The sequence below is a fragment of the Cupriavidus sp. OTU4054 genome (assembly GCF_038440175.1).
Lineage (GTDB): Bacteria > Pseudomonadota > Gammaproteobacteria > Burkholderiales > Burkholderiaceae > Cupriavidus > Cupriavidus pauculus_D.
Map to the genome: position 1 here is coordinate 112,941 of NZ_JASATF010000011.1, position 57,671 is coordinate 170,611.

47 protein-coding genes, 1 tRNA gene and 1 pseudogene (1 of these 49 only partly in view) are annotated in these 57,671 nt (G+C 59.7%); 22 read left to right on the plus strand and 27 right to left on the minus strand.

What is annotated here, in order from left to right; translation table 11 throughout:
- The 4 genes from AAHB16_RS15115 to AAHB16_RS15130 all read left to right on the plus strand — a co-directional run.
- A protein-coding gene (locus AAHB16_RS15115) for a hypothetical protein (protein ID WP_342051318.1) crosses the window boundary here: on the plus strand, positions 1 to 575 show its 3' portion. It extends 532 nt beyond the left edge of the window; the window shows 575 of its 1,107 coding nt (coding positions 533-1,107); its start codon lies off the left edge, out of view; it ends in the stop codon at positions 573 to 575.
- A 1,504-nt stretch (positions 576 to 2,079) separates the two neighbouring features.
- On the plus strand, positions 2,080 to 3,417 hold the full coding sequence (locus AAHB16_RS15120; RefSeq protein WP_342051319.1) for a replication initiation protein: 1,338 nt from the start codon (positions 2,080 to 2,082) through the stop codon (positions 3,415 to 3,417).
- 968 nt (positions 3,418 to 4,385) lie between these two features.
- Complete coding sequence (locus AAHB16_RS15125; RefSeq protein ID WP_342051320.1) at positions 4,386 to 5,075, plus strand: ParA family protein; 690 nt, start codon at positions 4,386 to 4,388, stop codon at positions 5,073 to 5,075.
- Positions 5,076 to 5,080: 5 nt separating this feature from the next.
- Positions 5,081 to 6,142: a ParB/RepB/Spo0J family partition protein gene (locus AAHB16_RS15130; RefSeq protein ID WP_342051321.1), complete on the plus strand. Its 1,062-nt coding sequence runs from the start codon at positions 5,081 to 5,083 to the stop codon at positions 6,140 to 6,142.
- A gap of 398 nt (positions 6,143 to 6,540) precedes the next feature.
- Here AAHB16_RS15130 and AAHB16_RS15135 read toward each other — a convergent pair.
- Positions 6,541 to 6,629: transfer RNA gene (locus AAHB16_RS15135), tRNA-Ile, on the minus strand.
- A gap of 1,033 nt (positions 6,630 to 7,662) precedes the next feature.
- Between AAHB16_RS15135 and AAHB16_RS15140 the strand changes: the two genes are divergently transcribed.
- On the plus strand, positions 7,663 to 8,265 hold the full coding sequence (locus AAHB16_RS15140) for a DUF6036 family nucleotidyltransferase (protein WP_342051322.1): 603 nt from the start codon (positions 7,663 to 7,665) through the stop codon (positions 8,263 to 8,265).
- A gap of 450 nt (positions 8,266 to 8,715) precedes the next feature.
- Here the strand turns inward: AAHB16_RS15140 and AAHB16_RS15145 are convergent, their stop codons facing one another.
- The 6 genes from AAHB16_RS15145 to AAHB16_RS15170 form a co-directional block, all read right to left on the minus strand.
- On the minus strand, positions 8,716 to 9,081 hold the full coding sequence (locus tag AAHB16_RS15145; protein WP_342051323.1) for a hypothetical protein: 366 nt from the start codon (positions 9,079 to 9,081) through the stop codon (positions 8,716 to 8,718).
- Positions 9,082 to 9,625: 544 nt separating this feature from the next.
- Positions 9,626 to 10,123 carry a hypothetical protein gene (locus AAHB16_RS15150; protein ID WP_342051324.1) on the minus strand — a complete coding sequence of 166 codons (498 nt, stop codon included), beginning with the start codon at positions 10,121 to 10,123 and terminating at the stop codon, positions 9,626 to 9,628.
- A gap of 68 nt (positions 10,124 to 10,191) precedes the next feature.
- Positions 10,192 to 10,413, minus strand: coding sequence for a hypothetical protein (locus tag AAHB16_RS15155; RefSeq protein ID WP_342051325.1), 222 nt, complete (start codon positions 10,411 to 10,413; stop codon positions 10,192 to 10,194).
- 46 nt (positions 10,414 to 10,459) lie between these two features.
- Positions 10,460 to 11,005: a hypothetical protein gene (locus AAHB16_RS15160; RefSeq protein WP_342051326.1), complete on the minus strand. Its 546-nt coding sequence runs from the start codon at positions 11,003 to 11,005 to the stop codon at positions 10,460 to 10,462.
- Complete coding sequence (locus tag AAHB16_RS15165; RefSeq protein ID WP_342051327.1) at positions 11,002 to 13,137, minus strand: phage integrase family protein; 2,136 nt, start codon at positions 13,135 to 13,137, stop codon at positions 11,002 to 11,004. The genes AAHB16_RS15160 and AAHB16_RS15165 overlap by 4 nt, the downstream gene beginning before the upstream one ends.
- Positions 13,134 to 14,408: an HNH endonuclease gene (locus tag AAHB16_RS15170; protein ID WP_342051328.1), complete on the minus strand. Its 1,275-nt coding sequence runs from the start codon at positions 14,406 to 14,408 to the stop codon at positions 13,134 to 13,136. Before AAHB16_RS15170 ends, AAHB16_RS15165 begins: the two co-directional genes overlap by 4 nt.
- 1,459 nt (positions 14,409 to 15,867) lie before the next feature.
- Between AAHB16_RS15170 and AAHB16_RS15175 the strand changes: the two genes are divergently transcribed.
- The 4 genes from AAHB16_RS15175 (at position 15,868) to AAHB16_RS15190 (ending at position 22,824) form a co-directional block, all read left to right on the plus strand.
- Entirely contained in the window at positions 15,868 to 16,566 is a 699-nt protein-coding gene (locus tag AAHB16_RS15175) for a competence protein CoiA (RefSeq protein WP_342051329.1), read from the plus strand.
- A gap of 251 nt (positions 16,567 to 16,817) precedes the next feature.
- Positions 16,818 to 17,813, plus strand: a complete 996-nt coding sequence (locus AAHB16_RS15180) for a hypothetical protein (protein WP_342051330.1) — start codon at positions 16,818 to 16,820, stop codon at positions 17,811 to 17,813.
- Between the two features lie 154 nt (positions 17,814 to 17,967).
- Entirely contained in the window at positions 17,968 to 21,999 is a 4,032-nt protein-coding gene (locus AAHB16_RS15185; protein WP_342051331.1) for an NACHT domain-containing protein, read from the plus strand.
- Between the two features lie 231 nt (positions 22,000 to 22,230).
- Positions 22,231 to 22,824: a glyoxalase superfamily protein gene (locus AAHB16_RS15190; protein WP_342051332.1), complete on the plus strand. Its 594-nt coding sequence runs from the start codon at positions 22,231 to 22,233 to the stop codon at positions 22,822 to 22,824.
- A 53-nt stretch (positions 22,825 to 22,877) separates the two neighbouring features.
- On the opposite strand, the gene AAHB16_RS15195 is transcribed toward AAHB16_RS15190, so the two are convergent.
- From AAHB16_RS15195 to AAHB16_RS15215, 5 genes are all read right to left on the minus strand, one after another.
- Positions 22,878 to 23,705, minus strand: coding sequence for a hypothetical protein (locus tag AAHB16_RS15195; protein WP_342051333.1), 828 nt, complete (start codon positions 23,703 to 23,705; stop codon positions 22,878 to 22,880).
- A gap of 454 nt (positions 23,706 to 24,159) precedes the next feature.
- Positions 24,160 to 24,492, minus strand: coding sequence for a hypothetical protein (locus AAHB16_RS15200; RefSeq protein WP_342051334.1), 333 nt, complete (start codon positions 24,490 to 24,492; stop codon positions 24,160 to 24,162).
- Between the two features lie 87 nt (positions 24,493 to 24,579).
- Positions 24,580 to 24,894, minus strand: coding sequence for an H-NS histone family protein (locus AAHB16_RS15205; protein WP_342051335.1), 315 nt, complete (start codon positions 24,892 to 24,894; stop codon positions 24,580 to 24,582).
- Between the two features lie 13 nt (positions 24,895 to 24,907).
- Positions 24,908 to 25,639: a hypothetical protein gene (locus tag AAHB16_RS15210; protein ID WP_342051336.1), complete on the minus strand. Its 732-nt coding sequence runs from the start codon at positions 25,637 to 25,639 to the stop codon at positions 24,908 to 24,910.
- A 161-nt stretch (positions 25,640 to 25,800) separates the two neighbouring features.
- Complete coding sequence (locus tag AAHB16_RS15215; RefSeq protein WP_342051337.1) at positions 25,801 to 26,241, minus strand: HU family DNA-binding protein; 441 nt, start codon at positions 26,239 to 26,241, stop codon at positions 25,801 to 25,803.
- Between the two features lie 181 nt (positions 26,242 to 26,422).
- Between AAHB16_RS15215 and AAHB16_RS15220 the strand changes: the two genes are divergently transcribed.
- Positions 26,423 to 27,439 (plus strand): tyrosine-type recombinase/integrase, encoded by a 1,017-nt coding sequence (locus AAHB16_RS15220; RefSeq protein WP_342051338.1) that lies wholly within the window; start codon positions 26,423 to 26,425, stop codon positions 27,437 to 27,439.
- Here the strand turns inward: AAHB16_RS15220 and AAHB16_RS15225 are convergent.
- From AAHB16_RS15225 to AAHB16_RS15260, 8 genes are all read right to left on the minus strand, one after another.
- Positions 27,436 to 27,957, minus strand: coding sequence for a hypothetical protein (locus AAHB16_RS15225; protein WP_342051339.1), 522 nt, complete (start codon positions 27,955 to 27,957; stop codon positions 27,436 to 27,438). The two genes, AAHB16_RS15220 and AAHB16_RS15225, sit on opposite strands and share 4 nt — an antisense overlap.
- A 668-nt stretch (positions 27,958 to 28,625) precedes the next feature.
- Positions 28,626 to 29,396 (minus strand): DNA/RNA non-specific endonuclease, encoded by a 771-nt coding sequence (locus AAHB16_RS15230; protein ID WP_342051340.1) that lies wholly within the window; start codon positions 29,394 to 29,396, stop codon positions 28,626 to 28,628.
- Between the two features lie 46 nt (positions 29,397 to 29,442).
- Complete coding sequence (locus tag AAHB16_RS15235; RefSeq protein WP_342051341.1) at positions 29,443 to 30,243, minus strand: N-6 DNA methylase; 801 nt, start codon at positions 30,241 to 30,243, stop codon at positions 29,443 to 29,445.
- Positions 30,240 to 30,653, minus strand: a complete 414-nt coding sequence (locus AAHB16_RS15240; RefSeq protein WP_342051342.1) for a hypothetical protein — start codon at positions 30,651 to 30,653, stop codon at positions 30,240 to 30,242. Before AAHB16_RS15240 ends, AAHB16_RS15235 begins: the two co-directional genes overlap by 4 nt.
- Positions 30,654 to 30,825: 172 nt before the next feature.
- Complete coding sequence (locus AAHB16_RS15245) at positions 30,826 to 31,602, minus strand: methyltransferase (protein ID WP_342051343.1); 777 nt, start codon at positions 31,600 to 31,602, stop codon at positions 30,826 to 30,828.
- Between the two features lie 64 nt (positions 31,603 to 31,666).
- Positions 31,667 to 32,614, minus strand: coding sequence for a DNA cytosine methyltransferase (locus AAHB16_RS15250; protein WP_342051344.1), 948 nt, complete (start codon positions 32,612 to 32,614; stop codon positions 31,667 to 31,669).
- A 93-nt stretch (positions 32,615 to 32,707) separates the two neighbouring features.
- Positions 32,708 to 33,115 (minus strand): hypothetical protein, encoded by a 408-nt coding sequence (locus AAHB16_RS15255; RefSeq protein ID WP_342051345.1) that lies wholly within the window; start codon positions 33,113 to 33,115, stop codon positions 32,708 to 32,710.
- Between the two features lie 44 nt (positions 33,116 to 33,159).
- Positions 33,160 to 33,663: a hypothetical protein gene (locus AAHB16_RS15260; RefSeq protein ID WP_342051346.1), complete on the minus strand. Its 504-nt coding sequence runs from the start codon at positions 33,661 to 33,663 to the stop codon at positions 33,160 to 33,162.
- A 378-nt stretch (positions 33,664 to 34,041) separates the two neighbouring features.
- On the opposite strand from AAHB16_RS15260, the gene AAHB16_RS15265 reads away from it, so the two are divergent.
- The 6 genes from AAHB16_RS15265 (at position 34,042) to AAHB16_RS15290 (ending at position 40,101) form a co-directional block, all read left to right on the plus strand.
- Positions 34,042 to 34,572 (plus strand): VRR-NUC domain-containing protein, encoded by a 531-nt coding sequence (locus AAHB16_RS15265; protein ID WP_342051347.1) that lies wholly within the window; start codon positions 34,042 to 34,044, stop codon positions 34,570 to 34,572.
- Between the two features lie 482 nt (positions 34,573 to 35,054).
- The gene (locus AAHB16_RS15270) at positions 35,055 to 35,309 is read left to right on the plus strand and encodes a hypothetical protein (protein ID WP_342051348.1); all 255 of its coding nucleotides are present in this window, start codon (positions 35,055 to 35,057) and stop codon (positions 35,307 to 35,309) included.
- A 3-nt stretch (positions 35,310 to 35,312) separates the two neighbouring features.
- Positions 35,313 to 36,377: a cupin-like domain-containing protein gene (locus tag AAHB16_RS15275; RefSeq protein WP_342051349.1), complete on the plus strand. Its 1,065-nt coding sequence runs from the start codon at positions 35,313 to 35,315 to the stop codon at positions 36,375 to 36,377.
- Positions 36,367 to 37,377: a cupin-like domain-containing protein gene (locus AAHB16_RS15280; RefSeq protein ID WP_342051350.1), complete on the plus strand. Its 1,011-nt coding sequence runs from the start codon at positions 36,367 to 36,369 to the stop codon at positions 37,375 to 37,377. Before AAHB16_RS15275 ends, AAHB16_RS15280 begins: the two co-directional genes overlap by 11 nt.
- A gap of 12 nt (positions 37,378 to 37,389) precedes the next feature.
- Positions 37,390 to 38,895 (plus strand): YcaO-like family protein, encoded by a 1,506-nt coding sequence (locus AAHB16_RS15285; RefSeq protein ID WP_342051351.1) that lies wholly within the window; start codon positions 37,390 to 37,392, stop codon positions 38,893 to 38,895.
- 9 nt (positions 38,896 to 38,904) lie between these two features.
- Complete coding sequence (locus AAHB16_RS15290; protein ID WP_342051352.1) at positions 38,905 to 40,101, plus strand: JmjC domain-containing protein; 1,197 nt, start codon at positions 38,905 to 38,907, stop codon at positions 40,099 to 40,101.
- Positions 40,102 to 40,558: 457 nt separating this feature from the next.
- On the opposite strand, the gene pilM is transcribed toward AAHB16_RS15290, so the two are convergent.
- From pilM to AAHB16_RS15325, 7 genes are all read right to left on the minus strand, one after another.
- A complete protein-coding gene (pilM, locus tag AAHB16_RS15295) occupies positions 40,559 to 41,257 on the minus strand; it encodes a type IV pilus biogenesis protein PilM (protein WP_342051353.1) in 699 nt (232 codons plus the stop codon).
- Between the two features lie 4 nt (positions 41,258 to 41,261).
- Positions 41,262 to 42,047: a hypothetical protein gene (locus AAHB16_RS15300; RefSeq protein ID WP_342051354.1), complete on the minus strand. Its 786-nt coding sequence runs from the start codon at positions 42,045 to 42,047 to the stop codon at positions 41,262 to 41,264.
- Between the two features lies 1 nt (position 42,048).
- Positions 42,049 to 42,543: a tetratricopeptide repeat protein gene (locus AAHB16_RS15305; RefSeq protein WP_342051355.1), complete on the minus strand. Its 495-nt coding sequence runs from the start codon at positions 42,541 to 42,543 to the stop codon at positions 42,049 to 42,051.
- A gap of 88 nt (positions 42,544 to 42,631) precedes the next feature.
- Positions 42,632 to 43,774 carry a hypothetical protein gene (locus AAHB16_RS15310; protein WP_342051356.1) on the minus strand — a complete coding sequence of 381 codons (1,143 nt, stop codon included), beginning with the start codon at positions 43,772 to 43,774 and terminating at the stop codon, positions 42,632 to 42,634.
- 20 nt (positions 43,775 to 43,794) lie between these two features.
- Entirely contained in the window at positions 43,795 to 44,115 is a 321-nt protein-coding gene (locus AAHB16_RS15315; RefSeq protein ID WP_342051357.1) for a hypothetical protein, read from the minus strand.
- Between the two features lie 33 nt (positions 44,116 to 44,148).
- Positions 44,149 to 45,033, minus strand: a complete 885-nt coding sequence (locus AAHB16_RS15320; protein WP_342051358.1) for a 3'-5' exonuclease — start codon at positions 45,031 to 45,033, stop codon at positions 44,149 to 44,151.
- A gap of 150 nt (positions 45,034 to 45,183) precedes the next feature.
- Positions 45,184 to 45,516, minus strand: a complete 333-nt coding sequence (locus AAHB16_RS15325; protein WP_342051359.1) for a hypothetical protein — start codon at positions 45,514 to 45,516, stop codon at positions 45,184 to 45,186.
- 3,477 nt (positions 45,517 to 48,993) lie between these two features.
- On the opposite strand from AAHB16_RS15325, the gene AAHB16_RS15330 reads away from it, so the two are divergent.
- The 6 genes and pseudogenes from AAHB16_RS15330 (at position 48,994) to AAHB16_RS15355 (ending at position 57,294) form a co-directional block, all read left to right on the plus strand.
- Positions 48,994 to 49,218, plus strand: a complete 225-nt coding sequence (locus tag AAHB16_RS15330; RefSeq protein WP_342051360.1) for a DUF2188 domain-containing protein — start codon at positions 48,994 to 48,996, stop codon at positions 49,216 to 49,218.
- A 124-nt stretch (positions 49,219 to 49,342) separates the two neighbouring features.
- Positions 49,343 to 50,242 carry a non-homologous end joining protein Ku gene (gene ku, locus AAHB16_RS15335; RefSeq protein ID WP_342051361.1) on the plus strand — a complete coding sequence of 300 codons (900 nt, stop codon included), beginning with the start codon at positions 49,343 to 49,345 and terminating at the stop codon, positions 50,240 to 50,242.
- Positions 50,239 to 51,027: a tetratricopeptide repeat protein gene (locus AAHB16_RS15340; RefSeq protein ID WP_342051362.1), complete on the plus strand. Its 789-nt coding sequence runs from the start codon at positions 50,239 to 50,241 to the stop codon at positions 51,025 to 51,027. Before ku ends, AAHB16_RS15340 begins: the two co-directional genes overlap by 4 nt.
- Before the next feature lie 6 nt (positions 51,028 to 51,033).
- Entirely contained in the window at positions 51,034 to 53,355 is a 2,322-nt protein-coding gene (ligD, locus tag AAHB16_RS15345; RefSeq protein ID WP_342051363.1) for a DNA ligase D, read from the plus strand.
- Between the two features lie 349 nt (positions 53,356 to 53,704).
- Positions 53,705 to 54,576, plus strand: a pseudogene (locus tag AAHB16_RS15350) (transposase); the annotation flags it as partial.
- Positions 54,577 to 54,885: 309 nt separating this feature from the next.
- Positions 54,886 to 57,294: a hybrid sensor histidine kinase/response regulator gene (locus AAHB16_RS15355; protein ID WP_342051364.1), complete on the plus strand. Its 2,409-nt coding sequence runs from the start codon at positions 54,886 to 54,888 to the stop codon at positions 57,292 to 57,294.
- The last annotated feature ends 377 nt before the right edge of the window (positions 57,295 to 57,671 follow it).

The following is a 57,671-nucleotide window of genomic DNA, read 5'->3' on the forward strand; positions in this document are numbered from 1 at the left end:
CCGACGTCGAAAGCAACAAGGCCTTGCGCGCGGCGCGCGCGGCGCGATTGGCCGACATCGACGCGTGGTGTATGCCGCTTGAGGACTTCGAGCTCTCGTCCCTTGCCATTCCGGTCACCAGAGGCAGTGGAGTAAAGGAATCGCGGATGCAGGTCGTTGAGGGTCCTCGTGCGCCTGCGGGGGCTCAAGGCCTCGGCGCTCTCCGCGCCGAGCTTGGGCGCATATACGATCGGGCGTCTGTCGGACGAGCAGGGCTTGAGCTCGCGCCGCGCCAGGAATGGATCGCATCCTCGGTCACGCAACTGCTGGATCGTGCGCTGGACTGTGACTCGCGTACCTTTCAGATACCAGGTGGCAAGGCGATGATCTTCTTTCATGCTGATAACCCTCGCCTGACGCCCCACTCGGTTCGGTCGATCGTGCACAGTGACCTCGTGGTTGCTGCGTATGAGCGGGGCGATCACGTTCCAGCTGACGTCGTCGCCGACTTGCGTACAAGAAATCCGGGGCTGGAACTGCCGGCGCTGGCACCACAGGTTGAGCGCCAGTCGCTCTCCCGGCCGTCGATTCATTAAACGCGCTCTCACGAACCAACATAAGCCTGGGGTTAGCTCCAGGCTTTTTTTTCGTCACGAGCCGCCGCTCCCACTCTCCGTGGAGAATTCTTCTGGTTCCGACACTCCTGAGCGCGCCATGACGCGCTTGAGCGCGCTACGTGATCTGTCGTTGTACGCGCATCAAGGCGCTTGGCCGCGCGCGAGCGCGCCTGCACGCGATCAAATGCACTACAGCGCGCTTGGGCGCGCTAAAGGTGCAATGGATTGGGCCGCAAACCTCCGCAGAAGGTGCAACGGTTTGGTGTTCTCCTTGCGCAAACCCGTTCTGAAGCGATTACACACTTTAGTTTCGGCCTTTTCATCAACCTAATAGGAGTACTTTTCAGCACATTTTGGAGGCGCGCACTTCCGTCTAGTGATGTGTCCCAGGCTTGCGGCCCAATCCATTGCACCTTTCCCCAAGTACATAGCCTAGTTTTTTCGTCCAGGAGGGTACTGCGGCCCAACGGATTACACCTTACCTGCGCGTTTGCGGCCCAACTCGATGCACCATAGAGCTTTGCGGCCCAACGGATTGCACCATACATTCCCGTTTGCGGCCCAACAATTAGCACCATTACCGTTTTGCGGCCCAACGCATGACACCTAGCCAAGACCGCTGCGGCCCAGCGGATTGCACCTTTAGTGTCTCGCGGCCCAATACGTGACACCTTAGCTCTATTGACCGAGGCTGATCGGAGATACCGCGGCTTTTGAAGTTTGCGGCCCAAGGCATGCCACCTTGCATTGTTGCGGCCCAAATGATTGCACTTTGCTTTGAGAAGCGTAGCGTTGCACCAAGGGGCGACGGGAAGTTCGGGGCACTTCCTTGGCGGATTGGCTCGATCAAGTACGCGATGCTGCGATCCCTTGGTCTGCGGCCCAATCGATTACACCTTGAGCTTGTCGTGACGGCGAGCGTTGTTTAGTTTTGGTTGCGATGCAGGCGCCGGCTGTACCTAGTAAAGGCAAGGGGCGTCGGTCGGTCAGAGCCGATACTGTGGATAAGTACCCAGGGTTTTGACGTTCCGCAAATATTTGCGGATAGCTAGCAGCTTAGTTTACGTAAACCAACTAACGTATACGAGAGCCTTTTTCCCTCGGAAAATCAGAGGTTTACATCGAGCAAAGTGTTAACTATTGGTGTCAAGGTGAAGTCTTTTGGGCTAAAGGTGCGCCGCATTGGGCCGCAAAGGTGCTACTCATTGGGCTGGGAAGGTGTAATTGGTTGGTGCCAAGGTGCAAGTGATTGGTGGAAGGTGTTAACCGTTGGCTTTGCCCTCCTGCCTAGCCGGAAAACCTCGACCGGCTTGGGATTCGAGGTATCGGGGTGCGACGATGGTGCTATTGGCTGGTGGGCATAGTGTCATCTATTGGTGCGCGAGGACAACAGCATTGCGCAAAGGTGCAATCGTATACTTGACTCATTACACCATTACGGAGATATTACCGTCCGTCACTTAGTGCATTGGGCGCCTTCTCCATGTCAAACGTCCCGAAGAATTTCCAGGAGCAACTCGGCTTCGATATCTTCAACGCGGTCCGCGAGGAACTGGGGCCCAATACTGCGATTACGGAGTCGTCGCGTGAGATCGGATACCGAAAGACCAATGTACTAATTGACGTTTCTCCAATGTCGCTTCTGGCCAGACGTGCAATCAACGCACTCTGGCTCACCGTATCTGAGAACCCTGACCTCCCCCACTATGACATTGAGTTCGGCTACTTCAAGTGGCTGGCCAAGTTTGAAAACTCGAACAACGTTGCGCACCTGAAAAAGGCTCTGCGGGAGTGTCAGAGCTCCTCCGTTCAAGTCGTTGTTGGAGACGAGGCCGGCGGCGATCCACAATGGGTATCGGTCCCCCTTCTAGGCTCTGTGGCGATCGCTGGCGGCCGCGTAGTGTTCAAAGTCGATGAGATGATCCGCCGGCAGTTGAAGGATCCTCGGCGCTACACGTACCTGTCCTTGCGGATGTCCGCGGCCCTGAGCCAGTACGCGTACATACTTTACGAGCGCCTTGGCTCGCTCCGGTTCATGGGAACGACCGATTGGATTCCGGTGGAAGAGGTTCGGAAATGGGTCAATGCTGACACGGTGAAGTCGCTTACCGAATACAAGCAGTTTAAGCGCCATGTCATCGATAAAAGCATCGCTCAGATCAATGAACTCACCGACCTTTACATCGAGTATGAAACCAAGACAGCCCCGGGCTCCCGGCGCGTCGCTGCCTTGCGGTTCAAGCTTCGTGACAACGCGGATGGAAAGCTTGTACTCGATTTCTCGCAACCTCACGAGCTGAAGGATCTCTACGACACTTTGGTGAAGTCCTTTGGACTGAGTAAGAAACAAATCAACGAGATCACCAGCAATCGCGAGGTGAACACGGATGAGCGTATCCGTGCCGCGATCGAGCTCGTCAAGTATCGCATCAAGGTTGGGCAGGTGAAGTCGCCTGGTGCCTATCTAATGCGGGCGATCAAGGAAGGCTGGTGTCTGAGCGATATGGAGCGAGAGGCTGCGTTCGGTACCAGTGTCGATAAGCTGGTGGTTGAGCCCGGCCTTCCGGCGGCGGAGATTGAGTTCTCTCGCAATCTGGAGCGGGATATCGAGGATGGGATCGCAATCTTCAACGCATTGGGTGCCGAGGAGCGTCTAGCGCTCATTGACAGCCTGCATCGTGAGCCAACGTTCAAGATGGCTGCCAAACGCTCGAAGGTTAAGGCGAAGCCGGAGGAAGCTATCATCATGGCCCGTAAGGCACTGAAGACTGAACTCGCTCAATTTGCGAAACGTTGGTCTGAGGCCCGCCAAGCGGCCTAGCGACTGCAATCCGCCCTCCCTCCTCTGTTTTCCAATCGCTACACGGTGATCATTCTGAGCGACGCTGGGAAACCGTCTGGCGAACAGGGCGCAATCTGGCCAGAGGTCCGTAGATAGCCTTTTCCGAGCAGAAGACATTGCAGGCGAAATGCTTCCGTCAATCTCGTTGTCACGTAACAACTGTGAATGAGACGCATTTGCGTTTATGTGCCGCACGAGGCACTTCTACTATGCGACATTTCTTTTCGGGTGGTCATAGTCCTTGGGTCGGAAGATTTCGCGAAATCCCGCGGGGCGAGTTGTCACGTAACAACAAGGTTCAGCCTAGTGGGAGCTCTCTCCGCAATGCTTGGGAAGTAACGTTACGAGATCAGGACCGAATGGGCTGTTCGCGGTTGTCACGTAACAACGACGGTTCCGGCCTAGTGGGATCTCTCTCCGCAATCCTCGGGAAACGTTTGCGAGATTTGGACGAAATGCACTGTTCGCGGTTGTCACGTAACAACGACGCATCTTTCTGGTCAATCGGTCTTAGGAACTTGACTCACTGTTCGTTCTTCTCTTGCCACGTAACCAAGCGGACGCGATACGCAGCAGGACCTGAATTTTCGGGACGCGGAATTTACCGGCTTGAGTCGGCGCAGTCGGACATTCCAATCGACCGCTGCATCTCACTCTGTCAGCGAAGGCTCGGTTAATAGAGCAGTGCTGCTTCGGATGTTACGTGACAACTCCTTTGCGGTGTTAGGGCACGCTCAAACAATACGTACGCGAGGAAGGGGAAGGAAACAGGAGGGAAGATTCGCAGACCAGGTTGTTACGTGACAACAGCTCTGTTGCCGCACAGCAACTAAACGCATCAAAAAAGTCACTGATGGCTCACAAATCAAATGTTAAGAAAAATTATCTTGCCACTATATTTTGTGATGCATAGAATCCGCAAAAGATAGGAACTGAGGAGCGAACTCATGAAGAGGGCTTTCACGATTGCACTAGCGAACCAGAAGGGCGGGGTTGGCAAAACGACGGTGGGGCTGAACCTTGCGTCTGCTTTTCAGCTCGGCGGCGTTGAAACAGCTTTGGTTGATGCCGATCCGCAAAATACGTCTCTGCGCTGGGCAACGAGTGGCGCGGAAACCCTTGCAGTAGCAGTATCCAGCCTCGCACCGGCAGGTGCCAAAATCGGAAACGAGATCACGAAGCTCCAGCGGAAATACGATCTGGTGGTCGTTGATTGTCCTGGCAACCTGGAGGACCCCCGCACACCGGAAGTGCTAAAGGTGGCTGACTTTTGCCTTATGCCGCTTGGCCCGTCTCCGGCGGATCTGTTCAGTACGCTCGCAATGATTCGCGAGGTAGGGGCGATTCGACGCAGGGACAACCCCGGCCTGAACTCGGCGCTAATGCTCAACGCGGTCAACGGCAAGACGAAGATGCGAGGCGAGATCCTCAAACTGCTCGAAGAACAGGACGTGGGTACCCACCTGCTAAAGAGTCAAATTGCTCAGCGCGAGATCTATCGTCAAGTCTTTGCTCTTGGTACCACGGTGCACGAGTGCTCGCGCTACATGAGGGGGCTGAAGGAGGCAAAGGCCGAGATCGAGGCATTGGCGGTCGAGCTGTCCACCTTCATTGCCGAAGCAAAGAAAAAAGGTTGAGTTAGATGAGTAAGCAAAATAACGCCAAGAAGAAAGCGCCTGCTTCGCCACTGTCGCTGGCGGCAGGTCTCCTGAAGGGCCTGACCAACGAACAAGCGGCGCTGGACGAGAAGGAACGTGCAGACGCCGACAGTGATGCACAATCCCCGGCACATCCTGCGGCTGCGCCCACCCTCACGGTCGTACCGCCAACGAGTAAAGCAGTTCCAGTTGCCGCGGCGGTGAATCCTGGCGGGCGGATGCGAATCTTAGTGACGGATTGCATCTCAAACCCATACAACCCCCGTGAGTTCTATCCAGAGGCGAAGATCCAGGAACTCGCGGTTACGCTGAAGCGGGATGGCCAGATTGAGGCTATCAAGGTCACGCAGCTGCCGAAGTACCCCGGAAAATATGTGGTTATCGATGGAGAGCGGCGGCTGCGGGCGACGAAATCGCTCGGCGAGCCATGGATCGACGCCGAGCTGCGAGCAGACCAGTCGCCCGTAGAGCTATATTCCACCGCCTACAGGGCGAACAACGACCACGAACGCCAGACGATTTTCGATGATGCTATCGCCTGGCGCCGACTTCTGGACGACTCTGTCTTTGAGGATCAAAACTCGTTGGCCGAAAGGGTGGGGCGCGATAAAGCCTATGTGAGTAAGGTGTTGTCGTTGAACACGCTTCCCAGGTCGATTCTCGAACGAATGGCGGAGTCAGCCAGCAAAGTGGGCCTGCAAGCGTCCTATTTCATCAAGCTGATCTTCGAAAAGGCGGGCGAGCTGACGGCTGACAGGACCTTGTCCGCGGTGATCGACGGCAAGAAGACTGTCCGACAACTCGAACTGCAGGTCAGGGATCTGGCGGCCGTCAACACGCCAAGCAAGAAGGGACGCATCAGGTACAACCAGCTCTACGACTTCAAAGTAGACGGGGGAGGGTCCCTCGGACACTTGAAGACGTTCCCCGATGGCCGGCTGAGCCTTGAGCTTGTCGACATCCCAGCTGAGCGCCAAGAGGAATTGGCGGAGAAACTGAAGGAAATTGTGGATTCGTTTTCATCGGAGCAAGCGGAGCCCAAGTAGTACACCTTTGGATCGAGCCGCTAGGGCCCACGATTAGCGTGGGCCTTTTCTATTGGTGCTGACACGAGAGCTGAGACTGGAGCGACCTGTCGTGCGGCTCAGTTCGATGAGTTGCCTGCAACTAACGGCCACGAACTCCATCCGGGCGGCTCTCCCTCCGCTACCGCCGGCAGCTGTTCATTCGGCGAGGCCGAGTCGTGGGCGGCAAGCCGCCAGAAAGCGCGTGACTTGGGAAAGGGGAGGGCGCTTGGCAAGTGCCACTCGCGGGAGCTTCCAATCGGCGATTTAGCGACCAGTGAGTCTAGAGCGGATGCATCGTCCAGCTTCAAGTCGCCGCCCTGGATCCGCGGCTCCCTCTGTTCCCGCTTGTATTGCGAACGCTCGGAACCATATGATTGTGGTGGGCCGGGTGGGATTCGAACCCACGATGTCCTACGCGGAGGCGGATTATGAGTCCGCTGCCTGCAACCAGCACGGCGTCCGGCCCGTCCGGGCTCAGGATTCTAAAAGAAAACGCAAACTGCCCCAAGCTTCATGGGTCAAGGGCCGCAAAAATATACGCTCACTGCGATCGCACTTGCGCGCGGCCCGGCTCCGCTCAAGCATCCTGCGGGCTATCGCCGCCAGGCACATCTGTAGAGGACAACATGGCTGACTATTTGGAACGCGCCTACTGGGGCCCAAACGCTGACTCTCGTCTCGGCCCCAGAGGGGATGATGACTGTTCTATTTTGGCAAAGCCGCACTGTATGTCCCGGCCAGACGAAAAGCAGTATTGGTCTGCTTCCGACTTTGCGCCGGAGGAACTAGCTTCCGCACAGGATGATGCCTTCAGCAAAGCCAAGATGGCCGGGGGATTGCTGCTAGGAGGGCTCGTCGCCGCCGGTCTACTGTGGGCTATTCAAAAGGCACTTGATCCGAAAGGACCAAGACCAGACTAATTCGGACCGGCCGAAACGCTGTCCCAGCACCCCCGCATCTGAGGCATGACGGAATCGCTATGCCGGCGAGCGCTAAGAATTCGCGTTGAGGGCCCGCCGATCTGGCGATCGCACGGCTGCATAACAGCATCGACCCAGTCCGGACGTCGCATATTTAACATAATAGATATTATGAGATTTATGGGTCACTTATGGGGCGAGCAAGCATGAGTGTTTGAGATTGACAATATAAACCGGTAAAGTGACCTCGATGGCGGCATCGGGCCGCCTCTGATCGGAGCAATGCGATGTCGTCCAGAGACGTTGAGCAGACCTTACTAAGCCGCTGCGCAGCAGTAGCTAGGGGTGAGCTCGCGCGCGCTGCCGATCAACGTGAGGCCAACGTTTTTCGGCTCGCGTCGATGGTCCTTCGACCGCGGATGCCATCAGAGGCAGATAGACTCCTGACTGTAAGCGAATCCTATTTCAGCCAGCATCCCACTGACCTTGTAGCGAGTGGCGACGTTGTTAGGAATGGTTGGGTGCTGAGCGTTCCTCGACTTCGGGACATGTTGACGATGAGCCTGCGCCACGCTTGATATGTCCGACGGCTTCTACACCCACACCGCGCTAGCCGAGGGCCTCCGGGAGCTGATGGAGCAACTTGAAGGTCGCCTATCGCTGCAAAAACCGCTGACCGTGTACTTGGCAGGCGGAATGGCTGTCCATCTCTATACAGCCAGCAGAGTGACCACAGATGTTGACGCCGAGTTCGCGGGTCGGGTGATGCTGCCCCAAGATTTGCTGGTGGACGTGAAGCTAGAGAACGGCGTTACTCAAGCGATCTACCTCGACACCAACTACAACCCCACATTTGCTCTGATGCACGAGGACTACCAGGAAGACTCGATCCCGGTTGACCTCGGTCTAAAGCACATTCGGGTGCGCGTGCTTTCGCCAACTGACCTCGCCGTCAGTAAGATCGCTCGGCTGGCCGACAACGATCGGGAAGATATTCGGGCGCTGGTGTCGGAAGGCCTCACTTCGGCCGCGGAGATTGAGGCGCGAGCTGCGGAAGCGCTTTCCGGATATGTGGGGGGCATCGAGATGCTGCGGGCAAACCTTCGGGACGCAGTCGTCATTGCGCGCGACGAGGAGCGTGCGGTCGACGCCGGCCGGTCCGTGGACCGGCCAAGCGGCTAGTGACTGATGCCGTCTACTTGGAAAGGTAGTCGGCGACGGTCACGAGCGAGGCGAGGCCGCTGAGGAAAATTAGAACGTAGCCGCCCCGCCTCTTGATGGCCCTAACAGCTGACCGCGCTGTCGTCGCAGTCCAGTGATACTCCCGGCGCTTGGATGGCCAGATGGCTGACGCCGTATCGCCGACTAGGTCACCCGGTTCGATGATCCACTCACCTTCGTACCAGCGCTTGATCCGTTTGAGCATTGCGTGCTTCAGTTGGTTGATGGATCTCCATTTTCAGCCCTAGATTTTCTTCCTCAGGAGGCTGCTTTCCTAACGTCGTTCGTCAGGCCGATCGAGTCATCGCGCTCTGGGACGAGTTGGCCGCAGCCTTGTCCAAATTGTAGGCTTGGCCCCAGCCTAGGCTGCTCCTCCCGATGCATGGTCCCTCGTCCGACGGACTCACCTTCCTAGTACCGGTACATCAGCTTGCGCGCGACCATCGCCTCGGCGAACGCCGGCCCGCTGCCGGTCAGATGCGAACCGTCGTTCCGCACGATACCGTCGTGCTCGCGCACCACCAGCGGACAGCCGTACGCTTCGGCCACCCATTCGACGATGGCGGTGCCAATGCCACAACCGGTGTATCCGGGTAACTTTTCCAGGTGGGCGTTGACCAGCAGCAGTACGTCCCCATTGGGGGGATCCCCTTCAATGTAAGAAAATTCTAGGCCACCGAGCAGGTGGCCATCGTGCCACGCTTGGAAGCAGTAATTATTCTCAGAGACCTTGATATGGCGGCCTTGGCCGTCGATAAAGTCGAACTCGAAATCCATGTTAAATCCTTATAGAGTTGCCGCTAACCGGGTATGGCCGCGCGAAAGTTGTTGAGAAACGTATTTAGTCAGCTGCGCCAACCGCGTGACGACCAGTGTGCAACTGGCCTCCACCTACTTACTTAGTCGCGGCACTCGGCAAAGTTACAAACTGTTACTGTTTTCCTCCAAAGGTGCCGCTCGGCTAGAAAGCCCGCTCGTAGGCGGGCAGTCATTGGATGTCGCTGTGGTGGCTTAGTAGGCCGGGCACGACGACAGCAGCAGGCAAAGCAGCAGCAGCCAGCGCATTGGTCCCTCCGTGATTGAATTAATCGTGGGAGGTGTAGCCGATGGGTTTATAGCTTTTTGCTCGGTGACGTTCGCAATCAGGGCCGCGGCCGCTACCGGCACGCAGGGGGGCGCAAAAAATCAGCGGCGCCCTACGTTCTGTGTGCATGAAACCTAGAAGGGGAAATCCCCGCCAGACGGCGGACGATAAGAACCCGCCGACGCGCGCGTGGGCGGGTGCAGAAGCGACAACGGGGCGAGACCGCTAGGGGCGCGCTTAGGCAGGTGGGCGGCGAGTTGTGTCGTGTTTTGCAATGAATACTTCCATGTCCCGAGACAAGGGCCTTTGGATGAGAAAGTCTCCGTATTGCTGACGGAGAAAGGGCCAGACTTTGGCAAGATGACCGCGGTGCCGGAAGTACGGGTGCAGCCATACCCATTGCATTTCCCACCGGGGCTCGGTTTCGCTCTCGAAGGTGACGTGTCGCAGTCCACAGGCGCCGAATACGCGATGAGAAGCGGGACCATCCTCCTCGAGCAAGTCGTACGCGATCTCGTGAAAGAGGTAGATCTCGTACGGGGTGAAGCTGGAATGCGCCCTTTGCTCGGCGGCTTCCATCGGAGGAAAATCGAACCCCAGCTCGCGCTTGAAATAGTAGCCTAACTGTTCCGCCGCGTTCCTCGCCCACTCTGGCGAATCAACCGTTACCAGCATCGGAGACGAACTGTCAGCGAGCTGCTTGAGGACAGGGGGTTCAAGCGAGTAAAAGGTCATGATCCGGAGAGAGGCGTCGGTGCCGCGCTCACCAGGCCGCGTGGTGGTGGGCCGGGGTTGTCGGAGGCTTAGCGAACTACGAAGACGGCGATGCCAATTACGCCTTCGCCGAGCCTGTCTAGGTTCATGGACACGCGATCAACGATATAGGCAGCCGGTCCGTTCTTGGGGCGCACCATATTGCCCTTGTCCAGGTGAGGCACCGGCACGTCCGTGGTGATCTGAAGGAGCATGGTGGCGGTGTCGGGTTCACCCTCAACAATGTCCATAAAGGTGTATTCGTATTTCATTGGCGTCTCTTTCCGTGAGCATCTGCTCGAGCGTCCTGATGTCGTTTCATCTTGGCGTGCTGTCATGGAGCTTGTGTTGCATGAGATCGATATCGACCTGGTCCTTTGCCTTCTGCAGTTCAGCTTGGACGAGGTCGTTCCCATCCCATTCACCGCTGTTGATGCGCTCCTGTATCGAGGCTATTGCGACTAGTTTCGTCCGCAACAGGTCTGCGGCGTTGGGTACGCGGATCAGCATGGTCCCAACGGTTGCCATATGGCTTGCGGCGTAGACAGCATCGAAATCCAGGTCACCGATGGAAGTCAGGATGTCTATCTCAGGATTTGCCGAGTCAGGCATCGCCAGCCGCTTCAAGGGTTCATGAAGTGGCCCCAGGAAGCGGTCGGCGCCTGGTCCGCACATGCCGCGTAAGACCGTGAGAATCCGCTCTGGATTGTCACCCGATCGACTCACCCAAACGTCGAGGTCATGGGTTCGGCGATCGACGCCGTGGGCTCGCAACGCCCAGCCCCCAATCACCAGATACTGCACGCCGGCATCGTCCATGGACCGGAGGAACCGAATCTGCTGTTCGTTTAGGAGAATGGTCATGCAATATCTCCCTCAAAGAATCGTTTCATTGCCGCCATACGTCGCGCCTCTTCGGTAGTTACGTAGCGAGTAGTGGTATCGAGTGAAGCGTGTCCCGCATTCTGTTGGACGGTCTCGAGTGGCGCGCCGGCAGCCAACGCATGGGAAATGTGGGTATGACGCATCCAGTGCGTACTGGCTGCCGCGAGGCGCGCAGCGCCGCGGGCGTCGACTGCCTCCAGCTCAGCCGCGCACGCCTGGAAAAACCGCTTGATCTGCCGGTACAACGTGGTTGCCGCGACCCCCGCCTCGGCCGGGGCCGTGTCCACTTTGGCCCAATCCCCCGCTCTTTCGGCTTGGTCGGTTGCATGGCCCAGCAGCGCGACCCCGCGACATCGGGCAGGATCAGAGGCGAACCCACGCGACTGCAGGTACTCGCCCAATGCCTGCACGGTGGTGTCCGGTACCGGGACCCGGCGCAGCTTGTTGCCCTTACCGATCACGCTGAGCCACCAGCCCTCCTCCCGCTCGCCGGAACCGGGCTGGGCGAGACTCACCCATTCCAGGTCGTCCGTGCTGGCCGCCACCACCTCCGACAGGCGCAGCCCGGTGGCGTACAGCAGCGGCAATGCCACCTGAAGGCGACGATTGGCCGATGTCGCCGGGAGGCATGCGAGGCACCCTTTGACGAAAGTCCACTGGCCCTCGGTCAGGCTGCGTCCGACGTCGAGTTCGGGCTTGGCGCTGGTGGGCACATGAACGCCCTGCCAGGGATTGCCCGACAGGTAGTTCTTGGCGTTGAGGTACGCATACAAGTTGGCCAGCACGCCGATCGCATAGCCCTGGGCACGCGGATTCAGCGGTCCCTCGAAGGGCCGCCAGAGCGGTGTCCATCGCTCCCGCGAGCGCGGGCCACACCATTCGGGCGGCGGGTCGGCCAAGAAGTCCCGGTAGGCCATGCAATCGTCCGTGTCCATGGACGACAGCGGCTTCCCGCGGGCTAGCATCGACCACAGGAGGAAGCGCTCGGCCTCCTTGCGGTAGGCGCGCTGGGTGTTCGACAGGTAATGCAGCCAATCGTAAGGGCCATGTCCAGTGCCGACGTCCTTACGCTTTTCCCGCAGGCGCAAGACCCGGTCCGGCGGCAGCCCGGGCTTGGAGCGCAGCCAGGACAGCACGGCTTCATAGTCATTGTGGGCGTTGATCAGGCAGCGCGCCTGCGGCAACCGGTAGGCGCCGTCCCGACCGTCCAGATGAGCGGGCAGCACCAGCTTGTCGAGCGGCACCAGGGCGTTGGCCTTGCCGCGGGGGACGACCGTGGCCATCTCGTGCGCATAGCGCTTGCGGCGCGGGACGGCCACGTGGTTGCCAATGGTCCGGCCCAGCGTCTCGGCGTGGGTGGCAAGAAAGGCTTCGATAGCCCTAGCCTTGCCGGCGCCGATCGCTGGCAGGCCGCGGGCCCAGCCGACGCCCAGCCCGTCGATCCGGTCGAGCAGATCCGCCAATGTGAGGACGCCGGCCGCCGCCAGGCGGTCAGCGAGCGGCTCGGCGAGCCACGCCCGGCAGGCGTCGCCGGCGAGGACGGGCTGGGCGTACCGTTCTTCGAGCCAGTCGATCGCCTCGAGCTGGCGGCGCATCATCCTGGCGCGCTTGGACTCGCGATTGAGGGCATTGCCATAGCGCTCCTGGTAAGCGGCCAGCTGCTCGGACTCGCCAAAGCCGTCCATGCCGGTTTCCGCCACAAACTCCTCAAGCGATGGCAGGCCCAACCCCTTCTGGCCGATTCTCCGGAGGTCCTTCGCTTCCAGTTTCAGGCGGCGGGCTGTACCGGGGCGCTGGGCCCGGGTCGCGGCGGCAACCAGCTCGCTGCGCAGCCAGGCGGTGACCCGCCGCACCTTGGGGTGCGAGGCGAATGCATGGGCAGCGGGATCGGCTTCGCCGTCGGGCTTCTCGCCCTCCGCAAGGCGGCCCAGTAGTTCCTGGTCGGCCTCGATCTCGCCCTCCTCCATCAGGTAGCGTTCCCACATGGCCCGGGCGTGCAGTCCTTGGATGATGGCCCGCAGGAACCCGAAATGTCCGCGATGCAGCTGGCGGCGCGTGACGGTACGGCGCCGCCGCGCAGGCGCCTCGACGGCAATCGCCGGCGTCGTCATGCCGAAGCCTCGCGCATGGCGCGGGTGCGTTCGCGGTGCTTAGCGAGATACCCGCGCTGGCCAGCCGACGGCACAACCGCTAGCCGCAGGTCCGGTCTCAGGCCCAGCGCGTCGCGCGCGGCTTCGTCCAGTTCGGGTGAAATCAGGATCTGACCGTCATCGTCGAATGCGATCAGGCCTGTTTCGAACAGGCAGTCGAGGTTCGCGGCCAGCAGCAGGCCGTTGTCAATGTCGTGTCGGGCCGTCGGCGTATCGGCGCAGTCAGCCCAGCGATGGATGTGGGCCGCGCGCAGAACCGCCGGGATCGCGATGCCAGTCAGGACGCAGCGGCCGTGGACCTGGAGCAGCGCGTCGCGGAACCGTCCTTGCCCGATCCGCCCCCGCACCTGACGCGCCACTTCCGTGGGCAGCCCGCTCTGGGCGGCCAGCGCTTCCAGCGCCGTATCGAGGGGGTCCGGGGCGGCCCGCAGGGCGCCGCCGGCCTCGGCGATCGCGGCCCGGTCTTGCGCGGTGGGCGTTTGGCCCGCCGGCAGACCAAGCAGGTCGGACGCTGGGTACGCCCGGCCGTCCAGGACCACTTGGAGCGGCTCGCTTTCGCCGTCGGCGCCGTTTGCGGCTTCCAGCTCCCTCCCGACCAGCGCCGCTGCCGCGGCGCGCAACTCGCCGGCGCCCCAAGTGGGTGTGGTGCGGGTCGGTGTCCGGCCACGCTTCACCGGAAAGCCGAGCGACTCCAGGTGCGCGCGATACTGCGCATATTCGACGGGTGTCATCTCCCGGTCGAAACGCAGTCCCGCCGCAGCGCAGGCCGCCATGCCGAGCCCATAGGGGCTGAACCACAGGTCGCCGACGCCGACGCGCCAGCCGGTCTCGTGCGGCTTGTGGGCGATCTGCTTCATCGAGATCCAGTGTTCCAATTCCCGGGACAGTTCGGCGGCGCCCGATTCCACGTCGTGCGCCTCCAGCCGCGACCACTCTGGGCCGGTATCAGAGGATGGTTCCCCCCTGGCATTTCTCAGTGGCACACCCATTGCCGCCAGCCGCTGGCGGCCGGCGGCACCGGCCAGCGTTCTGGCGGTGAGCTCGCCGAAGCCCGCCAGGCGGTGCGCGAGCGCCAGGATGGCCTTGTTCGGATACCACTGCCCGGCAATCTGTGCCTCCCACGGGGTGCTGGACGACAGCCCCGGAACCCGCTCGCCCGCCTGCCATGCGTCGGCGGCGGCTTCCAGGTGGGCGTGGGTAAGCTGCTGAAGGGTGTCGGGATCGCGGTTCATAGGGTTCGGTCGGGGCCGCGACGCCTGCCAGCCCAGCGCCGGCGCGGATTGCGCGCGAATTCGTCACATTATATGGCCTCGTGTGTGCGCAATGCTAGGTGACCCGTACCTTATTTTATGGGTACATGATAAGTACGGTTATCATGTACTGAAAAACAAACTAAGTAGCATCACGCAAGTAATGCAACAGTACCTTAACAGATAGGAAGGGTGCGGTTGTCACGTAACAAATTGGCCGGGCCGGTGCGGCGAATAGCCCGAGTAAGTGACAATCGTGGTCTCCCCGGCTCAAGCCAGATTTCATGCTCCGTGTTCCCATTCACAAGAAGACTGACCTCATTTCAGCCGTCCCGTTTTGGCACTGGCAATCTGTTACGCCTGGCGCCGGCGCGTTGGTCAGCGAGGCGTTGCTACACCTCGCTATGGTGCGGGCTACGAAGATCGGTCCGACACTTAGTGGCACTGGTTACGCAGTGGCACACGCAACGGCGACGGCGGCGCTCACCGTTTGCCTTCCAAACGAGAGCAGGCAGGGCTGGGTCATGGGTTCGGGAATCGAGCAGATTAAAGACTTCAACCAGTCCAACCATTCCGGCACCTTGGGCGCGGGTTTTGCGCTCCTGCAGATGACAGAGGCAGGGTATTTTTGGGGGGCGCATTGGGAGGACTGTGGGGCGCCGAAGACCGGCAAGCGCCCAGACTTTGTGTTCTTTCGGCCCGACCACGAATCCGCCGGCGGTTTGGCGGTGTGTTTGTTGGAAGCCAAAGGCGCGCGGAGTGCGACAATGCCCGCCGCCCAGAAGCATTGGGTGCGACAGATCTGGCCCAACCGCGATCAACAGGTGTCTCTACCCGGCTATGGTCCAGTGGTACCCACAGAGGGCTGTGTGGTAGTGACCGAACTGGGTGGGCCGAATGCCTCTGCGCGCTTTCGGTCGCTGGTGGCGTACGGTCAGTTCAAAGGCACGCCACTGGGCACCGATCACATGGACTGGTCAGGGTCGTCGCGGAGAATCGAGGGCGCGCCTCATGACGTGCTGCTGGCGGCCCAACGGGCCAGCTTGATTAACGTTTGCCGGCTCCTCGGCATGCCAGAGACAGCTGCGCTGTTGGGCGACGCGCTACGAACAGAGGCACTCGACATGCAACCGCGTATCGCGCGCGAGATCTCCGAACGCGTTCGCATAATTGCTGGGAGCGGAGGTACTACGGAAGCGTTTGTCGCTCCGTTCACGGAACTCCGCGGTCGTTGGAATGGCCCCCCGGTTGAAGCCTCTGTCTATTGTGACGCGACTGTCTTGATCGGGGCTCTACGGGGTACCTCTCCAGAGCTGCCGGCGGACGCGGGCTGGGTGCAAGAGTTCATAAATGACGAGGGGCGCCCAGCATACCAAGTGCAGGGCCCAGACGGAGTCGGGCTGATCGTTCGTGAGGCGCAGGACAGAAATAGGTCAACGATATGACGCAAAAAGTAAGGACTCGCGACGGTCGTCCGGTGGACGCGACCAGCTTTGCGGAAGCTGAGTGGGAGGAACTGAAGCGAGTGTCGCAACTTGGCGACTTCGTGATGTTTTGCTGCGGGGCGCCGGCGGTGCCCAAGACGAGCATCAACGGACTGCCATTTTTCGCCCACCTGTCGGACGAGTGCACCACAGCGCTTGAGACAAGGTGGCACAGGACCGGTAAAGCGGCAGTGCTGGCCGCTCTGGAAGATATGGGTATAGCGGGCAGCGAGGAGGCTTCCGGAAAATCAACGCTGGGCGATAAGTGGGAGGCCGATGTGCTTTTCTCTGTTCCCGGCCGCACCATCGCGATCGAACTGCAACGTTCCTATCAACATCTGCGCGACTTCACCCGTCGCCAGGAAAGGTACACGGCTTCGGGCATCGACTGCTATTGGCTGCTCCGCAAGGAGACCTTTTTCACTCTGAGCAAGGCTACCTCGCGCCTGCTTATAAAACGCGACTTCGGCAACGTGTTTCCGCAAGGGGGCATCGGAACCGGCATGCTGCCCGAACTGCCGGTGGCGATGCTTGATACCGAGGCCGGGTACCTTGTGCAGTTCGGTGGTTTCAAGACTGCGACGGTGCAGGGCTGGCTGACGGGCATCCTCGACAGAACCTACCAATACCGAGGCGGCTCATGGAACCTGAGTTAGGCAAGCCGGTTAACTCGCACGTAATCACGTGACGACCACGTGTACGCGGGTGGCTCTTGGCCAGGCCTGGCAGGCTATTATTTGCGCGGGCGAGTTCGTTAGCTTCAGTGAGGGGCGGCTTCCGGCCCCATAACGTTGCTTCTGTCCCGCTGTAACCGAAAGCGAGTGTCGATCTGCAGCGGGCGTGCCGGCCATGTTTATGACTACGAAAGGCTTAGCCTTCAGTTGCGCACTAATTTTCCACTATCCTCATGTTTCATCCGCTCGACATACTGAATTGCATATTTGATACGTTTGATCAAGGGCTCCTAAAGGACTTTCAGGGGTTTTTGGCCGGGAAAAAGCACGTTTCGAAATGGATGATTGCAGCCGATTTTTGCATCGACGCGAAGCGCCCTAACACTATATTTGCATTTTCGGTGCTGCCGCATGATGCTGCACCGGAAAGCATCCAAAGAAAAATTGCGAGCTCCCTGCCGAGCGATTGGAAAAGTTCGCGCGACCTTACCGAAGCAGCTACCTCAATACTGAGATCCGACGAGTACTATCATTTTTGTTTTGTACTTGATAGGAAATATAAATATTTTCAAGACGAGAATGGAAATTCCTCTCCCCGCAACGCCAAAAAAGCAATCGAGAAAACCCTATCTTTGATTCGTAAAAAAGCCTCGCAAGAGACCTTGACGAGGGCGTATAAGCTTAGACAAGAATCTCTTAAAAAGAATTTCAGCACAAGTCTTGCTTCTCAAATATGCCTTTTTTCCATTTTTTATTCATTTATAACGCTTGCGCTGTTGAGAGAACGCAAGTCAGAGCTGATAGGTTGGTTTCCGGATCGCGATAAAATAACAGAGTACTGCGATGGTGTCGCTTGGGATTTCTTGAATTACAATGTTGCGGGGATGGCGGAGAAATTAGGTATTTCTATAGCGGGCGTCGAGTTTGGCAATGCTATCCCTGATCCAACCCAAAGGCCGGAAGACGCAATGTGGTTCGATGAAATGATCCGACTGCCGGATTACCTTGCTAGCCCTCTTTCGGTCTTGGACCTGACTAAAAACGAGCTTGTGGTCGACAAGAAAAAATATTCGGATGCACTCAACAATGTGTTTGTGGGCACGCAAAATATCGCGGTTTTTCGACTCCACATTAAGCCGGGTTCAGCTCAAGCCGCGCGACTTTCGATCCAGGCGGCTGACGAGGCTCAGGATGGCTGGGATAACGTGCCTCCGCACAAGAGTCAGTAGCAGCGCGATCCGCCGGTACGTGGTTGGCAGGCCAAGCAGACGGCACCAATGTTGCGTCAGCGTAAAGGTGGGTTCAAGAACGGTCGAGCTGCCGGGCCGACAGCCTCGCCCATAGCAATAGAATGTCGGAATCACGTCATTCAATCCGATCTTCATGACCAGCCCCGGCCTCGTTGCGAAACTCGACCGCCGCATCAGACTCTTGTCACAACAGCCTGGCGAAGGACCGCCCCTTGAGCGCATTAGCCAGTTATCCGCCTTTCCCCACGTTGTGTTGCTCGCCGAACCGGGCATGGGCAAGTCGACCGTGCTGGAGCAACTGTCTACCGAGGTGGGCGGAGAATTCGCCGACGTTCGGTGGTTCATCGATGGCAGCCCCGTGTCGGGCGAGCGGCCCCTCTTCCTGGACAGTCTTGACGAATACCGGTCGGACAGTACCTCCGCCGTCGAAAAGCTCACGGCCAAGCTGATCCAATGCAGGGCGTCACGCTGGTGGTTATCTTGCCGGGCCGTTGACTGGCGCGCCTCTGACCTGACCGTGCTGCAGCGGGCGACGGCCGGGCGCAATATCGTGATCGCCACCCTCGAGCCACTAGACACGAATGAGGCCGACGAGATCATCGCTGCACTGACAGGCCGAAATGCCGCCGAGACACGCGACCGTACCGAGGCTCTCTCCGCCCGCGCTTTTCTGCAGAACCCGCTCTCGTTGTCGCTGCTTATCAAGGCCGGCCTTATCAGCGTGCCGCGGTCCCGCTTCGAGCTCTTCGACGCCGCGACGGAGAAGCTGGCGCATGAGTATGACGAGCGGAGACTCCGCGATCGCTCACCGTTGGAGATCTTGGCCCACGCGGAGAAGCTATGCGCATTGCTTCTGCTGTCGAATCGAGCGGGACTTTGGCACCGGAATCAGCCGATAAGCGCTGCGGCGGGCGGGGCTCGTTATCTCGCGACCAATACGTTGCGGTTGGCCGCGCGCGAAGTGGGCCTCGCGCTCGATACCGCGCTGTTCCAGCGCAACGGCGAAGGCGTCTTCGCGCCAATGCATCGTACGATCGCAGAGTTTCTCGCCGGTCGAGCGCTAGCCGAGGCTGTGTCGGGCGGAAAGAATCAGCCACGGGTCCCGCTCGGCCGAATTCTGGCGCTGATGACCGCCGGTGGGCGGCCGCCCACCGACCTGCGCGGCGTCTACGCTTGGACTGCAGTTCATCTGTCACGCCAGGGATTGTGCGAGGAGGCGCTTCGCCTAATCCGACAAGATCCGGTCTCCGTGTTGGTGTATGGCGACGCCGCAGTATTGTCTCCGGACGAGCGGCACGAGCTATGGCGGCGCCTGGATCAGGACGATCCGTGGTTCCTGGCGAACCAAGACGGCGATACAGCCGTCGGCGGCTTAGCGGGCAGCGACCTTGCGACGGAATTTGAACGGGAGCTTCGTTATCCCGACGGGGTGACACATCGATTCTTTGCCGTAACCGAGGCGCTGCGCTACGGACCGCCCGTTGCCGGGCTGCGCCCGATTCTGCTAGACATTGCGCTGGACGATGGACGTGTCGATCACGAACGACAGCGCGCGGCTGAGGCATGGCTGGCGGGCGAGGTGGACCCCGAGGCCGGTCGCCTCACGCTGTTTCGCACCTGTTCGGCTTTACCCAAGTCTGACGGCAACACCCTCTTCCGCATACGCATAGCCGGCCAATTGGCGCCCGATGCCTTGAGCGATGCGGAGCTGGAACAGCTACTTGTTGACTATGCTCAGACACAGGAAGGAACAGTATCCGGCCGGCTCTGGACGATCTCGCGCAAGCTAGAACACAGTAATCGTCCCACCTTGCTGGAACGCAACTGGCACGGTGAGCTCAAGAGACAAAATTTCAGAGGACCGACCCATGAGATCCGCAGGCTGCTCGACCAAGTACTCGCAAACGCCCTAAAGGCGTCGCCAGCTCCCGATGCCACGAGCGTGGAGAGATGGCTCGCCAACATTCGCCCCTATCCCTCGGAAAGTGCCCCCGATTCCGTTCGCACGGCTTTGCAGACGTGGCTGTCGGCGGATGCCCAGCGGCAGATCGAATTTCTGGCAGCCATCGCGGAGGCCGACAAGCGCGGCTCGGGAGCCTGGCCCGTGTCGGTTTTCTGTTTCCGGACGGGGCTCTTGCCCTCGATCGAAGTCGCGTTCGCGCTACTCGACCCGGACAGCAGTATCACTCGCCGACTTGGGATCGATCAGTGTCGTGCAATGGCTGTAGACCTATCCATGCTTAAGGGCGTCAATCCCGCGATCCTGCCCATGGTGCTTGCATGGGTCAAGGCGCAGGGCCCGACAGCCGATCGTGATGCGACTATCGAGTTGTTGGAGAACGGCCGACCAAAGAGTGCGGTCGAGATCGAGCACGAAATGTATGAGGCGAAATTTGCAGCTGAGAGAGCTCGACATGTCCGTAAGGTTGTGAGCCAGTTTAGGCGCAATGCTAAGGCGCTCGAGGACGGATCGGCTCTTGCACTACTGGCCTTGGCCGCTCAGTACCGATTTGGCAATGACCTTGAGGGAACCTCGATCGAGCCCGGATTTGATCGCGTCATCGAGCTGATGGGCAATGACCTGGCCATTGCCGTGGGAAAAGGATGGCGGAAGGTCGCAGCGACCTTGGCGCTTGATGCTGAAGAACTTGGCCGCCTCGAGGCAACGCTGCAGACCAATCACGCGGAGCTGTCTGTGCTCGCCGGCGTCGATCAACTGCTTGCAGCGGACGCAGGTGCTAGTCTGGACTTGCCCCTGTCCGCGGCCATTGTGGCTATCAAATCGAGCCATGCTTGGGCCGCGAACGACCCCATGGCTTCCCAGCGTTTGTTGCGCTGGGGGCTGGATCATTTGACGAGTGCCGGCTCAGATGGATCTGCGGCGCTGTCGGCGTTCTGGACGAGCGCCCTGAGTCATGGAGCAAAGTCCTCGCTCTCCGGTTCGTGGGTACTGCACGAGGCTGCCGATCAAGGGCGGTTTGCCGCCGAAGCGTTGTGTGAGGTACTGAGCAAATTTCCAGGAATGCATTGCGATGCGCTGAGCCAGCTGCTCCAAACGGCAGCGGCGATACTGTCACGCAACCAATTGCTTGCCCTAGCCCATACAGCGCTAGAATCGGAATCGATAGGCAAGGAAAATCAGGACCTATGGGTGTGCGTCGCGTTCGCGCACGACCCAAACGCCTACCGCGAAAGGTTTGGAGTTGCGTTCAGTGGCCGCCCCGGTAACTTGAGCGATCACTACAACCTGATAACCCGGTTAAGCGAAGGTTATTCTACGCAGCGTATCCTCATTGCTAAAGGGGTGCTAGAGGCCTGCGCTCGCGGCGAACGCGACATCTATCCGGGCGGCAACGCAGCGCGGGCCTGCCTAGACTTTATCCAGAACAACGCCGATCCGCTGGCACGGACCGCGCTGGAACTGCTGGCGGCAAATCCATCGCTCGGCGACTCCTGGCGGGATGACTTTCGTCACGCGTTGGCGAACCAAAAGCGGCAGGCCCGAGACCGCGCTTTCGAGCCGCCGGAGCCGGCAGCGATTGAAGACGCGCTGTCGGGCGGTGCACCGGTCAACCCGGCCGACCTCTTTGCCGTGGTGGTTGAACAACTCCGCTATATTCAGGCCGGAATCCAAAGCGACCCACTGAATGGATGGGACAGCTACTGGAGCGAAAAGCCCAGGACGCCTAAGACAGAGAATCGTTGCCGCGACGCCCTGGCTAGAGAACTGCGGACGCGGTTAAAACACTTCGGTATTGACGTCCCGTTACAGCCCGAAGCGCAGCGGGCTGCGGAAACACGCGCCGACCTGCTTTTCATCTCCAACAAAGGATGGAACCTCCCGCTCGAGGCAAAGCGCCATTGGCATAAGGACGTGTGGAAGGCGGCATCTACCCAGCTACAGGGTTACTCGGCGGATGTGGGTGCGGATCGGTTTGGAATCTATGTCGTCTTCTGGTTTGGCTCCTACAAGCCTGTTACAGCACGGGGCGGTCGACGCAAGCCGACCACCGCTTCTGAGATGGAACAGATGCTTCGTTCCGACCTGCCGGAGAATCTGACGTCGAGGACAGAAATCGTTGTCCTCGATGTGTCAGATCCGCGAGCCGGCCGACGCGTCGCGTCAAGGCACAAGGCCAGCGCAAAGAAGAAGGCCTTGACGTAGCGATGACGCCCGGCCGGGATGGCAGCGGCGAGATTTGGGCGCCCGCTCGTCCTTGGTTACGAACACGATGCCCGTCGGGCTCGCCGCGATCGCCGCGGCTACTGGCTGTGCCATAATCGCAGTGACGGCGATTGCCTGCGCCGGCCGCCCACGAGGCAAATCCGTTTCGACGGGAAGGCGTTTCCCTTAGGATCTTCGCGCTGGAACGACTAGTGGGCTGTCGATTCTCGCGTGGAGACCATCATGCCCTTGGCCCCAACGGCGACGCTCATCGCCCGTATTAAACGCAAGGCGAAGCAACTCGCCGCCTCCGGCGAAATCTCCCATTCTGAAGCTCTGGAACGACTGGCAGTCGCGGCCGGCTATCAGGACTGGCACGCCCTGCTCCGTGCGCAACCTGCAACAGTGCGAGAGGTGGAGCCGAGCGTTGCCACGTTGCCATTGGACCCGCCGCTGCGTCCTGATTTCGACAGCACTCCCAATGACGAGCGGGACGAGGCTGAGATTGTCGCCTGGTGGGATCGACCCTATGCACAGACGCGGCGGGATGGTTCGCTCGAGGTCCGATGCCTCGATGGCGGCGCGTGGGATCGGTCAACCTGGTATGGCGTTGCTCCCGACATGGCCGCTGCGGTCAAACTGGCCAACGAGAAGCTGGCTTGGTGGCGAAAGGCGCGAGCTCGGCCAGTGACGATGTTTGATGGGGATACGATCAGCATCGTCCGCATGCCGTCGCGCCCCCGGGAAGATCATCAGGTCTTGGCGCAGGTGCCCGACGCTAGCGCCGCGGGAGACTGGTCGCGGGCGCACGGCTACACGGACTAGGCTCGATCAGACGTTGCGCATGCTCATGACTTGCGCAACGTCATGAGCAGATACTAGTCGCTCCCCCGTATGAGTGAGATCGCTTCGGAATACCGTTTCGCGAACAGGTCCGGCGTATTCTGTTTGAGCCGTTGAACTACTCTACGGTGCTCTTCCTCGCTCGTTTCAAATTCCGCGACGCCATATCGCAATGCTATGTCACTCAGGGATGCTTTCCCCCATGCGTCTTGCCCTGCTCCGTCAGAGTCCAGCACGATGCTGTGAAAGTAGCCGCGCTCGCTCACCTGTGTTCCTTGCCATCCTGGCAAGAACCTCTTGGCGAGCAGTGCAGTTGGCTGTAACCCCGCATGATCGCGCATTGCCTCCGCAAAGATTGCGCACAATCCGAAGCTGAAGCGGGCGGCATGATGCGCAGCTATCCCGGAAAGATTTCGTGAGGGGATGCGCGCAAGAAAGGTAGGGTGACGCTCGATTTCTGCAAGCGCCTTGGTGACCCCTTTTTCGTCGGGCTGGTAACGCAAAGGCAATTCCGCGAAACGTTCCTCGGCATAGAACCGAGTCAGTACTCCACCGTTATTGAATCCGCGGTCGCGTGCTTGCCTTCTGACGATCCGTTCGGCGAAGTCGAAAATCGACATCACTCCGCGTGGATCGAAGATCAAATCTGCGTTGTCGGCCACGTATACACGAAGCGGGCGAAAGTTAGTCTCTTCGCAGTCGTCGGAGGGGCGCTGAGACGATGTGGACCACCAGTCAACATGTAGCAACCAGCCGGTGCGCCGTGCGAGAGCGACAGCAAAATCGACGCAATCGCGGCTTTCCCATTCTTCGATTAAATTGCGCGCGAACGCATCCTGTTGCTTCGACTTAGCTTGACCCATGTAAATTCCTAGGAATACCACACGTCGACGCGCTGGAGCGTGTCAGTAAAGACAAATCTACCACACGGTCTGAACGTAACCGACGGCATTGGGTCCATAGAGAAAATCGGTACTCGGGTCGGGGCTATCGTCGGTGGTAGCGTCCAGTTGCGATGCTACTCAGGTATGGCGCGAAGGAACTTCGTGCTCGAACTTTAGGCAGGCGGACTTGGTAAATGGACTCGCTCAAAGGCTGCCTTGGGGTCAGTTGCCGCCAGATCCGCCAACTCAGGCGCAAGAGCATGCAGGACATTCCACGCTTGCGCGACGGCCTTATGGCTCTCACGGAAATACTGGATCGACACGAGCTCAGCTAGCGCTGCATGCAGCCGCTCCTCCGTCAGCGTTGGGACTTGGGCTCGCGGAACATACTCTACGCCGTCGATAAAAACGTTTGGCATGATCCCCATTGCGACTAGATGCTGATCTCGCACTTACCGGCAGCTGGCACAGGTGAGGCAAGTGTCGAAATCAGCGTGTAACCCGGATACTGGCGCTTGGCGGACGCGATGAGCTTCGACAGCGCTTCAGCCTCGGAGGCGGCTGCAATGATCGCGTGGATGGGTTTGATCGTGTCATTGGTGCCGTCTAGGCGCAAAACGCCAGTCACCATGAACCTTGCTGGCTGCGTCACTTGCCAGCCGATCTGCTGATTCGTGTAACCGCCGGCCAAGGCAGGCGTGGTCGCCAGTACCAAGGCAGTGGCAATCGTGGCCAACCGGCCTTTCAGGTGCATAGTCGTCTTCATGATATCCAGCAGCTTTCCGATGCTGGATATCTAAACACAGACGGCGGGTAGTCACGCAAGTGCAGCGCGATCGGCCGCCCCTCGTGGTCAGCTGATCAGGAAGCGGTCCCGATTCTTGCCGAGCCATGTCGGCGCGCGGCCGCGTCCCGACCAGGTCTTTCCGGTTTTTGGGTCTTGATACATTGGTGGGAGGGAGCTTCCGGTCTTCTGTTTTGCTTGGCCTGACCCTAGCGGACGTCCCCTGCGCTTCGGGCCCTTGAGATCATCTGTGCTGATGCCATACGCCTCCATCAGCTCCTGGATTTGAGCGATCACCGTAGGCAGTTCAGCGGCCCGCGTTTCCGCGATCTGCTGGTTGAGCAGCTCCCGCTGGGCAAGTAGGTCCTTGTATGTCGATGCCATGTTCGCCCCTACTTTATTCGTCATGTTTAGAATTGGAGTGTAGTTCTTGCGTGCTCAATGGTGGAAGCCGCCTGAAAGTTTCGTAGGCCGTCGCATTGCTATAGTCCGCCAGCGGATCAACTAGCTCGCCCTGATTTCCCGCAATCCGAACCAATTCCTCAAGCACCTTTTGCTCGTTCTCGCCGAAGAAGGCCCCAAGCTCTTCGTCCGTGAACGTTTGAGGCCGTTCCTCTCTGTTGTAACGCCTTTCATAGCGACGAGGTTCATTCAAGAGCCTCTTTCGAGAAGCCCAGTCGTAGAACTTCAAGTTCCACATGAATCGCTCATTGATGATCCGCCCTGCAGTGTTGCGAAAAAGTTCGTGAGTGCGCTTTGCCAGTCGCTCAGACGCGCCTGTACCAAACTCTGGTGTAGCCTCTCTTGCCACACCGTAGTGTTTGATAATTGCGGCTGCCGTTTCGACGGCCGTTGCCACCACCTCCACGAGATTGAGGCCTCCCTGCTTTTCGATGGCATCCGCAAGACTGGAGAAGTGGGCGTTCACAAAATTCGCCATTCTCTTTAGGTCGATGCTCGGCATACCGTCCTCGACAAAGCCTGAGAACGCTTCGACACTAGTCTTTAGATCTCGAACTCGATCATCAAGCTCAGATCGTGCCTCTACCCTAGCGAATACGACGGTGGTATTAACGGCGATATTGATCTCAACCCTAGAATAGCTAGGGTGCTGGATATTGCGGCTCACTTAACCTCCTCGCGCGCTTCAACCTTCAACTTTCGGCGAATCCTATCGAAACTTGAGCTTCGCTTCAAAGGGGAAGCTTGATCAGATCGAGGACTCAGCGGGCAACGGAACGGGGAGCCAGCCAGTGTTGGCCGCTCCCGTCAACACAGCGGCTTAGAGGATCAGGCTGCAGCGTCTTTGAGCTTCTTCAGGGCGCGCACCTTGACCTTCACAGAGGCCGGCTTGGCCGCGAACCACTGCTCTTGACCTGTGAAGGGGTTCTTGCCGAAGCGCTTCTTTGTGGCCGGAACTTGGATCGCAGTCACCTTCAGCAGACCCGGCAGCGTGAATTCGCCGGCGCCTTTCTTATGCAGCGCGCTGACAATCGTGTTCTCGAGGTGGGCCAGCACGGCTTTCACCGTCTTGGCTTCGAGCTGGGTTTGCGCAACCAGGTGAGCCGCCAGGCTCGACTTGTTGAACGTTTCCTTCAGCGGCTTGGCCACCGGCGCCGCGGCGGCGGTCTTCGGTGCTGGCTTCGCAGCGGACTTCACTGCAGCCTTTTTGGCCGCGGGCTTAACAGCCGGCTTCGCAGCGGCCTTAGCAGTCGTCTTTCTTGTTGCCATCGTTTAGTAGCTCACAGGTTGACGTGCCAACGCGCTGGCGATTTGCTTGCGCGCGACACTACGTGTGATATTGCCATGTCGATGCCTATTTTCAAGGGGTTTTTCGCATATCTCTACGTTCTAATGGGGTATTCTGAATGCATTCGAAGCTCTAGACGAGATCGGTAATCGGAGTATCCCCATGAAGGCCACCAGTCAGCCTCGCGACACGCAGCAAGCCTCTCTCTTTGGAAGTACCTTTGCCGAGTGGAAGAAGGATGCTGATCGCGCGTTCGACCACTGGCTGGCCCGCCGCGGGGTGAGCGAGAGCAGCGCGAAGGTCTACGGCTTCATGTGGCACAAGTGGATGCGCTGGACTCGCGAGCGCAAGCTCCCTATCACTGCCTGGGAGGCACACCATATTGCCGCGTTCTTGGACGAGTCGGCCCTGCACAAGAATCACCGGTATCGGTACGCACGGCTAATTGAGCGGGTGTTTCAGCACCTTGCGACGCTGCGCCCGGGTATGCACAACCCGGCAAGCGTCGCTGTACGTCAGAAGCTTGCGGACGGAGAGAACGCGCCAACGACGTTCCTAGCCGAGAGCGAGCGGATCGCCATCGAGCAGTGTCTGACGAACGTGCCGGCTCTTCCCCGGAACATTGCGGTCAATGGGCCCGAATGGCGTCTCTATCGTGACATGGCGTTGCTCGCCCTCTTCTATGGCGCGGGCATTAAGGTCGCTCAGGCCAAGGTACTCAAGCGAGATGCTGTATCGGGTTCGGCGCAGACCATAGTTGTACCGCAGAAGATGGGAAAGCGCGTCTATCAAACCCGGGTTGAGCTTCTCGAAGTCGCCCGGCCCGCCGTGCGTGCTTGGGCTCGATTGCTCGTGCGCGTAAGCATACCCGGTGACTGGCTCTTTACGAGTGATCTGGCCGGCCGTGCTATGCACGCTGCGTCGATGTTCCGACGCGTGACCGCGCAGCTCGAGGCGTTGGGCATTGCTGACGGCAGGGCTAGCCGTCTTTCGCCGCAGACGCTTCGGAATACCTACGCCGCGATACGGTTCGACCGTGGGGACTCGCTTGAGGAGGTCGCCGGCGCGCTAGGCTTTGTTGATGAGGCATCGCCCTATCGGCTGCATCGTGGATATGTCGCGTGGAAGGATGGCCAGGCGGCCGTGGTCGAGCAAACTGCCGCGAGTACCGTGGCCTAGCCTGAGGCAGTGACGATTTCAGGGATTGGCACGCCGGCCGCCGTGTAGCGGGCCCAAACATCGCTCCAGGGGTACTCAACTTGGGGCGCCGGCATACTGCAGGCGAATTGCCTGTTTAGACCTCGGTGCTCAAGTGCCGATACGTGCGCCACGAACGTGGTCGACTCTACGACTTTCCGTGCCTGCTCAACAGCATCAGCCAGGATCGTCGACGTTACCTGGTTCAAGAGCGCCCACATGATGCTGGCGATCGGGATAGCGTGCTCGAGGTGGACGGCGCCGCCATCCCGCATAGCTTGGCGGGCGGCAGGCGTTGATGGGATTTCGCCGTACAGGCCCTCCTCCAACATTCGACGATGGTAGTTGCGCAAAAAGAAGTTCAAACCCAGCTGACAGTCGTTCTGAGTGCCAACACCGCTACGCCACAGCACGATCCCGCTCGCCAGATGGGCAAGAATGCCCGCGCGTGTAAGGCCTTGGCGGGATTTTCCATAGTCGACCTTGGTCGTTTCTCTCATGGCAGCCGTGATGGGAGGGAGTTGTCAATTATCTCGCAGAATGCGGTGGCATCGCCCCCCGGGCTTGCAAGCAGGGGAAGTAAGGTTTTGCTTCATGTTGGCCGTTAGTTGCATCACATTTTCCTCGATGCGCAGCTGTTTGCAGAAAACAAAGGGGGCTATGTCGAAACACCCCAGTTGGGCGCCGCCGTATCTTCTAAAGGCTTAGAAGACTAATCGAACGTCCTCCGGGACGCGATACGTAGTCCCGCAGCCATCACACATATGCTCGCCGCCTCGCGGATCCTTGAGCCAACCTTCCTGCGGACTATCGCAGTTCGGGCAGTCGATCGAGCACATGGAAACTCGAATAGCCGTGGCCACCGGGAAAACTTCGAGTTGCGTCTTGCGATCACTCATGGCGCTGATCCGTTCGACGGCTGCCGGCCGGTGCGGGACACACTGAGGTGTCGGGTAAAGGATCGAGAGCGCCCAGGCCCCCGGCGTTGCCCCCGCGGCCGCCGTGACTCCCTATGCGCGCACGCATTGGCTGGGCGAGATCTACAGGCCCACTTTTCGCACATATGGCGCTCTCGCTTGAAAGCTCTTTAGGAAGAGCTTTCAAGCGAGCGGCGAAACGTCGTAATGCCGGCGTTGGGAGACCCCGGGCATCTGTTCGTGGTCCGATGTCAGTCCCACCGGGGACGCGGCAACTTCATCGGTCGGATGGATGCGGCATCCGGGAAAAAGCGAATACGCGCGAGCTGCTCGAGTTCTAGGATCGACACCTCACGCGGACGTTTGAAGTCCTCGTTCTCCAGCACGTAAGCTCCGCCGGCATTCGACGCTGGATCGTAGACAACCTTGTAGATGTGGGACGGGACAGCGACGCGCCGCTTTAGCCAGCGGATTGGCTTACCCTCCTCCGCAATGAACAGTGGCCCTGTGATCACGAAGACCTGTCGGTGACGGGCAAGAGCGCGCACCGCCTTCTCGATCGCCGCCCACGCATTTCGATTGCCGTCCGCGCTCTGCGGCACGATATTGGAGAGAGCGAACGTTTCGAAATCGGAGTGAGGATTGCTAGCGTCCGCGCTGGGCGTTAGGTGGCCACGATCAAGGCCACTGCCCTTATAGTCTTCAAGGGTCGCCCGCCAACCTGACGGAATCCGCTTTTCCTCGTAGAAGACGTCGTAGCGCGGAAAATCCCGCGGCAGGGAGAATCGACCTGGGCTCAGGTTTTCGGCGGACCAGAGCGGGGTGCGAGTGAGGCTGGAATAGCGCACGCCAAACTGAGCGGAGCAGAGCTCGACCGTATCTTTGGCCAGCTTGTCGTGCAAGATCTCGGGCCCAAACCCCGAGGCGTAGTTATCGGGACAGTTGGTAGCGGCGCCCCACGCTGCCAGAGGCGCGGCCAGCATGACGGCCGCGAGTACGCTCTTCATCTTGACGGTCAGCATCAGATCATTAATTTAGTGTGGATATAAATTGTACTTCGAAATATATTCACGCGGCTTTGACGGCGTTGCGATCCGAGAATGACGGTCCTGGTAGCTCGCGCATCGGCTCCTTTGCAGACACCGGGAAGCGCCGCGCCCAGCCGTCCATGATGTAGGCCGGCGTGTACCAAGTGGAGAATGTTTCAAGGGTCAGGCTGTTGCCGCAGATCAGCACCGCAGGGATGTGGAGCAGGGCCATTTGGATATAGGCCATATGGACGGCAGTCGGACTCAAGTCCACCCCTACGGCAACCATCTGTCGTTGGTAATTCAAACCTGCTTCAGCCATCACCGCAGCCGCCTGGATCAACATTGCTCCCCCACCCATGGCTGGCTCGTGAATGGAAATGAAGCCGTGGTCCGCGATATGCGCCTCCATGGATTCTCGGTCAAACGTCAGCGCGGCGACGAGCATGCTGACTTCGGTGGGCGTGAAGTACTGGCCCATGGCGTTGTTTCCGAGGTCGAGGGCCATATAGATCTCGCCTAGTACATCAGCGAAGTGGATCGGTACTCCACCGGGTCCGACGTGCGCCTCGAAAGCTAACGGCAACCGCGAGAAGGCGCCAACCAGGGCCTTGAACTCCTCCCGCGTGTAACGCCCGACGATCCGCAGATATTCAGCTTCGCGCACCGCGTGGCCCCGTCGGTCGATCTGGGCGAATGTGATGGCCCCCAAGGCCACGAAATCGGACCACACCTCCGAGACTGGTCGGTGGCGTGCCGCTTCTCGAAGCAGGCCCACAATCTCTAACTGAATCGAGCCTGCGCTGCCGCGCTTGACCGCTCGCAAATGACGTTGCTTCATGCAGCCCTCCAAGTAGTGCGCCCATCTTCGATATGTCGACGAAGCATCGGCGCAGCGACGCCATTCAGCAGCGCTGACCAACCACTGAAGGTGTATGCGGGCGCGCTGGTTGTGCCGATTTGATGGATAAACAACGTGCCGTCTCCAGCCTCCTCAATCTCCCAAGAGTCGATCCAAGGCTCGCGCGGCTGCTGCATCAGGCTGCAGTCCTGGCACGAGCCGGCAGAGGTGCAGGCGTAGTAGGCGGTCGGTTCCCCAAAGCGGCCCATGCCACGAAGCGTGTCTAGGGCCGCTTGCCGGTATTTTGGGCGCAGCAGACACCTCTCGATCGGCTCCATCGAGATGATGGCTAGGCGGTTCCAGCCTTTGCCGTCGTGGCCGGCCGGCTGACGATTGAGGCCCGGGCTCACGCGATAGCATGGACCCGATGTCGATGAACCTGAATTTGGCGTCTCACTGCGCACTGTGCTTCCTCGTTAAGGATCTGATGAGGTCAGGCTACAGAGCGACGCGGGAATGACGCAAATTTGATATGCAGTCCGCAATGTTGGACGCCCCGCGCTCTGTCGCGACGCTCGCACGTCAGGCGATCGCGGGGATCGTGGCGATAACCGTGTTGACCATAGTCCCAGACGACTTAAACGAGCCTTCCCCGAGCACTTCGATCGATCCTAGGCGGGCGTTGACCAGGTCGCGGAAGTCTTCTGCAACGCGGTTGGATCGGAAGGTCACGCCGGCGGACATCACGGACACGAGGCGACCGCGAGGGGCAAGAAAACCCAGTGCGTGATTGACGTGTCGAATGTCCGCCTGCTTCTCAAACGGCGGATTCATGACGATTCGATCGTATCGAGGCTCCGACGGCATCTCGAGGAAATCGCCGTGCCATACGGACCGAGCGAACCCGGCCTCGCGAAGTGCCTTCACATTCGACTCCAGCAGTTCTACGCAGTCGACGGTGCAAATCTCAGCGGCCGGTTTGGCAATGTTTCCGGTGCCTGCTTCAGGCTCCAACATGGTCATGCCGGGTTTGAGCTGAGCAACGTCGAGGAGACGACCTACGACCGTCGGCGGCGTCGGGAAGAAGCCGAAGTCCTGCGGCACGACGATTTCGCCGGTGAGAAGGATCTGATCGACTGCTCCCGCCGCGTCACAATCGAACAAGTGGGCTTGTGCTTTGCGGTTCCACTTCCCACCAGCAGCGTCTAGAACCTTGTTCACCCGCTTGTAGAGCGATGGTTCAAGCTGCTGCGTAAGCTTCAGTGCGTTGCCCTCGATCGTGGCCCCGTCCAACGCTGCCATTACGTCCATTGCGACCTTCACTTGCTTCCCCTTCTGATTTGAGATGAAGAACATCATGCAAAATCAGGTGGGGTACCCCGCAAGTCTCGGGTTCTATTCGCTACGCTGAATCACCCCTTGACTAGACCTGCGCACGCGCGGCCACGAGGATGTCTGTCGCGACGACCGGGCTCACCATATTGCCGAGCAATCGCATTGCGTCGCGCTTGGTTGTCGGAAGAAGGTAGTCCTCCCTGAGGCCCATGACCGCCTTGGCCTCCGGAATCTGCAGCATGCGCATTCGCTGGCCATCGATCACAGCCCAGCGGTCCACCGTCGTTAGAGTCCCAATGGGTCGGTCTAGACTTCGTCCCGTCTCCCCGCTGCCGCTGCCGTAATACGGCGCAACGAAACGCGAACCATGGCGCATACGTCCGGCGGCGATTCGGCGCAGCGTTGCGGCACTGCGCCGCGGAGTATTGATCGGTGTCCACGGATGACCGTCCCATTGGATGACCGAGCCGATGCCGACATGGTCGCGCCGCGGCAACCGCAATTGAATCGGGCGCTTGGAGCGGGTGCATACCAGGAACAGTCTTACGCGATGCTGCGGCACGCCGTGGTCAGCGGCATCCACGATGTGAGGGGACACGCTGTACCCAAGCCGGCGCATGGCGTCTTCCCAAGCGGGATACAGGATCCACTTCAAGAAATCCGGCACGTTCTCGACGACCACCAAGTCTTCATGATGATGCTCTGCGCAACTGACTACGGCCCACGCAGTGCTGCGCTGGCTGTCGTGGTGCGGCCTGTCCTTGCCGCGCGCGCGGGAATGCCCTTGACAGCACGGCGATGCCAGCAGGACGTCGTGGCGAGGCACCTCCGTCCAGTTTGCTTGGTGCAGGTCCTGGCAGATGTGCAGGGCATCCGGATGATTGCGCTCGTGGAACTGCACGGCTTGCGGATTATGGTTGCCGCACCAGATCACGTTCACGCCAGCGTTGTGCGCGCCTTCGGTGAACCCGCCAGCGCCGGCGAAGAGATCAACGGCCGTGAGTTGTCCTGCCATGCTCGGCATCGTCGTGGTCATCGGGTATTCCTTTTTGAAGAGTGGTCGAACGTACTTATTCGGTGCAGTGCGCGGCAGCTATGCCACCTGCGGTGCCCGTGACGTCGTGTCTGGTTAGTGCAGCATTGCGACCGCCTCGACGCCGGCGGCGGCGAGGTAGCGACTGGTTGACGCGGCATCGACTTCCACGCTTACCATCGTGCGCGTCCCCTCGGCGGAGAGATCGCCGAAGCGGCGCAGCGCTTCCAGCAGCGCTGCGTTCGCCCGGAAGCTCAACAATTGCACCTCGCGCTCGGTGAACCCGCCCGCCAAGGCCATCGCGTTGAGCGAGGCTTCCGACTTTGCGTGCGCCAGCATCGCGTCGACCGGCCGGGTGGCACAGGTCATACCCTGCATGGCCTTTATCCAGATCATCGACAAGGCATGGCCGCTCTCCGTCCAACCCCGCTTTGCGTTCAGCAGGCTCTCGATGAACTGGGTCGCCCGGTCGTTGATGAAGGAGTTGTCGTCGCTGGAGATCATGAATTAATAACGTGTGTATAAAATAGAAACCTAGCGCCCTACCCTCAGGATTTGGCATCGCCTTGCAGTTTGCGCAGCGCGCGTCGCAGCATTTGCTCAGTCTGGGCGACCGCCTCACCGGAGTTGACGAGCGTGCCGGGATACCGCAGCACGGTCCAACCGATCTCAGCCGCCAGGTTGTACTTGCGCGCGTCTTCGATAAATCCACGGGCCTGGGTGTGGCGGCCGCCATTCCAAATTCCGCCTTCGAGCTCGACGGCGATCAGAAGGCTCGGCCAGGCGAAGTCGAACCGATAGAGTCGCGGGAGAGCAAAGCGGTGCTCTGTCTGCCAGCGAAAGACTGGCTGAGGCTCACGGCCAAAGGTCGCGCGCAGCTGTTGCTCGAATACGGCCTCGAGGTAGCTGCCCTCGGCTCCGAGGGAGTCGCCGCGCGCCGTCGAGCCCTTTACGCGCCGGTTGCGATCGCCGGCCCGTTTCGTGATGTCTCGCTCGACTCGATCGGCAGTTTGTGGCGAGAGCCGTCTCAGCTCTTTAAGTGTCAGTCTCATGCTATTCCTGCGCATTTCGCGATCCGCAAGTTGGCGCAGTGCGTACTTTGATACTGGACAGGCTACAGATCGAAGGGGGGAACCCCGCAAGTTGGACTTACTTGGAGCGGGTGTCGCGCTATGCTTCGTGATCCGCCGCGCCGATCGCGAGCGGCATCGAATTCGTTCACTCCGAACAACACCTCGTCAATCAACAGAATGCCGACTTCGCTCGAACGTACCGCTATCAAAGCTGGATTCCGCTACACCGCGCTTCGGATCGAGCGTTCAGAATCAGATTGGATTTGCCCACTGAGTCGGCGGGTAGGCAGTGTTGAGGCCGCTGCCTTATCTCACTTCGCTGCTGATGGTTGGCGTGGACACGCGGGAGAAGGTGGCTTGATTCTCAACCTCATCAAGGCGGCTTCATTTCACGATTTGCCGCTAAGGAGTCGAGCCACCTACGTCGAGGCGATCTATTCGCAAAACGTCGCGTTCGCCAAAGACCGCTTTGACACTGCAGATCTTCTTGCCGCCGTAGAAAAGGCTGACGCAGAGCGGATCAAGCGCAATTTCTCAGTCCTCACATCGACGACGCCGGCCGTCGTCGAGGAGGACGGGATGGTGCTTAGCAGCAGAACGACCTCAATGCTCGATTTGTTCCCCGGCCTCGAGGCGTGGATGTTCGACGAACTGTTTGCTCTTGCCGGAGTAGGGCTTTTGCACCGAATTGCTAGTATCTTTGCCACCAACCCGTACGAGTATCGGCGCGGCTGGCCAGACCTGACGATTTGGCGCGGGAACGAGATCCGCTTTGTCGAAATCAAGGCCCCAGGCGACAAGGTCCAAGCTAGCCAGCGTCGCCTAATCACGGAACTGGGACAACCTGCAGGCCTTGACTTCTGGATCGCCGAAGTAATCCCGACATAGGAGGGCCGCTGCGACAGCTGCCGGACAGCGAACGCGATCCGCCGCCGCGTGGCCCCGACCGCTTCTGGACGGGTTCGACCGAGCTGTTCGACTTTCTGGAGGCCATCGGGGCGCAATTGCGATAGCGGTCTGCCCAAATGTGGCGCGCATGGACTTGCGTGATGCGCAGAATGCACTGGCGCGCTGCCAGCCGCCTTCGAGCACTTCAACTAGGTGCATTCCGCCATTCTTCACTGAAATGCGTTCGCCTCGGGAGTCAGGCGGTAAAGGCTGCAGGGGTTGACCAGACGCTTCGTTGCGAATAGGCCGGGGCGGGAATACAGGGGCAAGAGCAACCGCATGATTTACCGAACAGCCCGCAGTCATCGCTACACACAGCGACTTCATATGGTAGAGAAGACATTGACGACCGCATTTGAACCTTGACAGGGGTGATGCGATTGGCTAGACATTGTTACTGTCCTAGAAAACAGGAGTGCGCAATGGAAAGCAAGCCTTCAGCCAGTGGCAGTGACATCGAGATCACCGACGGCAAAGGTGTCTTACGAGCGATTCGCGTCCTGCCGAATGTGCCCGACGAGGACGTGAAGAAGGTGCGAAGCGCACTGTGCGGGTACGACCCCGCGGTCCACACACCTGGACAGGTCATGGACAAGCTGAAGGAGCTGCCGGACATTACCGCAGACGACTTGGCAAGGGCGCGCGTCGCGCTGTGTCTCTGGGACCCCGAGCGTTAGACGGTGGCGGTCGAGCTCGATCTACTAGCACGCTCTGTCGCTGAGGGGATCGACCCAGGGCTTAGCCGCGAGGGGATCCTCCAGCTACTTCTCACGCAATCGCCCGAAACTGAAGTTGAGGCCTGGTACCTCAGCGTGATAGATGGCAAGGTGCGCTATGGCCCGGGGGTTCACCCCAACCGCACTGCTCAGATGGTCGTCCGAAACGGCGACCTGGAAAGACTCCGCCGGGGCGCATTGAGCCTGAGGGACCCGCAAGTAACAGCCTTGTTGGGGTTGAAAGGCGACTTAGCCTTCATGCACGAACTGGTGACAGCGTGCAGCAGACCCGACACCCGAACAATCGAAGATTTTGCGCGCGCCGAGTCTCATTCGCAGTCACGCAAAGTCGAATTGGCGCGTGCAACTGGAATCAGCCGCGAACGGTTCGCGAGGGTCCTTGCGGAGCGGGTGCCGTGCGTGATTTCCGGCGCGCTCGGCTGGAATGCCATTGAGTGGACTCTCGGGGACTTGCGCGACCGATACGGTCATCTTCCGTTTCGCCCGGGGCCGGACGGTGGAGAAAGGCTCGAACATCTCGTCGACAGGATGCTGCGCGGCGACGTTGTCTATTCATGTGGGTGCGCAGTGCCGGATGGGATGCGCAACGAATTCCGATTCCCGTTCCTGGAAGAGCGAGAGCTTGCGCCTATGCAATTGTGGATCGGTTCCGCCAGCAACGATCCGGTAACGCCGCTTCATCGCGATGCTCGGCCGGTTCTCCTAGCGCAAGTGCTGGGACGCAAGAAGCTGCTTGTCTATCCGCCGCACGCAGCCAAGCAGTTGTATCCGCGCCGCGCGCATGACAAGTACTACCAGCCCTGTTGGGTCGATGTCTCTTACCCGGACCTTGAACGATTTCCTCGCTTCGCGGACGCAACCCCGTTGGAAATCGTCTTGCATCCAGGGGAGATCCTGCATCTTCCAATCGGCTGGTTCCATTGTGTCTATGCGCTCGATCCGGTGGTTTCGGTCAGCACCATCATCGTGAGGGATACCGAGTGGGACTGGGTGATCAATGCTTGCTGAAGAAATTGTCGAGGCTGTGGCAAATGCAGTACGAGGCGGCTTGGAGCTGGGCCTGTCCCCGGAAGGCATCCTGCAGATGCGCGTGGTCGGGTCCGATCGCGTCTGCGAAGCGTTCCTGAGCGTTAGCCATGGCGAAGCCAAGACCGGCGTCGGCAGCAGCCCGAAAGCAAGCAGCCTTGTCTCCCTCGATGCGGAGCTTGCCCGCGCGTTCAGCAGCGGTCGGCTCGAGCTGCGGGATGAGAGCGTGCGCAGCCGCTTGCAGTTGCGCGGCGACTGGGCGTTCGTTGTGGCCCTTGTCAGCGCATGTACCCGCCCTAGCAGCCACACGAAGCGCGTCTTCACGGAGGCAGCGGAAAAGGCAAAGGCGCAGACCTGCTTCATGCGCGAGGATTTGGGGCCGCCGAGCGAAGCTGTGGTGCGCGATTGCATCCAGGCGGGACGCCCGCTCGTTGCCAAGTGGTGGCCGGCCCTTGCACACTGGAACCTTGAAACACTCGCAACCTCGTATGGTCATTGCATGCTCGACATCGGAGTGAGCCTTGGCGCGGTGATTGCACGCATTTCAGCTGGCGAGGCCGTTTACACGCACGGCTGCAAGGCACCCGACGGTCTTGCAGCTAAAGTGCAGGGGGACTTCTATGGGCGCGGGCGATGGGGCATCCCTCAGCTCTGGATGGGAAGCCGAAGCTCGCGCCTGGTAACAGGGCTCCACCGCGAAGTTTCGTCGGCATTTCTCGTCCAAGTCATCGGCCGGAAGAAGCTGCTCCTGTACAGACCTGACCAGCATTTGTTCGTCTATGCACGGCGAGCCCACGGGAGCCTTCAGCAGTGCTGGGTCGACCCAGATGAACCAGACCACGCCAGATTTCCCCTGTTCTCGAAAGCCGAGCCACTCGAGATCACGCTGGCACCGGGCGAAGCGCTGCTAATTCCCCCGGCATGGTTTCATTGTGCGTATGCGCTGGACGACGTACTGTCTATCGGCACCGCCATTCACTGAAGGTGATGCGTCATGTGGCGACTGGCGCCTTGGGTCGAAACGCTCGTTCAAGGCTGCGAACTCCGACTGCGGGGGCGTGGAATCGAAGTCGCTCTCGAATTGGACAGCCCACACCTGTCGGTTGAACTCGCAAGGGCTTTGGGACAAGGACTGCAGATTGAAGACGCGTTGCGCACCATTGCCCTGCTCGGGAGGGAGAGAGACGCGATACGTATGACCTTGGCCGCACATGGCCTAATTGAGAGCAGCCAGGAGCGCAAAGCATTCATCAAGCCGCCGCTCTCGCACCTTTACGCGAACCTGCAAGCACTTCTGCACATGGACCATGGCTTGCTCTGGTCGGCGCACGCGTCCGCGATGCGGTTGTCTGTACATTCACTCTGGGGCCGGCGCGGCGTGTCCAGCGGCGAGTGTGCGGCCGCGGGCTTGCACTTCGGCACCTGTCTGTCGTCACCCCTCACCGAAAAGGGAACCCAAGCCCGCGGGGAATCGGCCCAGGACTCGCAACTGAGCGCCATCACCGTCGCCATGATGGAGGCACTAGAACGCATCTTCACTATCTACCGTCCACCATCCTGCGCGCTGGAGTCTGTTCCGCGCAGGAGCATCAAAGCACCGTCACTGAGCCCGGAGGTTCTCCAGAACTCCGGAAGCTTCGACGATGACACTGGGCTTGATTGGGTGGTCGCAACGCGCTTGAGTGATGGGGCAGAATCTTTCGTGCCACTGTGCAGCGTAACAACGACGAGCAATGGCGCTGCATCTCACAGTTCATTTGCAGATGCCGCCCTGAACGGCATTATTGAAATAGTCGAGAGGGACAGTCTTTTGTATTGCTGGCTCACCCGCCGCTCGCCAGCGATCATCGCGGACACAGACAAAGTGATTGCGCGCGTCCCCCTTGCTGCGAGCCTGCGGCGCTTGGGATTCCGGATTACTCTCTTGGATGGCGACGCCGGACTTGGCATACCGGTGTTGCTCGGAATCTTCGAGGATGATCACAACCCGGCGGTCTTCATGTTGAATGCTGCAAGCGGCGCGACGCTCGACGAAGCGCTAAGCAAGCTCTGCCGCGAGTTCGTCATGGTGATGCGCGACTATTTCGAGAGCGGGGAAATGCCTGCTCCAACTGTGCAATTCGGGGAGGACTCGCGCTCTCTGCGGTCGCCACACGAGCACTTTGATTACTACCAGACAGATGCACGCACCGTGGCCACCTCATTCCTGACGGCCTCCAGTGTCCGTCGCACTGAAAGCGAATTAGACTGGCAGCTTCCGGGCAGTGATGAACACCGCCTCGAATCGGTCGTACAGCATCTGGCAAGAAACGGCGTCGAGGTATTCGCTGTGGACTGCTCATCGAAACCGCTGCGCGAGCTCGGCATCGAGGTGGTCAAAATCTTGGCGCCCGGGACGATCCCCATGTACTTCGACGAAAGGCATCGGCCTGTTTCCGTGCCGCGTCTGCGAACGCAAGACAGCACGCCATTGAACCCCTGGCCACATCCCTACGGTTAGCGAGAGGCAATGATCAGAACGCTTTTTGCAGGAGAAGATGCGGCGCGCATCCGCGACTGTCTGGTCCGTGGCGAGCCCATGGCCGCTCACGGTGAACTGTCTCGTCTGCAGGGACTTCTTGCTCTTACGAAGTCGCCTCCGCTCGACGTTCTAGCGGCGGCTGGCTCCGGCAACCGCGTCATCGCTTATGCACGGGGAGCCGATGGACGAGCGAGACTGGACAGAATCGATGCGGCTACCGTGGCGTTGGCCTACGCAGAAGGTTCGACTATCACCGCTGAAGACTTTGACTCATTCTATCTGGATCCCGGCTTCGGCACTTTTCTGGACGAAGTCCGCGTGAGCACGGGTGCGGCCAAGGTGGCTTCGGTGTACGTCGCTTCGCCGCGGGGAGAGGCACTTCCGCTGCATTTCGACAGCGTCGACGTAATCGTCGTCCAACTGCAGGGGGTAAAGCGCTGGCGTTTGGCAGCCAATGTCGACGTTCAATCGCCTGACGTGAGCTACTTCCCCGGCGTGGGCCTCGCAACCGAACGCGATGCCCGTCCCTTCGCGGAGGCGCCTAGCTACTTTCCCGCGCTCTGGACCCACGGCTGCAACGAGTCCACAATCGACATGTCCCCAGGATCCGTTCTCTTCGTACCCCGAGGGCACTGGCACCAGACGACATGCCTGCAGGAATCGGTCTCTCTGACGCTCAGACTGCGAAACATCCATACCCAAGACCTGGTAAACGAGGTCTGGAACCAAGTCGTGAAGCAAGGCATGACCGCCCGGGTAGAGATGCGGTCGGCGCTCTGGGACATATACGCAAATGCCGAAGCGGCCGAAGCCTACGTTGGCAGCGCTCTCGACTTCCTTAAGTCAATGGTGGCCGGCCTGGACGAGGGCGCCGCAAAGCGAGCTGTGCTAGGTTGCAAGTGGCGCAGGCCCCGAGGAGTCACCGGCAGCCTGCATTCAACGGACCGTGGCTTCGTGCTGTGCGTTAATTCCGGAACCTTCGGGCGCAAAATCCTGATCCCTCCCAAGCTGGTCGATTTCGTTCGCTGGCTGCTTGAGCAGGAGACGATCTATGACGTGCAACTGCGACACGCCTGCGAATCGTTCCTCCAATACCGTGGCACTCCGATCGCGCCGGAAGTATTCCCTGCCCTCGTCGATGTGGGTCTGCTCGAAGCATGTGATGCTGTTGAAAGCTTGCGCTAAAGGCAACGTATTGGGCTTGGCAAGAGCGGCTCATCTCGCCTGTCAGCAACGCGATAAGATCGCCACTTGGCAGCTTTCAGTTGCGTATTGTGGGTAATCGTACTTTCGGTACGAGTTAACGACTTCTCGAGCGTCATCGATGATGTCCTCCGGAATCTCCTGCCGGAGTTCGGACCCTTGACGAGTCTGCGGCCGAGCGCTGCGACGAACGTATCGGTGGCGCGTGGGGGAAGACCCTTAGATATTACCTTTGCCCCCCGGTCTGGGTCTGCGCCTGGCTATATTGGTTTCCGCGCGCGCGGGCAATTCAGACATGCCATGTCGGTACGGCCGCAACATCTCCGGTGCGTCTCTGCAAGTAGGGTGAATCCTATCAGCACAAGATTCACGCCGGACTATTCAGAACGCCCATTGGGAGAGTTCAGTTCCCGACCAAGCCCTATAGGTAATGGCCATGCTATGTTGTCGAGCAGGCCGCATAGGCAGGTCCAACCCCCGCCGGCGCGTCTTGCCAGTTGGTCATGCTACCGTCTTCGTATTGGAACTGCTCCTGCACCACGGGCCCATTAGTCCAGATACCAGTAGGCGAGTTGCCGTACCGCTGCTGGCAGCTGACCGTTCTAATGAATCGAGGTAGACTTGTAGCCGCATCGATGTAGATCACCGACGCCCCGTTGGGAATCCCGGGCGGCAAGGTCACGGCCGCTGGCGCGCCGCTGCTGGTGACGATGAGTTGTCCCCCTTGCGCAATGCCCACCGTCCCTCGGGAGCTCATCTTTTTCTGCAGTTCTGCCCGAACACCAGGGATGAGCGCGGAGTTGACCCCGCTAGGCGTATAGAACAGAAATACCTCCCCATTGCGCAGGTAGGCCTGGACGTCAGGACGGCGTTTGAACCAAGGCGTTTGGATCGCCGAATCAGGCATGAACTGCTGCGCTGGCCCGCTGAAGACTCGGAAATTGGCATAGTTCACCAGGTTCGCACCTGACGGCGTGAGCACATAATTTACGAGCGCCCCCCGGTAGTTCTGGATATTGACGATCACTGCGCCCACGTCGAGATCGGCAGCTTGGTCGTCACGGTCGGACGCGTTCGTTGAAACGAAGTATCCGAACCACATGAACAATGCCAATGTGATGGCAAACCCAATGGGCATGGCGCTAATCCTTGTTAGTTGACTGGGTTCTTCGCTGCAAATCCGCAGCCATGCGGTAGACCCCCAGCATAGTCGCTGGCATCGTCTCACCACGCTGCGCGGCGGCCTGCAGCTGCTCGAGCGCAGCGCGTAGCTCGCGCACGTTACTATGGGGGTCTCCAGGTTTGGCACTACTCACCTTGGCGTTGAGATCGACTATTCGAACCGCGCCCCCCCAGTTTCGATTGGTGGCAAAGTAGCTCAAGGCGACCAGGTCGGCCATACGCTCAGATGCTCGCGCGTCGCTGAAAACTGTCCCTACCCTGCCCCCACTGCGTCGGCTTTGATGCCAATCCATGCAATGGCCAAACTCGTGGGCAGCCAAGTAATGGAGAGCTTCCACATAGTCAAACGCCCCGGACCGCACATAGCCATCCAGCAATTCACTTCGACTCGAATCGTAGAAGATCACGCACGTCGGCAGTTCAGTACTATCGCTGACCCCTCCGACAGCGCGCGCGACCTTCATCTGATCAAAGGCCTGCATAGCAAGAAGCTCATCGGCGCTATGATTTGTCGTCGCTTGAAGGAAGCCGCGCACGACCGCATCGCCGGTGTCAAAGGTGAGTACTTGTAGTGGAGCGGCGGCCTCCCGGCTGTAGCTGGCCAGCATCTGCCCGACAACGACGCCAAGATCCCTAAGAAAGGTCTGCGACGGCGCGGCTTGAGCCATCCCCGGTGTGAGGACGCTGACGCCGGCGGCGAGCCACGGAAGAAGTGCGCGCCAGGCGCGCGCGGCGATTGATATCACCCTAGTTGCTCGACGGCTGATTTTGGAGTTGCTGGAGCGCTTGCGTGAACGAGGCCGGCGGACTATATCCAGCCTGTGTAGCCTGGTCATACCAGTACTTGGCCTGTTGGATATTGTTGTTGCGGGTATAGAGCAACCCGAGATTGCACATAGCCTGGGCGTTGCCGGCGGCGGCCGCTTTGCTGTACCACTGAGCGGCAGCGTTCAAGTCTGGGCCCAGCGCACCCCCAACGTCATACAGCGTGCCGAGGTTGAGCATCGCCTCGGCAATCCCGCTGGCCGCCGCCTTCTCGTACCAATAGCCCGCCTCGGCCGGATCCAGATTCACGCCGACCCCGCGCTGGTACATGAGCGCGAGGTTAAACTGCGCCTCCGGGTATCCATTCGTGGCGAGCCGCAAATACTGGCGGTACGCGGTGTTGTAGTCTCCCTGCTTCACCGCATTATTCGCGGCCGCGAAGATACTCGATGCCGATTCGTTGACGTTCTGCGCCATGGCACCGGTGCAGGCGAGTGCGAGAGCCGCGCCGGTGAGCAAGGCCGCCCAGTGTTTGCTGGCGCGGCCTTGCCTGACCAACGCCGAGTCAACCACCCTCGCGCTCCCGGTATTGCACGCCACTGTCGCCCTGGCCGTATCCGTTCTGCCGGAGGTCTTGAGTGGCTTTTTCAAGTGTGCTGCCTCCGTAGCGCTTCTGATGGTCCTGCTGGGCTCGCTGAGCGTTCTGATAAATGCGGCCCGCGGAATCCACCATGCGGGATAGCTGATCGACCTGGCGCGTGCCGTTTGCCGAGCCGACGGCCTGGCCCTGCTGGTATATCGAGACGCCATCTCGCGCCAAGCCCGACAGATCCCGCGCGGTCGCGTTCATGTCACGATTGCCGGAGGCATTTGCCACGGACTGCGCTAGCCCGATGGCCGATCGCGCGATATCCACGAAGTTCGCGCCGACCTTTCGTGCTTGAACATTGTTGGGCGTTGTCGGCGCGGTCATGTTCGCCGACAGCAGTTGATGGATGGACCGCGAATAGGCCCACCCGTAGTTCAGCTCTCGCACTGCCTCGGCGACGCCCTGCGGCCCTTCGGTGCGCAGTTGCGCCACGCCCGCCTTCCAGTTGCCAGGATCACGCAAGTAGGCCGCGAGCCCCAGAACCGGGGAATAGTCCTCCTTCCACGCGTCGGCCACGATCTCCTGCACTGCCTTGTCGGCGTCTGCTAGCGAGCGCGTCGGGCCGTCGCCAGCATTGACGGCTTGTGCAAACCCGGCCAGTACTTCAGTAGGCGACAGCCCTTCCAGCGAGGGATGGGAGCGAATGAGCACCTTGTATGGCTCGGTATTCGCCCGAACCAGTTTGGCGGCAGCGCGCATCATCTCCATGGTGCCGGGCATACGCTCCTGCAACCGTTCGCTTCGGATCTCGATCGCGTTCGTTCCCGAGACACCATGCTTCCCGTAGGTCGCGGCATACATCCCCGCCAACGCCAATGTTGCCCCGGAGATGGCCAACACCGGCAATGCTCGTTTAAGCCAGCCGACAAGCTTGTCCTTTTCGTCGCCATTCGGCCCCCGCACAATGGCCTGACTCGGGCGTGTCAGGCCGCCCAGCCCCACTTTCGCACCGCTGGTACTCGAGAACCGCGCCACGAACGCTTGCGCCCTCGGGCTGAGGTTTGCCAGTTGCGGCGGGACGTCAACGTCGGGCGAATCAAACAGATCAGGTGTGGTCATCGTTCGCTCTCGGTGGTGAATTAGGCGGCGGTCGATGCCAACGTCGTGCGCGTAAGGACAAAGTCTCCGACCAGCGCATTCGTGTCGGTATCGCCCAGCATTACCAGCAAGCCCTCCTGGGATGCGATTGCGGCGAGCACCTCCTTCGAAACCGGATCGGCCGGCGTACCAAGACGTTCCAAAGCGCCGTCCGCGCTCTTCCACGTGATCGCGGTTTCCGAGACATCGATCAGGACGGGTTCACCGCGACCTTCCCGCGCAGTGATTGCAACAGCAACCTGGTCGTCCCGCTGCAATTCGATGTACACCAGGGCCGTCACGTGTTCGTTCGTCGTTTGCATGATCTCTCCTTCAGAATATGGATAGTCGGCCGCTCACTGGCGCGGTCGTGGTGAGAAGCTAAAGCGTGAAAATGCGGTGCCTTGAGCGGGCAGGTCAGGCTGAAGGACTCCGGTCGGCACCACACTCACAACCCGCTCCACCGGTTGGCCATCATCCGCGTTGGGCCATGGCCAAGTCCGGCCGCCCTCGCGATAGGCGCGTTCGAGATACGGATCAACGTCGGGCTGGCGGAAGTACCAGTCCCAATAGCTTTGAGGCACCTCGGAAATCGGAGTCCCCTGGTGCTTGCCGAACGGCATGAGCTCCGGGACTCGGGCAATCTCACTGATTTCCCAGAGATCGTCGAAAGACCAGTCTCCCTCGGGATGAAGTGCGCCGCGCCGCTGCAGTTCCTGGATGATCCGGTTGGCAATGCGGAGGTTGATTCCGACGTCGACGGCGGCGTCATGCGCACGCATCGACAAGCTCTTGGCCACCTCCGGCATGAGGAAATAGAGAAGCGCTGATTGCGTGTGGCTGTCGCACTCCGGCCACAGGCGCTGCGCCAGAGCGAGGGTATCGATACCCTTGATCTCGCCGTAGCCCTCCCCCGGTGCCGCGGCGTCAATAACGCCGATGTCGTAGTCGATCTTGTGGCCGATAAGATACGAGACTGTTCCCGGCAGGCGGAAGGTCGAGGCTGGCGGGCAGTGCGCAACTTCCTCATTCGTGATGTGGTGCGTTGCCATGGCCCCGTACTCGATCGCTTTACCGGGGTTGAAGCGGTGCGCCGCGATACCCGGAGCACGAGCATTGCCGACGAGTTGGGTTGCGAGCTCCGCAATGCTGCCTGGATATGGCATTGGGATCCAGGCGGCCTCAACGAGGCCAGGGCTCTTCTTCCCGGTGGTCTCGGTGTCGAATATCAGCGCATTCATACGCGATCTAAAGTATGTTCAGTTCCACGAACGCGGGCGGGAAGGCTCGTAGTGCTCGAATTCGACATCATGATTAACCTTTATATCCCGGAGCAGTGCGGTACTACGCAATTTGATTGCGGAGATTGATCCCACGACAAACCCCGCTGCTTAAGCTCGACGACTGCGCGGCAGGTTCATCGATTGCCTGGTGTCTTCGACGAAGAATCGGATCACCTTCGTGAAGTCCACAACAAGTGCCTGAGGCAGCGTACGCTGACCGATTGGCATGTTGTTCTCTTCGATCATTTCCAGGACTACCAAGCCGTAGCTGTTCGTAATCTGGGCGAGCTTGTTGACGGACTGTCGCTGAGCCTCATCCAACTGAGAAGCGGCGATTGTGGTCAGGCCGCGCAGCACCTCGCCGAGCTGGGTCCAGAGGTCGCGGAGGTCGGTTTCCGCCGCGGCGGCACGAAGCGATGCCGAGATATCGATTTTTGTCACGGCCATCATCAACCCCGCGGACGATTGTGAGCTTGCACTTCGCTCTGGTCCTCTGCCACAGCTGTACCAACTCCATGGCGCCGCTTCCACGCGGAGAAGTACTCCGACGCGACCTCTACGGGCATCGACAGTAGGGCCGGGCCGCTGCTCTCGCGTAGATCGTGACTATCGGATGAGGTTTCGATTGCCCTCAACGACGCCCGGACTGCGAACGTCATACCGCCGGTTCCGAGCGGCGAGGGTACATTAAGATCCGGGTGCCAATCCTTCACGGCTTCGGGCGTCAGCCCGTTCCGAACGATGGCGGCCGCAAGAAGCTGACTCGTGCGTTGTATGACCGGGAGGGAGGTCGACATGAGAGATCCAGTGGGTCGGCAAGATCACGAATCCTACCATTTTTTGTTTTACCCTAAAAACGCGAAATAGCTTAGATCTCGGTCCTTGCGCATTTCATACCTTACGGATGGCCGACAGTACCTCGACGCACCCTGTACCCCGTTTGCGTTAATCCGTCAGGATGGATTGACAGTTAGCGGTCAACCAGCCTTGAATGTTAGGCGACGAACGGAATAGATGCGCAAGCGTTAGCGGACGATTGTTGCGAAAGTTGACCCAACCGCCCTCTACCGAGGGGTGCCAGACATCCGCAAAAGTCGAGGAACTCCGAGTGTAATCATCGCACTCCAGAATTTCGCGACAGGTACAAGGAAAGAAATAAGGGGGGTAGGAATGCGCAATCTTACGGTTCTCGCCGCGGCTTTGGTCGCGCTCGTCGGTTGCAGCCCGGTGAACAAGGGGTTTGTGATGCGAGAGTGGACGAGCATCTGAAGACAGTAGCCTTCCCAGGCTTTCTTCGTGCGACGGCAACGGGAGTAGAGGCCGCAGCCTTGGTGCCCGTTGAAGGAATCCCCGTGGGATTTGCCGGCCAGCTCAATGACGTCAAATCGGCCTCGGTGACGGTCGCGGCCGCGGAGTCCGCGAGCGTTCCGTGGATTGAGCTCGATAAGCTTCTGTTCCGAGACGATCAGCTTGTTGTGACCGCCAACGGCGAGACGTCTTCGACTGCTGCTGTCACGCTAGCTCGGCTACAGAGAGCCGCCGGACGGACCGCGGGTGCCCCTATCGAAGTGACGGTCATTTCCGAGGTCTTCTACGCCCGATCTTTCGACGTGACTATGCACGTCGGGCGAGATGCAGCCTTAGCTGCAAAAGCCAGCTTGCCGGGAGGCGGAGCGATTTCGGGCGGAACTGGAGTTCAGGGACCCAGCGTTGCAGATGCCATCGCACCGGCCGCTGTGGCTCCTGCTATCCCGCCGGCGGCAATTGCTGCCGCGAGCGCACCAGCGGCTAAGCCTTCCACTGCAGAGGAAGCCGCGGCCGCGGCTGAGGCCCAGCTTGCCTCAAACCTAAGCAATGCATCCGCTCGCGTACCCACGGCCCCTGGCGTTTCAATCGGTTGGACCGCCACAGCTACTGGCGACATAGGGCTGCGCCGGATCTATGAGAAGCCAATTGCTATCGGGTATCGCGGTGTCACGTATCGAGTCAATCCGCAGACTGGTAGCCGCGATCAAAGCTCCCCCGGGCCTCTACGAACCCAGACCCCTGCGGTACAGCCGGCCGCCGGCGGCCAAGCGCTCGAGGGTGTAGGAGGCATCGGGCAAGGAATGGTACCGAGTCCGGCCGGCGCAAAATGACGAACTCGAACGTACCAGGCGCCGCAGCATTCATAGTCGCAATCTGCTGGCCGGCATGGGCACACGCGGATCCGTCTATCCCGTATCCACTCTGCCCAGGAATGTGGGATCAGGCTGCAGCACCCGTGGCCCAGAGCTTCAAAGGTGGCGCACCCGCGGCGACGTTGCTTGCTCAACTTGGGGGCGGGGGAAGCATCGGAGCAAGACCGGACACGACCCAGCCTCCAAAGAGCTTGCCTCGCGATTTGAAGAACCTCCGAAAGCATCCAGATCTTGACGTCCGTAACAGCGTGCAAGAGTTGCAGGCGAACATGAAGAGGATTCGCACTCCCGAGCAACAAACGCAAGCTGAGGCCGCATTCGCTGCGCTTCGGTATCAAGCGTCCATTGGGCGCACTCCCCCAATCGAATTAGCGGAGCAGGTCAAGGTAACGTCCGCAAAGACACAACTGGCGAGCATGGCAGGCGTGGTGGATCCACGTACCGTTGAGGGCTACGTCGGCGCCCGCCCTGACACGATCCCAACCAAAGACTTGCTGCGACGAACGGGCGAGCTGGAGTTCCAAGTGTTCTCCTTGCAGGTCGCCGCGCTATCAAAGCTCCGTGGCGACGAGGTGAAGATGGTAGGTGTCGGCGAAGGTGGAAGGCCTGGCGGCTTGAACGCCGTGCCAGCAGGCCGGCAAGTTGCATGGGGACAAACCGAGAAAGGCGAACTCTGCCTGCGTCCTACACAGCCCCCCCGACTATAAGCTTGACCCGGCGACGAATCGAAACAAGAGAGTGTGGGATCCCACCGGCTTTCGTGACGTAGGAATGCTACTCTGGAGGGAGAAGAGCCAGGCCGGACAGCCGGGCGACTCAAAGCTCTGCAGCTTCGTGCGCCTCAGTGCAAATTTCGCTGCAACTGCTGCGCACTGCGTTATCAGCAGTCGTGCAGGGGAGCCAATTCGCCAATGGCCGTTTGGTACGAAGAATGTCGAAGCAATTGCCTTGTTGCCGAAGCTGGATGGGAGCAAGCCGTCGCCAGTGGATTGCTACGATAAGCCCGACAGTTGTGGCTATTTTGTATTGTCGCTGAAGGCGACTGCCATTCTTCCCGACGCTATCTCTTGGCCCTCAAACTCGGTTGTGCCCGCGCCGGATCTCGCACTGTTGTCACTTCCCTTTGTCGGCGCTCCGTCAGTGAAGTCGGCAATCAGTCGGACTGCCGTTACCGACAGGATCACGCTAGCAGGCTACGGGAGAACTGACGCCAAGTTCAACGCCTTCGAGAGTGGGACCTTGCTCGTTGGGTGGCAGACAAAGCCGCCATCCCTAGATTCTGGCGAGTTAGTCTGGTCGGTAGATATCCGCAATGGGGAGGCAACCGGATGCAACGGTGACTCCGGAGGAGCCGTCTTCGATGGCGACCTCTCGGGTTTGCCATCCGAACAGCCAGTGTTGGCGGGCGTCATCTCTTGGGCGCAAGACCCAAAAGCCGCCGTTCAGAATGCCATCGATAAGTGCACTTCTGCTCCTACTGGCCACGCAGTCCGGCTGGACTCTCACTACGCTTGGCTGTGCAAGAAATCAAACAACGCCATCCGCGGTTGTACCGCGCAATAGAAGCCGCAAGGATTTTCATTGCACTGACGCTCCGTTGATCTTAAGTACAGCCTCATGCCGGAGCTAGGGCAGGATGAGTGACGAAAGCTGTCGCCTCCCGCGTAGGACGCGTTCCGATAGCCGCAAGCTGCGGCATAACGAACACTTACTTCCGTCAACCCACTCGGAGACGATCATGGCTACGAAGGACATTCATGTGGTGCCTGCTGGTGAAGATGGCTGGGCGGTTGAAGCAGTGGGTGGCGGGAAGCGCACCCTATTCCCGACCCAAGAGGAGGCAATCAGCGCCGGTACTGAGCGTGCTAAGCAGGACAGGGTTGAGCTACTGATCCACGGCCGGGATGGTCAGATCCGGGAACGCAATTCGTTTGGCCACGACCCACGCAACGTTAAGGGCTAACGCCCGTCATCAGCGCGAGCCGCACGTCGGCGCGCGCTGATGCATTAATCCGACGACGTCCTACGCCGGCCCCCTTTTGTATCGCCTACGCTCCTGATACGCCCCGCTCTTTCAGGAGTGCCAGATGGCCGCGCGCTCTATCGCCTCGTTGTCGATCAGCTTCGGGCTGGTCTCGATCCCCGTAAAGGTCTTTTCCGCCACAGAAAGTAAAGCGGCCATCGGCTTCAACCTTCTCCACAAGGGATGCGGGTCGCGTCTGCGGCAACAGTACATCTGCCAACGCGAGGGCGTGGTCGTGGATCGCGCCGACATGGTGAAGGGGTACGAGTTTGAGAAGGACAAATACGTGATCTTTGAGCCCGACGAGCTGAAGGCACTTGAGGAAGCTGCCCAGCACACGATTGACATCGTCGCCTTCATGCCGCTCGCAGCTATAGACCCCATCTACTACGACAAGGCGTACTACCTTGGTCCAGACAAACGTGGAGGCAAGCCTTACAGCCTGCTCACGGAGGCTCTGCGCTCCAGCGGCAAATGCGCGCTCGCAAAATGGAACTGGAAAGGCAAACAGTACATGGTGCAGATACGCGTCGGGGAAGATGGGTTGATCCTCCAGCAGCTTTTGTACGCTGACGAGGTCCGATCGATGGCGGATCTCCATGTCGAGACCGTCGATGTGTCCTCTGCCGAGCTCTCACTCGCGGAACAGCTGATCGAGCAAAATTCGGTCGATGGGTACGATCCTACCGAATACACCGACGAAGAGAAGCAGCGCATCCTGGCGCAAATCGACAAGAAGATCGCAGGTCAAGATATAACGGTGGCACCCGAAACGGCGGGCGCCGCCTCCGGCGCCGAAGTCATCGATCTGATGGACGCACTTCGCAAGAGCATCGGAACCAAAAAGGCTACCGCCCCTGCGAAGGCTCCCGAGAAAGAAGCGAAGGCGCCGGCACGACGCGGTGCAAAGCGCGCAGAGCCTGCCGCGTCGGCCCCCGCAAAGAAGTCAAGGAAACAGGCATGACCCGCTCTCACACACTTCGGGAAGTCCTGGATATTGTCGCTCTCCCGCGCGCTGCCGTTATGGGCCTGGTTGCTGCCGGCGTTGTCGCCCCTTCGCGAGGCAGCCACGGCGAATACCGGTTTGGCTTCCGGGATCTGGTTGTGCTTCGCACCGCTGCAGCACTGCGTCGCTCCAATGTATCGGCTGGCCGTGTGAAGGAGTCCCTACTGCGTACCAAGGCGCTGGAGTCCGACGCGGCATCTGCGTCCTTGTGCGCGGAAGGTCGTCATGTGGTCGCCCGGGCTGATAGGCGCGAATGGCAAGCCGAAACCGGTCAAATGCGGTTCCAGCTATCCGAGCCCGCCCACGTCGGCGAGGTGGTGTCTCACGGCCGCATCGATGCCTACCGGCACTACGAGGCCGGTCGTCTTCATGAGCGGCATGCCCGCAATGCAGAGGCCGAGAAGGCGTATCGACAGGCGCTGAAGCTTGATCCCACTCTGCATGCCGCCTGGGTAGATCTGAGCGCCCTGCTCTGCGATCGCGGCGACTGTGGGGAAGCATTGCGAGTGCTTGCCGAGGCTCGCATACGGTTCCCCGAGAGCACCGCCCTTCTGTTCAATCAGGCACTCGCGTTCGAGGACGTAGGTGACTGCATCGGTGCGCAGCGCGCTTATCAGGACTGCATCGGCCTGGACCCTCTGAACGCGGACGCGCATTTCAATCTCGGCCGTCTCTATGACTGCGCCGGGCGAACGCAGGAGGCCCTCCGTCACTACAACCAGTACCGGATGATCACTAGCTGACTGCCAATGGCATCGCGCACGCGTTCCCTCGAGCGCTACGATGCGAAGCGGGATTTCACCGCGACGCCAGAGCCGTCCGGGCGCACCCGTCGCTCGCGAAAGGCAGAGAAAGCGCTTTCCTTCGTGATTCAAAAGCACTGGGCCCATGGCGCCGGTTCCGTGATCGTCTGGGACCGCGGCACGTGGACACCAGTGGGTGATCCGCGCGACGGGTTGGCGAAGGGGAAAATTCTGTTTGACCTTCACGGCCACAAGCTTGCAGGTCGCTGGGAACTGGTTCGTATTGCCAAGCCTGGAGACCGCTCCGAGCAATGGATACTTTTCAAGAAGCGAGACGCGTGGGCCCGACCGCTGGCAGAGTTCGACGTCCTGACGGCGATGCCAGACAGCGTTTCTGCGGCACCGGAGCCCGATGTCGAACCTGAACCGTCTGGCGACAGTCACCAGCAGAGCGTTTCCGTTGAAAACGCACCAGGCGCAAACCTGCCTGCCACGCTCGCGCCCCAGCTGGCCACCCTGTCGCCCACCGTGCCGATTGGCACTGACTGGATCATCGAGACGAAGTTCGATGGCTATCGGCTGCTCGCGCGTATCGAAAAGGGAGACGTAAGACTATTCACCAGAAACGGCCATGACTGGACAAGCAAGCTTCGGACGCTTGCGCAACAGCTCGCACAGCTGGATGTCGATGAAGCATGGCTCGACGGCGAGATCGTCGTCCTGCGCGACGACCTTCCCGACTTCAACGCATTGCAGAACGCAATCTCGGCCCGCCGTAACGACGAGATCGTCTACTTCCTGTTCGATATCCCGTTCTGGAACGGCCGCGATCTGCGAGGCCTTCGCCTTGACACTCGCCGCGCGCACCTGGCGTCGCTGTTGGAGGATAGTCCTGACCGCCTGCGCTTCAGCGATGCCTTCGATGCGCCTGCGCCCCAGCTCTTCAAGGCCGCCTGCGATCTGAAGCTGGAGGGCCTGATGTTCAAGCGTGCGGATGCCGCCTACTCGTCGACGCGCACCGCGACGTGGCTCAAAGCGAAATGCAAGCTGCGGCAGGAGTTTGTGGTCGGGGGCTATTCCGAGCGCAGCGGCGCCGGCAGTGAGGTCGGGAAACTGTACCTCGGCGTCTATGAGGGACAGAAGCTTCGTTATGTCGGTGGGGTCGGCACCGGCTGGGACAGCGCGACGGCGGCTGACCTGCGCCGGCAACTTGGCGCTCATGTGATCGACGATATGCCCTTCGATGTCTACACGAAAGCTAAGCGTTGGGGCCGCGGCAGCGACGGCCCCGTGCACTGGGTCAAGCCAAAAATGGTAGTCGAGGTGGAATTCTCCGAATGGACGCCGGAGGGTCACGTGCGACATGCATCCTTCAAAGGGGTGCGGACCGATATCGCTGCATCCACGGTGCGGCAGGAAGCCGTGCAGACCGTTGTGGCGCCGCAGGGCGTGACCAGCGTGAAGGTGACCAACCCCGAGCGGGTCATCGACCCAAGCACAGGCATCACCAAGCTCGAGCTCGTGCGCTATTACGAAAGCATTGCGGATCGTATGCTGCCCCATCTGAAGATGAGGCCGTTGTCGCTCGTGAGGGCGCCCGACGGCGTTACCAAGACGACCTTCTTCCAGAAGCATGCTGATACGGCGATGCCTGGCCTGACCGAGCTCGACCCGAACCTGTTGCCGGGCCATTCCGCCTTGCTGGCCGCGAACTCGACCGACGCCATCGTCGCAGCAGCGCAGATGAACGTCATCGAGTTTCACACGTGGAACTCAATGGCGAAGAAGATCGACATTCCCGACCGGTTCATCTTGGACCTGGACCCCGGCGAAGGCTTGCCGTGGATGCGCATGCAAGAGGCTGCGCTGCTAGTGAGAACGCTGCTCGATGAGCTTGGCCTGCAATCGTGGCTCAAGACGAGCGGGGGAAAGGGTCTGCACGTCGTCGTGCCGCTGTCCGGCCGCCGGACTTATGACATGGTGAAGAGCTTTTCGCGCGCCGTTGTCCAGCATCTTGCCACCACACTGCCGGATCGATTCACGGCACGGTCGGGCCCAGCAAATCGCGTTGGAAAAATCTTCGTGGACTACCTGCGCAACGGTCATGCGCAGACCACGGCAGCCGCCTTTTCGGCTCGGTCACGGCCTGGGCTCGGCGTGTCGATGCCGATCACGTGGGACGAACTGTCAGAGGTGCAGAGTGGCGCTGCATGGACAATCCGTACAGCGCGGGAGTATTTAAGCTTTCAGTCCGAGGATCCATGGAAAGACTATTGGTCCGCCCGGCAGACGCTGATGATACCCTTGAAGAAACTCGGCATCTCTTAGTCTCGCTCCCCCAGCGCTGCATTACGTCGTTCAAGCGCCGGGCGGCGAGAAAAGGCAGAATCGGATCGCTCCCCGCCGGTCATGCAGCACCATATCAAGCCGCTCCTGCACCGCGAGCGCTGCACCTTGAGCGAAAGCGAAGTCCTCAGTAAGAGAGAGTGTCCGCTAGCCCTCCGCAGTCTGTATGACCCAGCGGCCGCCTGATCGCAAAAAGTGAATGCTTTTCCTCATGCCGTTCTCCGAAGTATGGCTGATCAAACGAGCCGTCAGAGAGGTCTGTGGAGCAGCCCCCTGAATCACCGGACACAGTCACCCACTTACAATAGCGGGTAGGCATACGACTGTGTTTATGACTAAAACAAGGCAGAAATTGGTAGAAGTGTTGACGGGGCCGGAGCGCCGGCGGCGGTGGTCGCCTGAGGAGAGGCTTGCGTTGGTGCGCGAGTGCTGCGAGCCAGGCAAAACGGTATCGATGGTTGCGCGTCAGCATGGCGTCAATCCCAATCAGCTCTTCCAATGGCGGAAGCTGTATCCGGAAGGCAGTCTGTCCGCGGTCAGCGCTGGCGAGGAAGTGGTTCCTGCTTCCGAACTGGGCGACGCGCTCAAGCAAACTCGAGAACTCCAGCGGCTGCTGGGTAAAAAGACCATGGAGAACGAAATTCCGCGAGGCCGTGGAGGTAATGAAGCCGCAATAATGGATTGCGCGCTCATCCTCTTTGCCCGGGGACGACCTGTGAAGCGGGTCTGCGAAGTTCTCGGTGTAGCGCGCTCGAATGTGGCAGAGAAGCTGGCTCGTCCTGATGACTGGCAGGATGGTCGCGCCGCCAAAAGAACCGACGACGCAGGGTTGGTTGAAGAGATCCGCGATGCGTGGCACATCTTCCCAGTTTCGGCTATCGGCGTGTGTGGGGTGTATTGCGCCGGGAACGCGAGCGCCATGGCGAGCCGCCCTTGAACGTGAAGCGTGTCTCCCGGGTCATGCGCGTACACGGACTGATGCTGCAGCGCAGGCCGATTCCACCAAGGCCTCGACGGCGACACGACGGCAAGGTCGCTGTTAACAAGACGAATCAGCGTTCGTGTTCCGACGGCTTCGAGTTCCGCTGCGACAACGGTGAGCCACTACGCGTGACGTTTGCCCTGGACTGCTGCGACCGTGAGGCGCCGAGCTGGGCGGCGACCACCGGTGGGCATAGTGGAGACGTAGTCCGCGACGTTATGCAGGAAGAGGGGGGGCAGGCCAGGGGAGGCCATGCCCCTCCTCCAGCACGGTTGACCTCGTCGCTTCCTCCAGAATATCCCGGTGCCTAGGTTTATCGGGTAGTCATCGTACCGAGACTGCCGCGCACTTTCATCGTTCAAACGGGTGATTAGAGCGTAAGCCGCAACGTACGGCATAATCAGTATCTGACGATGGTGGTAGAAGATGCTCCAGGCGAGTCGGCCATCTTCATGACGTCATTTCACGCCGGCCTTGGCCATGTAGCTTGCGCATGTTTCGCCACATTCCTCCAACTAAGGTTTACGAGCATGCAAGACGGCACCCCTTCAAACGAGGATTTGTACAGGGAATGGCCCAAACTGTGGGTCGAGACTACCGAAGACTGTTGCGTCTTTGCGCTGTCAACCAGCGGGATCGTGTTGACCTGGAATCCCGCAGGCGAGCGGATCCACGGCTATCGTTCGGAAGAAATATTGGGCGAACCGCTGTCACGTTTTTACTGCGATCGGGACAAAGCCTTGGGGCTGCCTGACGCGGCGCTGCGCGAAGCGACCCGATGCGGGAGATCTGTCTCTGAGGGATGGCAAGTGCGCAAGGACGGCACATCGTTCTGGGCGAGCACAGTGCTGACCTTGCTTCAGGACGAGGGCGGACTACATGTCGGCTTTGGCATGTTTGTCAAAGACGAGACCGAAAAACGAGCGGCGCACGAGGCAGTGCTCGCAAGTGAGCGGAGTTTCCGCCTTCTCGTGCAAGGCGTCAAAGACTATGCGATTTTTATGCTGACGCCGGACGGTCGAGTGGCGAGTTGGAACTCCGGCGCGCGGCGAATCAAGGGCTACGCCGAGAGCGAGATCGTTGGCTCGCATTTCTCCCGCTTCTATACCCCTGAAGATCTGGAGAATGGTGTACCACACCGCGGACTGGAAACCGCTCGGCGGGAGGGCCGCTTCGAGGCCGAGGGATGGCGTGTCCGGCAGGACGGAAGCCGTTTCTGGGCGCACGTGGTCATAGACGCAATTCACGATGGTGATCAACTTGTAGGGTTCGCAAAAATTACGCGGGATATCACCGAACGCCGACGGGCCGCTGAACTTCTTGCTGAGACGCAGCGTGCGCTGTACCAAGCGCAGAAGATGGAAGCGTTAGGGAAGCTGACGGGCGGTGTCGCCCACGACTTCAACAATGTGCTTCAGGTCCTTAGAGGTAACCTCGAGCTGCTTCAGAGCCGTCACGGCGGCGACACCTGGAGCGGAGAGCGCCTAGGTAAGGCCATCGATGCTGTCGATCGTGGGGCGAAACTAGCGTCTCAACTTCTCGCGTTCGGTCGTCAGCAGCCGCTTGACCCCGTCATCATCAACCCAGCCAAGCAACTGCGCGCTTTGGACGACATGCTTCGGCGAGCCTTAGGTGAAGCTATCGAGATTGAATGCGTCGTTGCTGGAGGCCTTTGGAACACCATTGTCGATCCAAACCAGTTGGAAAACGTGATATTGAATCTGGCGATCAACGCCCGGGACGCTATGCCGGGCGGCGGTAAGCTCACGCTCGAGCTGGCCAACGCCACGCTTGACGATGAGTATGTCTCGACGGTACCTGAACTTGAGGCGGGGCAATACGTGGTGCTTGCGGTTTCAGACACCGGCAGCGGAATGAGCGCGGAGGTGATGGAGAAAGCGTTCGACCCGTTCTTCAGCACTAAGGCTGAGGGTCAGGGGACCGGCCTTGGGCTGAGCATGGCATATGGATTCGCTAAACAGAGCGGTGGTCATATCAAGCTATATAGCGAGATTGGCCACGGTACGACTGTTCGGCTCTATCTACCTCGCTCCATGGGGGCAGCAGTCGAACCGACAAGCAGACAGAATCCAATTCTCCAACGTGGCAGCGAAACCGTACTGGTGGTGGAGGACGATCAGGAAGTGCAATCCACTGTCGTCGAAATGCTGACCGCTCTGGGGTATGCGGTACTCAAAGCCGATGATGCCGAAAAGGCTCTTGCTGTGATATCCAGCGGCGTTCATATTGATCTTCTTTTTACCGATGTGGTCATGCCTGGCCGCTTGCGCAGCCCCGAGATGGCGAAGAGAGCGACGCAGATGCTGCCGGGGCTAAAAGTTCTATTCACCTCTGGATACACTCAAAACGCGATTGTCCACGGCGGACGCCTAGACTCGGGAGTGCATCTTCTCAGCAAGCCATACACCCGAGAGCAGCTCTCCGCGAAGGTCCGTCAGGTCCTGGGAAATGGCGCGCGTATAGCTAATACTGCCGCGCCGGCCGAATCCAGTAATGCGGGACGAAAGACCCGGACTGAAGCGTTATGCGTCCTTGCGGTGGACGACGACCCCGCCTCATTGGAGGCGCTGTGTGAACTTCTTCTGCTTGAAGGTGTAAAGGTCCTGCGCGCTCGCAGTGGGGAAGCAGCTTTAGACGTGCTACGGACTGGCGCGATCGACGTCCTAATGACCGACGTCGTTATGCCTGACATGACCGGCATCGACGTTGCCCGAAGCGCCTTGAGCCTTCATCCGAACCTCAAGGTCGTACTCGTTTCGGGAAATCGGTGGACGAGCGAGGATGCGGCTGTACAAGGGGCCACAACGTTGAGCAAGCCGTACTCTATCGCGCAGTTGAGAGAAGCGCTGCAATCGGTCGGCGCGAACTTTCCCCCGTCGCCATCGGACTCGACGGTGAAAGTCCAAAAGAACGAATGAGGGTCGACGTCAGGCGCCGGACGGGCTCAGTCGCGATGCAGGTCAAAACGCGCGCACGATTCGATGCGAATCTAATGCGCACCACTGACGCCTCCGAAGTTCCTCCAGGATCTCAGAAGGCGAGATGCCGACCATTGGCGTGTCGGGCGCAAGGACAGCGATAGCTTCATGTTCCGGCTGACCGAGCCACTGCCGGACGTCTAGAGGGCATTCCATAAGACTACGATCGGCGGGCAAGAACAGCGCACGGTCGCGATTTCGAAGGAGTCGGATGTTCATGGCAGGACTCGAAATCCGTTTACGGACGTAGAGGCTCAGTCATTGCCGCTACTATGGAAATCTAACATAGTCCTCACCGTACTGCGGTGAATCACTCA

Bases quoted from the DNA above. Each gene is read 5' to 3' on its own strand.
- AAHB16_RS15120 (WP_342051319.1), top strand. From the start codon at position 2,080: ATGTCAAACGTCCCGAAGAATTTCCAGGAGCAACTCGGCTTCGATATC.
- AAHB16_RS15125 (WP_342051320.1), top strand. From the start codon at position 4,386: ATGAAGAGGGCTTTCACGATTGCACTAGCGAACCAGAAGGGCGGGGTT.
- AAHB16_RS15130 (WP_342051321.1), top strand. From the start codon at position 5,081: ATGAGTAAGCAAAATAACGCCAAGAAGAAAGCGCCTGCTTCGCCACTG.
- AAHB16_RS15140 (WP_342051322.1), top strand. From the start codon at position 7,663: ATGTCCGACGGCTTCTACACCCACACCGCGCTAGCCGAGGGCCTCCGG.
- AAHB16_RS15145 (WP_342051323.1), bottom strand. From the start codon at position 9,081: ATGGATTTCGAGTTCGACTTTATCGACGGCCAAGGCCGCCATATCAAG.
- AAHB16_RS15150 (WP_342051324.1), bottom strand. From the start codon at position 10,123: ATGACCTTTTACTCGCTTGAACCCCCTGTCCTCAAGCAGCTCGCTGAC.
- AAHB16_RS15155 (WP_342051325.1), bottom strand. From the start codon at position 10,413: ATGAAATACGAATACACCTTTATGGACATTGTTGAGGGTGAACCCGAC.
- AAHB16_RS15160 (WP_342051326.1), bottom strand. From the start codon at position 11,005: ATGACCATTCTCCTAAACGAACAGCAGATTCGGTTCCTCCGGTCCATG.
- AAHB16_RS15165 (WP_342051327.1), bottom strand. From the start codon at position 13,137: ATGACGACGCCGGCGATTGCCGTCGAGGCGCCTGCGCGGCGGCGCCGT.
- AAHB16_RS15170 (WP_342051328.1), bottom strand. From the start codon at position 14,408: ATGAACCGCGATCCCGACACCCTTCAGCAGCTTACCCACGCCCACCTG.
- AAHB16_RS15175 (WP_342051329.1), top strand. From the start codon at position 15,868: ATGACGCAAAAAGTAAGGACTCGCGACGGTCGTCCGGTGGACGCGACC.
- AAHB16_RS15180 (WP_342051330.1), top strand. From the start codon at position 16,818: ATGTTTCATCCGCTCGACATACTGAATTGCATATTTGATACGTTTGAT.
- AAHB16_RS15185 (WP_342051331.1), top strand. From the start codon at position 17,968: ATGACCAGCCCCGGCCTCGTTGCGAAACTCGACCGCCGCATCAGACTC.
- AAHB16_RS15195 (WP_342051333.1), bottom strand. From the start codon at position 23,705: ATGGGTCAAGCTAAGTCGAAGCAACAGGATGCGTTCGCGCGCAATTTA.
- AAHB16_RS15200 (WP_342051334.1), bottom strand. From the start codon at position 24,492: ATGAAGACGACTATGCACCTGAAAGGCCGGTTGGCCACGATTGCCACT.
- AAHB16_RS15205 (WP_342051335.1), bottom strand. From the start codon at position 24,894: ATGGCATCGACATACAAGGACCTACTTGCCCAGCGGGAGCTGCTCAAC.
- AAHB16_RS15215 (WP_342051337.1), bottom strand. From the start codon at position 26,241: ATGGCAACAAGAAAGACGACTGCTAAGGCCGCTGCGAAGCCGGCTGTT.
- AAHB16_RS15220 (WP_342051338.1), top strand. From the start codon at position 26,423: ATGAAGGCCACCAGTCAGCCTCGCGACACGCAGCAAGCCTCTCTCTTT.
- AAHB16_RS15225 (WP_342051339.1), bottom strand. From the start codon at position 27,957: ATGAGAGAAACGACCAAGGTCGACTATGGAAAATCCCGCCAAGGCCTT.
- AAHB16_RS15230 (WP_342051340.1), bottom strand. From the start codon at position 29,396: ATGCTGACCGTCAAGATGAAGAGCGTACTCGCGGCCGTCATGCTGGCC.
- AAHB16_RS15235 (WP_342051341.1), bottom strand. From the start codon at position 30,243: ATGAAGCAACGTCATTTGCGAGCGGTCAAGCGCGGCAGCGCAGGCTCG.
- AAHB16_RS15245 (WP_342051343.1), bottom strand. From the start codon at position 31,602: ATGATGTTCTTCATCTCAAATCAGAAGGGGAAGCAAGTGAAGGTCGCA.
- AAHB16_RS15250 (WP_342051344.1), bottom strand. From the start codon at position 32,614: ATGACCACGACGATGCCGAGCATGGCAGGACAACTCACGGCCGTTGAT.
- AAHB16_RS15255 (WP_342051345.1), bottom strand. From the start codon at position 33,115: ATGATCTCCAGCGACGACAACTCCTTCATCAACGACCGGGCGACCCAG.
- AAHB16_RS15260 (WP_342051346.1), bottom strand. From the start codon at position 33,663: ATGAGACTGACACTTAAAGAGCTGAGACGGCTCTCGCCACAAACTGCC.
- AAHB16_RS15270 (WP_342051348.1), top strand. From the start codon at position 35,055: ATGGAAAGCAAGCCTTCAGCCAGTGGCAGTGACATCGAGATCACCGAC.
- AAHB16_RS15280 (WP_342051350.1), top strand. From the start codon at position 36,367: ATGCTTGCTGAAGAAATTGTCGAGGCTGTGGCAAATGCAGTACGAGGC.
- AAHB16_RS15285 (WP_342051351.1), top strand. From the start codon at position 37,390: ATGTGGCGACTGGCGCCTTGGGTCGAAACGCTCGTTCAAGGCTGCGAA.
- AAHB16_RS15290 (WP_342051352.1), top strand. From the start codon at position 38,905: ATGATCAGAACGCTTTTTGCAGGAGAAGATGCGGCGCGCATCCGCGAC.
- pilM (WP_342051353.1), bottom strand. From the start codon at position 41,257: ATGCCCATTGGGTTTGCCATCACATTGGCATTGTTCATGTGGTTCGGA.
- AAHB16_RS15305 (WP_342051355.1), bottom strand. From the start codon at position 42,543: ATGGCGCAGAACGTCAACGAATCGGCATCGAGTATCTTCGCGGCCGCG.
- AAHB16_RS15310 (WP_342051356.1), bottom strand. From the start codon at position 43,774: ATGACCACACCTGATCTGTTTGATTCGCCCGACGTTGACGTCCCGCCG.
- AAHB16_RS15315 (WP_342051357.1), bottom strand. From the start codon at position 44,115: ATGCAAACGACGAACGAACACGTGACGGCCCTGGTGTACATCGAATTG.
- AAHB16_RS15320 (WP_342051358.1), bottom strand. From the start codon at position 45,033: ATGAATGCGCTGATATTCGACACCGAGACCACCGGGAAGAAGAGCCCT.
- AAHB16_RS15330 (WP_342051360.1), top strand. From the start codon at position 48,994: ATGGCTACGAAGGACATTCATGTGGTGCCTGCTGGTGAAGATGGCTGG.
- ku (WP_342051361.1), top strand. From the start codon at position 49,343: ATGGCCGCGCGCTCTATCGCCTCGTTGTCGATCAGCTTCGGGCTGGTC.
- AAHB16_RS15340 (WP_342051362.1), top strand. From the start codon at position 50,239: ATGACCCGCTCTCACACACTTCGGGAAGTCCTGGATATTGTCGCTCTC.
- ligD (WP_342051363.1), top strand. From the start codon at position 51,034: ATGGCATCGCGCACGCGTTCCCTCGAGCGCTACGATGCGAAGCGGGAT.
- AAHB16_RS15355 (WP_342051364.1), top strand. From the start codon at position 54,886: ATGCAAGACGGCACCCCTTCAAACGAGGATTTGTACAGGGAATGGCCC.